Annotated in this window: 39 protein-coding genes and 1 pseudogene (1 of these 40 running past the window's edge); 21 read left to right on the top strand and 19 right to left on the bottom strand. The window is 64.7% G+C overall.

What is annotated here, in order from left to right; all coding sequences use genetic code 11:
* Both rfbD and rfbB read left to right on the top strand, forming a co-directional pair.
* Positions 1-515 carry the 3' portion of a dTDP-4-dehydrorhamnose reductase gene (gene rfbD / locus GC162_11240; GenBank protein ID MBI1369212.1) on the top strand. 361 nt of this gene lie to the left of the window's left edge, so the window shows 515 of its 876 coding nt (coding positions 362-876); its start codon lies beyond the left edge, outside the window; its stop codon occupies positions 513-515.
* A gap of 66 nt (positions 516-581) precedes the next feature.
* Positions 582-1,604 (top strand): dTDP-glucose 4,6-dehydratase, encoded by a 1,023-nt coding sequence (gene rfbB / locus GC162_11235; protein ID MBI1369211.1) that lies wholly within the window; start codon positions 582-584, stop codon positions 1,602-1,604.
* 81 nt (positions 1,605-1,685) lie between these two features.
* Here the strand turns inward: rfbB and GC162_11230 are convergent, their stop codons facing one another.
* From GC162_11230 to GC162_11210, 5 genes are all read right to left on the bottom strand, one after another.
* On the bottom strand, positions 1,686-2,111 hold the full coding sequence (locus tag GC162_11230; GenBank protein ID MBI1369210.1) for a PH domain-containing protein: 426 nt from the start codon (positions 2,109-2,111) through the stop codon (positions 1,686-1,688).
* Positions 2,112-2,443: 332 nt separating this feature from the next.
* Positions 2,444-3,130 (bottom strand): hypothetical protein, encoded by a 687-nt coding sequence (locus GC162_11225; protein ID MBI1369209.1) that lies wholly within the window; start codon positions 3,128-3,130, stop codon positions 2,444-2,446.
* Positions 3,131-3,263: 133 nt separating this feature from the next.
* On the bottom strand, positions 3,264-4,475 hold the full coding sequence (dprA, locus tag GC162_11220) for a DNA-protecting protein DprA (GenBank protein MBI1369208.1): 1,212 nt from the start codon (positions 4,473-4,475) through the stop codon (positions 3,264-3,266).
* Entirely contained in the window at positions 4,444-5,067 is a 624-nt protein-coding gene (locus GC162_11215) for a hypothetical protein (protein ID MBI1369207.1), read from the bottom strand. The genes dprA and GC162_11215 overlap by 32 nt, the downstream gene beginning before the upstream one ends.
* 84 nt (positions 5,068-5,151) lie before the next feature.
* Positions 5,152-5,955, bottom strand: a complete 804-nt coding sequence (locus GC162_11210) for a DUF2437 domain-containing protein (protein ID MBI1369206.1) — start codon at positions 5,953-5,955, stop codon at positions 5,152-5,154.
* Positions 5,956-6,014: 59 nt separating this feature from the next.
* Between GC162_11210 and trpE the strand changes: the two genes are divergently transcribed.
* Complete coding sequence (trpE, locus tag GC162_11205; protein ID MBI1369205.1) at positions 6,015-7,550, top strand: anthranilate synthase component I; 1,536 nt, start codon at positions 6,015-6,017, stop codon at positions 7,548-7,550.
* Between the two features lie 477 nt (positions 7,551-8,027).
* Here trpE and GC162_11200 read toward each other — a convergent pair whose 3' ends face one another.
* Together GC162_11200 and GC162_11195 are read right to left on the bottom strand one after the other, a co-directional pair.
* Positions 8,028-8,654: a uracil phosphoribosyltransferase gene (locus GC162_11200; protein ID MBI1369204.1), complete on the bottom strand. Its 627-nt coding sequence runs from the start codon at positions 8,652-8,654 to the stop codon at positions 8,028-8,030.
* Positions 8,655-9,240: 586 nt separating this feature from the next.
* Positions 9,241-9,495: a hypothetical protein gene (locus tag GC162_11195; GenBank protein MBI1369203.1), complete on the bottom strand. Its 255-nt coding sequence runs from the start codon at positions 9,493-9,495 to the stop codon at positions 9,241-9,243.
* Between the two features lie 79 nt (positions 9,496-9,574).
* Between GC162_11195 and GC162_11190 the strand changes: the two genes are divergently transcribed.
* Positions 9,575-10,153, top strand: a complete 579-nt coding sequence (locus GC162_11190) for a hypothetical protein (GenBank protein MBI1369202.1) — start codon at positions 9,575-9,577, stop codon at positions 10,151-10,153.
* Between the two features lie 91 nt (positions 10,154-10,244).
* Here GC162_11190 and GC162_11185 read toward each other — a convergent pair whose 3' ends face one another.
* The 3 genes from GC162_11185 to GC162_11175 are packed head-to-tail and all read right to left on the bottom strand — an operon-like array spanning position 10,245 to position 11,681.
* Positions 10,245-10,655 (bottom strand): molybdenum cofactor biosynthesis protein MoaE, encoded by a 411-nt coding sequence (locus GC162_11185; protein ID MBI1369201.1) that lies wholly within the window; start codon positions 10,653-10,655, stop codon positions 10,245-10,247.
* Complete coding sequence (locus GC162_11180) at positions 10,628-10,873, bottom strand: molybdopterin converting factor, subunit 1 (GenBank protein ID MBI1369200.1); 246 nt, start codon at positions 10,871-10,873, stop codon at positions 10,628-10,630. Before GC162_11180 ends, GC162_11185 begins: the two co-directional genes overlap by 28 nt.
* A 31-nt stretch (positions 10,874-10,904) precedes the next feature.
* Positions 10,905-11,681, bottom strand: a complete 777-nt coding sequence (locus GC162_11175; GenBank protein ID MBI1369199.1) for a methyltransferase domain-containing protein — start codon at positions 11,679-11,681, stop codon at positions 10,905-10,907.
* A 28-nt stretch (positions 11,682-11,709) separates the two neighbouring features.
* On the opposite strand from GC162_11175, the gene GC162_11170 reads away from it, so the two are divergent.
* The 4 genes and pseudogenes from GC162_11170 (at position 11,710) to GC162_11155 (ending at position 14,381) form a co-directional block, all read left to right on the top strand.
* Positions 11,710-12,924 carry a molybdopterin molybdenumtransferase MoeA gene (locus GC162_11170; GenBank protein ID MBI1369198.1) on the top strand — a complete coding sequence of 405 codons (1,215 nt, stop codon included), beginning with the start codon at positions 11,710-11,712 and terminating at the stop codon, positions 12,922-12,924.
* Entirely contained in the window at positions 12,921-13,412 is a 492-nt protein-coding gene (moaC, locus tag GC162_11165; protein ID MBI1369197.1) for a cyclic pyranopterin monophosphate synthase MoaC, read from the top strand. The genes GC162_11170 and moaC overlap by 4 nt, the downstream gene beginning before the upstream one ends.
* Positions 13,409-13,897: a molybdenum cofactor biosynthesis protein gene (locus tag GC162_11160; protein ID MBI1369196.1), complete on the top strand. Its 489-nt coding sequence runs from the start codon at positions 13,409-13,411 to the stop codon at positions 13,895-13,897. Before moaC ends, GC162_11160 begins: the two co-directional genes overlap by 4 nt.
* Positions 13,842-14,381: pseudogene (locus tag GC162_11155) on the top strand (NTP transferase domain-containing protein). The gene GC162_11160 and the pseudogene GC162_11155 overlap by 56 nt, the downstream one beginning before the upstream one ends.
* 179 nt (positions 14,382-14,560) lie before the next feature.
* Here the strand turns inward: GC162_11155 and GC162_11150 are convergent.
* Positions 14,561-15,691: a PA0069 family radical SAM protein gene (locus GC162_11150; protein MBI1369195.1), complete on the bottom strand. Its 1,131-nt coding sequence runs from the start codon at positions 15,689-15,691 to the stop codon at positions 14,561-14,563.
* Positions 15,692-15,745: 54 nt separating this feature from the next.
* Positions 15,746-16,954, bottom strand: coding sequence for a glycosyltransferase (locus GC162_11145; protein MBI1369194.1), 1,209 nt, complete (start codon positions 16,952-16,954; stop codon positions 15,746-15,748).
* A 28-nt stretch (positions 16,955-16,982) separates the two neighbouring features.
* Here GC162_11145 and GC162_11140 point away from each other — a divergent pair, with 28 nt between their 5' ends.
* The 4 genes from GC162_11140 to murC are packed head-to-tail and all read left to right on the top strand — an operon-like array spanning position 16,983 to position 21,482.
* Positions 16,983-18,314 (top strand): hypothetical protein, encoded by a 1,332-nt coding sequence (locus GC162_11140; GenBank protein ID MBI1369193.1) that lies wholly within the window; start codon positions 16,983-16,985, stop codon positions 18,312-18,314.
* Positions 18,315-18,317: 3 nt separating this feature from the next.
* Positions 18,318-18,824, top strand: coding sequence for a hypothetical protein (locus tag GC162_11135; GenBank protein MBI1369192.1), 507 nt, complete (start codon positions 18,318-18,320; stop codon positions 18,822-18,824).
* A gap of 9 nt (positions 18,825-18,833) precedes the next feature.
* On the top strand, positions 18,834-20,036 hold the full coding sequence (locus GC162_11130; protein MBI1369191.1) for a glycosyltransferase: 1,203 nt from the start codon (positions 18,834-18,836) through the stop codon (positions 20,034-20,036).
* Between the two features lie 12 nt (positions 20,037-20,048).
* Positions 20,049-21,482, top strand: a complete 1,434-nt coding sequence (gene murC / locus GC162_11125; GenBank protein MBI1369190.1) for a UDP-N-acetylmuramate--L-alanine ligase — start codon at positions 20,049-20,051, stop codon at positions 21,480-21,482.
* 237 nt (positions 21,483-21,719) lie between these two features.
* Here the strand turns inward: murC and GC162_11120 are convergent, their stop codons facing one another.
* From GC162_11120 to GC162_11110, 3 genes are read right to left on the bottom strand one after another with little or no spacing between them, the layout of a single operon-like run.
* Positions 21,720-22,316, bottom strand: coding sequence for a LemA family protein (locus GC162_11120; GenBank protein MBI1369189.1), 597 nt, complete (start codon positions 22,314-22,316; stop codon positions 21,720-21,722).
* Positions 22,317-22,334: 18 nt separating this feature from the next.
* On the bottom strand, positions 22,335-22,997 hold the full coding sequence (locus tag GC162_11115; GenBank protein ID MBI1369188.1) for a hypothetical protein: 663 nt from the start codon (positions 22,995-22,997) through the stop codon (positions 22,335-22,337).
* A complete protein-coding gene (locus GC162_11110) occupies positions 22,994-23,764 on the bottom strand; it encodes a hypothetical protein (protein ID MBI1369187.1) in 771 nt (256 codons plus the stop codon). Before GC162_11110 ends, GC162_11115 begins: the two co-directional genes overlap by 4 nt.
* Positions 23,765-23,940: 176 nt before the next feature.
* Between GC162_11110 and GC162_11105 the strand changes: the two genes are divergently transcribed.
* Positions 23,941-25,830: a hypothetical protein gene (locus GC162_11105; protein ID MBI1369186.1), complete on the top strand. Its 1,890-nt coding sequence runs from the start codon at positions 23,941-23,943 to the stop codon at positions 25,828-25,830.
* A 163-nt stretch (positions 25,831-25,993) separates the two neighbouring features.
* On the opposite strand, the gene ilvB is transcribed toward GC162_11105, so the two are convergent.
* Positions 25,994-27,823: a biosynthetic-type acetolactate synthase large subunit gene (gene ilvB, locus GC162_11100; GenBank protein MBI1369185.1), complete on the bottom strand. Its 1,830-nt coding sequence runs from the start codon at positions 27,821-27,823 to the stop codon at positions 25,994-25,996.
* A 316-nt stretch (positions 27,824-28,139) separates the two neighbouring features.
* Here ilvB and GC162_11095 point away from each other — a divergent pair, with 316 nt between their 5' ends.
* The 3 genes from GC162_11095 to GC162_11085 are packed head-to-tail and all read left to right on the top strand — an operon-like array spanning position 28,140 to position 30,515.
* Positions 28,140-28,700, top strand: coding sequence for a sigma-70 family RNA polymerase sigma factor (locus GC162_11095; GenBank protein MBI1369184.1), 561 nt, complete (start codon positions 28,140-28,142; stop codon positions 28,698-28,700).
* Between the two features lie 24 nt (positions 28,701-28,724).
* Entirely contained in the window at positions 28,725-29,285 is a 561-nt protein-coding gene (locus tag GC162_11090) for a hypothetical protein (protein MBI1369183.1), read from the top strand.
* Positions 29,286-29,345: 60 nt separating this feature from the next.
* Complete coding sequence (locus tag GC162_11085; GenBank protein ID MBI1369182.1) at positions 29,346-30,515, top strand: hypothetical protein; 1,170 nt, start codon at positions 29,346-29,348, stop codon at positions 30,513-30,515.
* Positions 30,516-30,518: 3 nt separating this feature from the next.
* Here the strand turns inward: GC162_11085 and GC162_11080 are convergent, their stop codons facing one another.
* Positions 30,519-30,719 (bottom strand): YheU family protein, encoded by a 201-nt coding sequence (locus GC162_11080; protein MBI1369181.1) that lies wholly within the window; start codon positions 30,717-30,719, stop codon positions 30,519-30,521.
* 120 nt (positions 30,720-30,839) lie between these two features.
* On the opposite strand from GC162_11080, the gene GC162_11075 reads away from it, so the two are divergent.
* Positions 30,840-31,166: a hypothetical protein gene (locus GC162_11075; GenBank protein MBI1369180.1), complete on the top strand. Its 327-nt coding sequence runs from the start codon at positions 30,840-30,842 to the stop codon at positions 31,164-31,166.
* Between the two features lie 138 nt (positions 31,167-31,304).
* Here GC162_11075 and prmC read toward each other — a convergent pair whose 3' ends face one another.
* Positions 31,305-32,204, bottom strand: a complete 900-nt coding sequence (gene prmC / locus GC162_11070; GenBank protein ID MBI1369179.1) for a peptide chain release factor N(5)-glutamine methyltransferase — start codon at positions 32,202-32,204, stop codon at positions 31,305-31,307.
* A gap of 87 nt (positions 32,205-32,291) precedes the next feature.
* Between prmC and GC162_11065 the strand changes: the two genes are divergently transcribed.
* Complete coding sequence (locus GC162_11065; GenBank protein MBI1369178.1) at positions 32,292-33,728, top strand: glycosyltransferase; 1,437 nt, start codon at positions 32,292-32,294, stop codon at positions 33,726-33,728.
* 15 nt (positions 33,729-33,743) lie between these two features.
* The gene (locus GC162_11060) at positions 33,744-35,972 is read left to right on the top strand and encodes a DUF255 domain-containing protein (protein MBI1369177.1); all 2,229 of its coding nucleotides are present in this window, start codon (positions 33,744-33,746) and stop codon (positions 35,970-35,972) included.
* A gap of 121 nt (positions 35,973-36,093) precedes the next feature.
* Here the strand turns inward: GC162_11060 and GC162_11055 are convergent, their stop codons facing one another.
* Positions 36,094-55,044 carry a matrixin family metalloprotease gene (locus GC162_11055; GenBank protein ID MBI1369176.1) on the bottom strand — a complete coding sequence of 6,317 codons (18,951 nt, stop codon included), beginning with the start codon at positions 55,042-55,044 and terminating at the stop codon, positions 36,094-36,096.
* Positions 55,045-55,422: 378 nt separating this feature from the next.
* Here GC162_11055 and GC162_11050 point away from each other — a divergent pair, with 378 nt between their 5' ends.
* Together GC162_11050 and sufB are read left to right on the top strand one after the other, a co-directional pair.
* Complete coding sequence (locus tag GC162_11050) at positions 55,423-55,890, top strand: Rrf2 family transcriptional regulator (GenBank protein MBI1369175.1); 468 nt, start codon at positions 55,423-55,425, stop codon at positions 55,888-55,890.
* Positions 55,887-57,671, top strand: a 1,785-nt coding sequence (sufB, locus tag GC162_11045; protein ID MBI1369174.1) for a Fe-S cluster assembly protein SufB, incomplete at its 3' end; no start/stop codon positions are given. The genes GC162_11050 and sufB, both read left to right, overlap by 4 nt.

The raw sequence follows: 57,671 nt of genomic DNA, 5'->3' as shown, positions 1-57,671 counted from the left end.
GCACGCGGCCGTACCGCATCGACGATCCGATCGAGCCGCTCAATGCGTACGGGCGGACCAAGGCGGCGGGCGAGCGGCTGCTCCTGGACAGCGGCGCGGACCATCTGCTCATCCGCATCAGTTGGCTTTACGCCCCGTGGGGCAAGAATTTCGTGCGGACCATCGCCCGGTTCGCCGCCGAGCGCGACGTGCTGCGCGTCGTCAACGACCAGCGCGGCCGGCCCACGAGCTGCGAACCCCTCGCCGCCGCCACGATGAAGCTCATCGACGCCGGGGCGCGCGGCGTATATCACGTGACCGACGGCGGGGAATGCACATGGCACGACTTCGCCGCGGAAATCGCCCGCCTGCGCGGGGCGGCCTGCCGCGTCGATCCGTGCACCACCGCCGAGTTCCCCCGCCCCGCCAAGCGCCCGGCCTATAGTGTGCTGAACCTGTCCGCGTCCGAAAAAATCCTCGGGCCGATGTCCGACTGGCGAACCAATCTGGCGGATGTGATTGGCCGATTAGAATGAAACAGGCCGCAAGCGGCCTCGCTAAACAAGCTGACGCCTGACCGCTGACACCTTTTGAGCTTCCCTATGACCAGAACACTTCTCATCACCGGCGGGGCGGGTTTTATCGGCTCCAACTTCATCCGTTTCGTCCTCGCCAACCGCGAAGGCATCCGCCTCATCAATCTCGACGCCCTGACCTACTCGGGCAATCTCGAAAATCTGGCGGACGTCGATGGCAATGACCGCTACGAATTCGTCCGCGGCGATATCTGTGACGCCGCGATTCTTGATCAGGTCATGCCGCGCTGCGACGCCGTCGTTCACTTCGCCGCCGAGTCGCATGTCGATCGTTCCATCATGGACTCGACGCCGTTCGTGAACACCAACATCCTCGGCACGCAGAAACTCCTCGACGCGGCGCGCCGCCACAACGTCGCCCGCTTCGTCCATGTCAGCACCGATGAAGTCTACGGTTCGCTTCCGCTCGAAAATCCTCAAATCAAATTCACCGAAGATACCCCCATCGCGCCCAACAGTCCCTACTCCGCCTCCAAGGCGTCGAGCGATCTGCTGGTCCGCGCGTATCACGAAACCTTCGGCATGGACACGCTCATCACGCGCTGCTCCAACAACTTCGGCCCCTACCAGTTCCCCGAAAAGGTCATTCCGCTGTTCGTGACGAACCTGATGGAAAACGTGCAGGTTCCGCTCTACGGCGACGGGCTGAACGTCCGCGACTGGATTCATGTCGAAGACCACTGCGAGGCCGTGCTGACCGTGCTGGAAAAAGGCACCGCCGGCCAGGTCTACAACATCGGCGGGAACAACGAGCGCACCAACCTCGAACTGACCCATTCGATCATCGAACTGATGGGCAAAGACAAGTCGATGATCCGCCACGTCACCGACCGCCTCGGTCACGATCGCCGTTACGCCATCGATGCGACGAAGATGAAGACCGAGCTGGGTTGGTCGCCGTCGCGCTCCGCCTGGCCCGCCGCGCTGGAGCAGACGGTCAAGTGGTACGTGGACCATCCGCAGTGGTGGAAGCGCGTCAAAAGCGGCGCGTATCGCGAGTATTACCAGAAGATGTACGGCAACCGGTGAAATACCGCCCCTTCCTCCTCCCGCGGCACTCAAGTACATACGTCGCCACAACACCCGCAGATCATCTTTCCAGACGCCGCGTCATATTCGACGACCCGCCTCGTTGACCTCGCGGATTTGCTGCAACACCCGCCGTTGAACTTCCGGCGCATCCTCGACACCGATCCACTTCGCGCCAAAGCTGCCCGCCGCTTCCTGAGATTGCCCCGTCATGTCACGGATTTCGATTGAACTGATCCCGGCCATCATTTCGGGCAGCGTTCTGCTGATGACCACATCGGTGATCCGTTCCAGCGGCACGCTTCGGACGCGATATCCGATGAAGCCATGACACCAGATGACGCGCTTGTTGGTGAGCCAGTAGTGGTAACGGCGCTCCGCCAGAACGGCCCAACCGAGAACAAATGGAAGCAGCACAATACCAATCACCGTGATGACGGCGGAAACCGCCGCGTACTGCACGAAGCGGTACGGACGGAGCGACAGAAGCACCTGCTCGTCGTCCATCAAGCGGATACCGAAATCCGATGGCGGTTCAGCGATGGTAGTCGTTGGGTTCGTTGCGATTGTAAATACCCCCTGATGTAAATCGCCTCAGTTGTCGATTGCCTGCGCAGACTTCCAATTGATCACATCATTATTCATCACTGACGTCGGTGGTCAACTGCAGCCGGTGGTTCGTCCAAACTACATCACCGACCGCGCCCGTTGCGAAGAGCGCCATACTTCGTCGCCACCCTCACCCCGGCCCTCTCCCGGCGGGAGAGGGAGTCAAACCATTGTGCAAATAAAAACGGCCCGCGATCGGGCCGTTTTTTTGATTCATATAAAACCACGCATCACAGCGACGACTGATTGGCCGGGGCCGCAGTGGTCGTTGCGGGTTTGGATTCGGGCTGGGGTTTGGGTTCGTCTTCGATGGCGGTGACGCGGGCGCTGGGGGTCTGGACGAAGAAGCCGACGGCTTCATCGGGGACGTCGGCGCTGAGCGTACCGCGGTCGAGGCGGATGGAGTTTTCGCTGGTGGTTTCAAAGGCGCAGTTGCCTTCGAGCGTGACGTGCACGCCGGAGGGCATGACGAATTCGATGCGGCCTTCTTCGAGGACGAGCGGGCCCTTGGGCAGCGGGCCATCGGTGGACGGCGCGCTGGACCCGGCGGCCCACTTGGCGTTTTCGGCCATCAGAAGCCGCGGCGTGTCGGCGAAGGCGACGGTCCGGTCCGGCCGCTCCGGCGTCGTGCCGGGCGTGACGGCGGCCTGGGCGGAGCGATAATCCGGTTTGGGCTTGACGAGCGGGTCGTTGGCGACCGTGGCGTCCAGGCGGGGGTCATAGGGTTTGGCGACAGAGGTCGAGGTGTCGTGTCGCACCCAGACGACGACGCCGATGGTGATGATGGCGAGCACCGGGCCGACCCAGCCCCAGGCGGCCGAGGGCAGCGGGCGGACGGCGGTGGCGTTTGCGGACGGCGTCGAGGGCGATGACTCGACAGGGGTCCCCGGCTTGGCACTTCGATATCGCTCGGTCACGGAACGGTCTCCTCAGGTGGGGCGAATCATAGTTTATCACAAGGGCCAAAAACAAACGAGTAAAATTTTCGACGCCCCATATCTATATTCGTTCTCAGGCCCCAAATTTGTACATGAACCTGCACAAATTGCGCTAATTTCTTCGCCGAACCCGATTAGCGGGCAATCTTTCGACCAATCCCGTCAATTGAAGCTGCATCAGATGCGACTGAAGCGTCGCGATCGGCAGATTCGTCAGCCCGCAAAGGTCATCAAGCGACATGGGCGAGACGGTCAATTTTTCGTAAATATGGGCGATGTCGCCGCTCAGGTTGTGCATTTTTGGACTGGAATCGGCGGTCGTCTCCTCCGCCGGACTCTCATCGAGGGCTGCTTTGAGCGTTTGCCCCGCTTCGCCGAGACATTCGAGGATGTCGGCGGGACTGGTCACGAGCGTGGCCCATCCCTCGCGGATCATCCGGTGGCACCCGGCGGAGGCGGGCGAGTCGACCCGACCGGGCAGGGCCATGACCTCCCGGTGGTGCTCCTCGGCGGCGAGCCGGGCGGTGATTGTCGCCCCGCTGCGGGCCGAGGCCTCAATAACCAGCACGCCCAGCGACAATCCCGAAATGATCCGATTGCGTGCGGGGAAGTTGTCGGCCAGCGGGGGCGTCCGCATGGGCAGTTCACTGATGACCGCCCCGCCGCCCCGGGCGATCTGCCCGAACAGTTCCTTGTTCTCCGGCGGATAGCACTGGCCCAGTCCGCACCCGAGCACCGCCACCGTCCGCCCGCCGCTGCGCATCGCCGCCGCGTGGGCCGCCGAGTCGATCCCGCGGGCGCCGCCGCTGATGATGGTCAGTCCCGCCTGGCTGAGCAGACCGGCGAGCCGGTCCGCCTGCTCGCGCCCGTACTGCGTGCACTTGCGGGCGCCGACCATCGCCAGCGCGAGCCCATCCGCTCGCTCAAGCGTGCCCCGCACATACAGCAGCGGCGGCGGGTCATCGATATGCCGCAGCAGCGGCGGATAAGCCGCCTCGTCGATCCCGATGAGCGTGACGCCCTGCGACTCGATAAGCCGGCGCTCGCCTTCGACATCCGCCTCGTGCATCGAGCGCCTGATGTCCTCGGCTTTGCGGTTGGAAATGCCCTTAACGGAACTGAGCGTCGCCACGCTCGCCTCAGATGCCTCGACAATGCCCCCGCAGGCCTCGACAAGCCGCCGCGTCAGCACCGGCCCCAGCCCCGCCGTCAACGCCAGCCGCAATCGCGCTTCAACCACCGGATCGGACATGGCCCAAGTGTAACACGCGGGATGTGAATTCGGGAGAAAATCAGAAAAGCGTTTCGGCCGGCGCTTCGACATCCGCTTCGTCGGCGGATGCGTCGGTCGGGTCGATCGCTTCTTGCGAAGCGGGTTCGTCGTCGAGCATCGCGTCGTCCTCGATGGCGGACTCGAGCGTCGGGTTGAGCAGCAGGCCCATCAGGATGAGCCAGCCGCCGAAGGCGAGCACCCACGGGCGGGACGGGCCGGTGATGAGACGGATGAGGCGGCTGTCCACGTGTGTCGGGTCGTCATCGCGCAGGACGAGCGGGTCAAGCTGCGGCTGGACCCATTGGGCAATCGACGGGAGCCGCGCGGGGATTTCCGAGCCGACGGGGACGACTTCGCTGCCCGACGGGCGGAGGCGCAGATGATGCCACGCCAGCCGTTCCAAGAGCAGCGGATCATCCCGCTGCACCGCCCGGACGAAGGCGTTGTAGTTCTGCTCCTCCAGTTCGAGCAGCGTGACCTGCCGGTCCAATAATTGGCGCTGCCGATCCAGCGCCCGCACATCGCGCCAGGCCGGCGTGAGCACGGTGGCCGACACGATCACGAATCCGCTCAAGAGCATCAGCCAGCCGCCGATGTCGATGCGGTCGAGAAAGTCGCCGAACTGGGTGAATAGACGCTTCATGGGACTCATCATTTATCGGGTCGGCATCGGTTCACACCACACAAAACCGCCCATCCCCGTTCAGTGACGCCGCTTGCGGCGGGCTTAACCCGCGACGATCGCATTCGTCAGCGAGCCGATCTTCTCGATGGTCAATTCCAGCTTGTCGCCCGGCTTCAGGTACACCGGCGGCTTCCGCGCCATGCCGACCCCGCTGGGCGTGCCCGTCAGGATGACCGTGCCCGGCACGAGCGTCACGCCGCTGGATAAAAACGCGATGAGCTTCGCCACCGGGAAGATCATGTCGGAGGTGTTCGAGTCCTGCATGACCTGCCCGTTGAGGCGGGTGCTGAGCCCGAGCGTCTGCGGGTCGGGGATTTCGTCGGGCGTGACGAGGACGGGACCGAGAGGGCAGAACGTGTCGAAGCCCTTGCCGCGGCACCACTGACTTCCCCCGCGGTCCTTTTGCCACAGGCGGGCGCTGACGTCGTTGCCGACGGTGTAGCCGAGCACGTGTTTGAGCGCGTCCGCTTCGCTGACGTTCTTGGCCGCCCTGCCGATGACGACCGCCAGCTCGACTTCGTAATCGACCTCCGGCGGGTCCATGCACAGGGGCGGGATCACGATCTTGTCATCGGGTCCGCACGCGGCGGAGATGTTCTTCATGAACAAGACCGGCCACTGCGGTATCTTCGCCCCGGTTTCCTCCGCGTGCTTGCGGTAGTTGAGGCCGATGCAGAGGATCACCTTCGGATCGATCGGCGAAAGACGCTTGGCGACCATCGCCCGCTTGCCGGTATCGCTGAACCCGGCGTAGGGATCGCCGGCGAGCAACGCCGCCGTGCCGTCGGCCAGATCGCGCCCGAATTGGATCGCGCCCTGTTCGTCCTTGAAACGGATGATGCGCATGGGTTTTGACCGCTTGTCGGGCTCGCCTTGAGCCCGCGGGTTCACTAAACTTGCGGGCTATGGTCCATCACCAACCCGCACCGGCTCAGTTTAGCCAGTTGGCCGCGCGCGGCAACCTGTTGCCGATCTACCGACGCATCTTCGGCGACACGCTCACCCCCGTCGCCGCCTACCGCAAACTCGTCCGCGACGACGCCCGCACCGCGCCCAGCTTCCTCCTCGAATCCGTCGTCGGCGGCGACCGGCAGGCCCGCTATTCCTTCATGGGCGCTCAACCCCTCGCCCAAATCGTCGCATGGGGCACCCGCGTCCGCCGGCGCGACGGCGACAAAGTCACCGAAGATGACTGTGCCGACCCCCTCGCCGAACCCGCCCGCGCGACGCGCGATGACCGACTCGTCACGCTGCCCGAACTGCCGGATTTCACCGGCGGATGGGTCGGCTACGCCGGTTACGACACGATCCGATACAGCGAAGGCGAGAAGCTGACCAAACCGCCGACCGACGACCGCGGGCTGCCCGATATGCAGTTCGGCCTGTACCGCCAGGTCGTGGCGTTCGATCATGTCAACAAGTCAATTCTCGCCATCACGCACGTTCGGCTCGATGAGCACGACTCCATCGACGCCGCCTACGCCGCCGGCTGCGCGGAGGTCGACGCGCTCGTCGCCCGCCTCGAAGCCCCGCCCGTGCCGATGACGAGCGGCGACGTTTCGACGATTAGCGGAACGCCGACGCCCGGCGACTCGAACATGACCCAACCGCAGTTCGAGTCGATGATCGAATCCGCCAAGGAATACATCAAGGCCGGCGACATCTTTCAGGTGGTGCTCTCGCAGCGCTTTGAGCGGACGACGCAGGCGGATCCGTTCGATATCTATCGCGCGCTGCGCGTGGTGAATCCCTCGCCGTACATGTTCTACGTGCAGGCGGAGGGGTGCATGCTCGTCGGCTCCTCGCCGGAGATTCTCTGCCGCGTGCAGGACGGTGTCGTGACCAACCGACCGCTCGCCGGGACGCGCCGGCGTGGGGCCACCGATGCCGAGGATCGCGCCCTTGAAGCCGAACTGCTCGCCGATCCGAAAGAGCGTTGCGAGCACATCATGCTCGTGGACCTGGGCCGCAATGACGTGGGTCGCGTCGCCCAGCCCGGTTCGATCGCGATTCCCGTCAAGATGGAAGTCGAGCGGTACAGCCACGTCATGCACATCAGCTCGACCGTCACCGGCAAACTGCGCGGCGACTGCGACTGCTGGGACGCCCTGCGTGCCGCCCTGCCCGTCGGCACGGTCAGCGGCGCGCCGAAGGTGCGAGCGATGCAGATCATCGACGAACTGGAGCCGACCCGCCGCGGACCCTACGCCGGGGCCGTCGGCTACGCCGATTTCGCGGGGAATATGGACATGGCGATCGCCCTCCGCACGATGGTCGTCATGCCCGCCGCCAAGACCGGCCAGTGGAAGGTCTACCTGCAAGCCGGCGCCGGCATCGTCGCCGACTCCGTGCCCAGCAGCGAGTATCAGGAGACGGTCAACAAATCCGCCGCCATGGCCCGAGCCGTCGACATCGCCGAGTCCGCCTTCGCCAATTCCTGACCGCGCACCGGCGCAACCCCCCGCCGCCGATTTCGGTGCAACGACGCCCCGCCTCATTTTCCCTGATCTTCCCGCAATAATGACGCAATCTCGCCATCCGCCGCGCGCACCGGCGCGCCCGTGCGCACCGCAATGGAAGACAACGCCGCCCCTATGCGCGCCGCCACTGGACTTACATCACCCCTTGCCTCCCCCGTGCGCGCTTTTGCCATCCCCGTGCGCGTTTTGCGAACCAACCGTGCGCCAAACGACGCAAATGAAAACTCCCCGCCAAAAATCGCGTCGCGCGAAATAGCGCATCACTCCGTCGTGAAATGCAATCGGTTCGCCGAGGAACACGGCTTCGCGGCGCTCGATGGCTCGATATGACCAATAACAATTGCCTAATGCCTAATGACCAATGCATCAGCCATCAGCCATTCGTCAATGATCATTGAAAGACCTCAAAACACATCCCGCCACCTGATCAACCTTCCCTCACACCGTCCCGAAAATCCGGTCCCCCGCGTCGCCCAGGCCCGGCACGATGTAGCCCTTGTCATTCAATCGCTCGTCCACCGCACACACATAAATCTGCACATCCGGGTGCGTCCTGTTCACATGCGCGATCCCCTCCGGCGCCGCCAGCAAGGACACCTGCTTGATCCGCGGCACGCCCCACCGTTTCAACGCCTCGATCGCCGCCGTCGCCGACCCGCCCGTCGCCAGCATCGGATCGACAATCATCCCCACATCCGGCGGATCGTCGCTCGGCAACTTGTGATAATACTCCACCGGCTCCAGCGTCCGCTCATCCCGATAGATCCCCAAGTGCCGCACCTCCGCCCACGGCGCCATCGCCAGCACCGCCTCCACCATCCCCAGCCCCGCCCGAAGAATCGGCACCACCGCCAACCGATGCTTGAGTCGAAACCCCCGCGTCGGCGTCAGCGGCGTCTTGACGTCGATCGCCTCCAACTCCAGATCGCGCATCGCCTCGATGCACTGCACGAACGTGAGCTGCCCGACGAGCTGCCGAAACGTCGTCGGCGGCGTCCGCTCATCACGCAACTGCGAAAGATAATGAGCCACCAGCGGATGCTTCGTCACGTGCGCCTGCGTCATGCGAATCTCCAACCGAGTCAATCGAATGCCGAATCATCAGAGTTCAACCGCCGAGGCGCCGAGGACGCAGAGATTGGAAAAAGAGCTTCGGGTTCTGTCTTGCTCTGCGCCCTTGGCGTCTGGGCGGTTCAATTCTCCGGCAAATCCAAGGTGCGACCCGGGGCCGGAAGTCGTGCCTCGCAGACTCCCGGACCCCGTTGGGTCGCGTGTGCATCGGGTCAACTGGGTGCAAACCTGCGGCCCAGTCCCCACCCGCATTGGGGAATCTAACACACCCCGCCCCGCTTCGCACGTCAAAATCCGCCCCCTCTGGGTCATAACGCCCTTTTTCCCCCCGCCCCGCACTCTGGCACGCCGTATGTATTACTTCTACCGTCACTCACTGGCCGACCCAGAGAATTACTCCTGATGACCCGAATCGTCGGGCGGAGGCGGCAGTGGGAAACGCCGGTCTGGTCCATGCCCCTGGCGCCAGACCGGCAATTTGAACACGAGGGGACAAAGATGAGCCACGGATTCCACCCACAACCGTGGTCCTTCCCCCGGCGAAGTCGGACGCCGGGGGAATTTTTTTGCGCGCGGTGCGTCAACTTCCGTGCAGCACGCCGAGCCACAATAGAAAGCTGTTCATGCACGCGGCGCACAAGACGATGAGCAGAAGCCAGAAGATGAATCGACCCAATCGATGCTGACGCGACTCGACCTCCGCCGGGTCGAAACCGAGAAATGTCAATGATGTTTTCGTGTCGTTGTCGTCGTCGTAGAACAATTGCCTCATCCAATGATCGCGCGGCCGAGTGTAGGCCCAGACCATCACGAGAAGGACCGGTGCGATCAGCATCCATGCATCAGGTTCGTTCGACCATTTCAGCAATGTTCGACCCTCGGCCTGTCTCCCGCCCAATGGTCTATCATATGTCATGCTCACTCACGACCCTCAACACTACGGTCCCGCATTCGCGGATGTGCTTTCGCCGGCGCGGGTCATGCCGCTGGGGCCCGGGGCGCCGAACGGGGCGGCGCGGAAGGCGCTGGAGGCGCTGAGCGTGGACCGCGCGTTTGCGGGGAACACGGTGGTCGATGCGGATATGGCGCGGGCGGCGCTGGCGGGCGTCTGGCTTTATCACGACTTTTTCGATCCGTCGCATGCGTTGAGTCAGGCCATCGACACGCCGACCGGTTCGTACTGGCACGGGATCCTCCACCGGCGCGAGCCCGATTATTCCAACGCCAAGTATTGGTTCCGGCACGTCGGGCATCATCCGGTGTTCGAGCCGCTCGCGGCGGCGGCGGCGCACGTCACGGCCAATACGCAGGAGATGCGGGCGGTGCATCTGTCGAGCGAGCCGGCGTGGGACCCGATGGACTTCGTGGACATGTGCGAGAAGGCCGCGCGGGATCATGAGGACAACGAACTGGCGGTGATCTGCCGCAAGATTCAGATGCGCGAATGGTGGCTGCTGTTCGATTACTGCTACCGGGCGGCGCTGGCGCGATGAACGTTTAGCGGCGGGGCAACGCCCCGCGTTTAGCGACGCCGCTCGCGGCGGGTTTTTTCGTCAATCATTGAACCCGCCGCGAGCGACGTCGCTAAACGGGAACCGCCTTTTTCCACAGCGGCACGTCGCGCTTCATGCGATCGATGAACACATCCATCGCCGCCAGCGCTTCCTTCCGGTGCGCCGACGCGATGCGCAGGCGGAACGAGCATTCGCCCACGCCGACGCGGCCGGTCGAGTGTTCGACGCACAAACCTTTCAGACCGTGCATCGCGATCAGTTCGTCGCCGATCCGCTGGAGCATCTTCGACGCCATCGGCTCGTACGCCTCATACTCCAGCGCGGCGATCGGCTCGCCGTGTTCGGTCGGCCGCGCGACGCCCTCGAAGCACACCAGCGCGCCATAACCCGGCTCGCAGGCCCACGGGGCGGGCTGCGCCGGCAACGGACCCGAGATCAGATGCACCGCCGTCCTCATCCGCCCGACACCTGTCCGATCCATGCGACCTCGTCGTCTTCGCCGATCGTCTTGTCATCATCGGCGAATTCGTGATTCACGGCGAAGCGCGCATGAGCAAGATGCGATGCGAGCTGCGGAAACCGTTCGGCGATCGCCGCGCGAAGGCGCCCCGGCGTCACCGGGTCCGCCACATCGACGCGCACTTCCGCCGCGCCCACCGCCTGCGCCTCGGGGCCGAAAACTTTGATCGTCACCAGCATCGGCTCATTCTATAACCCGGCGGCGGTAACGTCAGACCGTCGCGCCGGCCTTGACCGCCAGCACGGCGAAATGCGTCTGCGTCTGCATGAAATTCCCGAACGGACCTGACACGACCGGCCGGGTCGGCATCAGGTACATCCGCTGCGACAACTGGGAAATCGTGCGGTGATTTTCCAGAAGCGAGTACGGATACCACCAGCCGTCGTCTTGGGAATAGCCCTGACGGCGGAAGCCCTGCTTGATGAACGTCACCGCGCCGAGGAGTCCGCTGGCGTAGAGCCAGAGGCGCAGGCGTCTCATCTTCGCCGAGCCGAAGGCGAAGTTGTTGTGATCGCTGATGAGCACGGCCTTGCGCGCGACGCGGAACATTTCGCGGATCACCACGTTGGGGTCATCGACGTGATGCATGATGCCCGTGGCGAAAACCAGGTCGGCGGCGTCGTCGCCCATCGAAAGCCGCTCGCCGGAGCCCTCGTTCAGGTCGGCATCGGGCAATTGCTGCCGGGCGATCTTGAGCAGTTCGACGGACGGCTCGACGCCGTGCAGCTTGATGCCCGGCAGCAGCTCGGCCAGGCGCGCCAGTGATCGCCCGGTTCCGCAGCCGACTTCCAGCGCGGAGGCGATGTTCATGCTTTGGAGCAGCGGCAGCGCATCGTTCAAAGCGCGCATGTGCTCGGCGTTCTGCTCCCCGCCGTGCAGAACGTCGTATTGGTCCGCCGTCTTGTTGTAGTAATCCAGAACCCGCTGGGACATCGCTTGACCTTGCGCACGTGAAGGATGATCGAAAGCGTCGGCCGCCGGCTGCATTGTAACACGCGGCCGCTATGATGAGCGCATGAGCGATCTGAAGATTCACCAGCCCGTCAGCGCCGCGGACGCCGTCGCGGCGATGCGCGAAGCGCTGGGCGCGACGGGCGTCGAAGAGGTCGCCTGGCCCGAGGCGACGGGGCGGATTCTTGCGGAGCCGATCGTGACGGATCGGCCCAGTCCGGCGGCGGACGTGAGCGCGATGGACGGTTATGCGGTTCGGCTCGCGGATGTGAAGGCGGGGCGGATCGATGTGGCGGAGGTGATGTTGCCGGGTCGGCGGCCGGGGCCGATGCCGATCGGGTTGTGCGTGCGGATCATGACGGGCGCGGTGGTGCCGCCGGGCGCCGACGCGGTCATCAAGCGCGAGGATGTCGAGGAACATGACGATCACGTGCTGCTCCCGCCGGGCATCGCGGCGACGGCGCATCAGAACATTCGCCGCTGCGGGGAGAACATGGGCGCGGGCCGGCCGGTGCTCGAAGCGGGCAGCGAACTGACGCCGGCGGCGGTGGCGGCGATGGTGTCGTTCGGGTATGGGCGTGTGCGGGTGCATGAGCGGCTGCGGGTTTCGATCATCGTGACGGGCGACGAACTGCTCGGTGCGGACGATGCGGTGTCGCCGTGGCAATTGCGCGACTCGAACGGGCCGGCGCTGGCGGCGATGATCAAGGCGCAGGCGTGGATCGAACTGGTGAAGGTCACGCACTGCCCGGATGATCGCGATCAGCTTCATGCGACCATTGCGCATGCGATGAGCCGCAGCGACGCGGTGCTTTTGACGGGCGGCGTGTCGGCGGGGACGCACGACTTCGTGCCGCAGACGCTGCGCGACAATGGTTGCCGCCTCGTGTTTCACAAGTTGTCGATGCGGCCGGGTCGCCCGGTGCTCGGCGCGGTCGGGCCGGGGGGACAGGCCGTGTTCGGCCTGCCGGGCAATCCGCTGTCGGTCATGGTGACGGCGCGGCGGATCGCGCTGCCGGTCATGGCGCATCGGGCGGGGCGAAGCGCGGGGCGGGCGGCGAGCATGGTTTCGCTCGATGAACACGACGGACGGGCGATTGCGCTTTGGTGGTATCGGCCGGTGCGGATCATCGCCGATGGCGTCGCTTCGCTCGCCGACACGCGCGGGTCGGGCGACGTGCCCGCCGCGGCTTCGACGGACGGGTTTGTCGAAATTCCGCCGGAGGGTGCGACGACCGGCCCGTTTCCCTTTTATGCATGGACCGGCTCAATCGCATGACACGCAAACTCACACATACCGATGATCACGGGCAGGCGCGCATGGTCGATGTCGGCGACAAGCAGGTCACGACCCGCCGCGCCGTCGCCGAGGCGCGTGTGCGCGTCAGCGCCGAACTGGCCGACGCGATCGCGCACAACGCGCTGGTCAAGGGCAACCTGCTGGAAGTGTCGCGGCTCGCGGGGATCACGGCGGCGAAGCGCACCGATGAACTGATCCCGCTCTGTCACGCCCTGCCGCTCGAACACGTCGATGTGCGGGCGAAGCTCGACGGGCAATGCGTGTATCTGCGGGCGGAGGCGCGGACGAGCGGGAAGACGGGCGTGGAGATGGAGGCGTATACGGCGGCGGCGATCGCGGCGCTGTCGGTGATCGACATGGGCAAGGCGATCGATCCGGGGATGGTGATCGAATCGATCCGTCTCATCGAAAAAACCGGCGGGCGTCGCGGGGACGTTCGGCCGCACGCTTCGGAGTTCCCGGCATGAATGCGAGTGTATTGACGATATCGGATCGGTGTGCGCGCGGCGAGGCGGAGGATACGTCCGGGCCGGCGCTTTGTCAGATGTTGCGCGAGACGTTCGGCGCGACGGTGCTGGCGGCGCGGTGCGTGGCGGACGATCCGGATGCGATTGGTCATGTGCTTGTGGAGTGGTCGGATGCGACGCCGAGGCCGGACCTGGTGTTGACGACGGGGGGGACGGGGCTGGGTCCGCGCGATGTGACGCCGGAGGCGACGCGGCGCGTGCTGGAGCGCGAGCATCCGGGATTGATTCAGCTCATGCAGATGCGCTGCTACGCGAAGACGCCCAAGTGTTTTTTATCGCGCGGGATCGCGGGGACGATCGACCGCACGCTGGTGATCAATCTGCCCGGCTCGCGCAAGGGGGCGATCGAATCGCTCGAAGCGCTGGCGGATGTTTTGCCGCATGCGATTGAAACCTTGCGCGGAGGGGATCACGCGCGGAAGTGAAGAGTTGGGGATCGAGGGTTGGGGATCGGGGATTATGAATTCGACGAATGACAGTGCGGCGGGCGGGCGGGTGCCGGTGTTTGTGCTGGCGGGTGGAAAGAGTGCGCGGTTCGGGTCGGATAAGGCGCGGGCGGTTTGGCGGGGCAAGGCGCTGTTGGTGCATGTGGCGGAGCGGCTCGGACCGGTGGCGAGCGAGCTGACGGTGATTGCGGAGTGTGCGGGGAACTATGAGGATTTGGGGCTGCGGACGATTGGGGATAGGGAACCGGGGTTGGGACCGGTTGGGGGATTGGTCACGGCGCTTTTGCAGGGGCATGAGCGGTTCGTGCTGGCGGCGTGCGATTTTGCGGAGGTGGAGGCGGCGTGGGTTGCGACGCTGCTGGCGGCGGATCGTGCGGGAGCGACGGCGACGGCGTTTCGTGATGATCGATGGCAACCGATGCCGGGGGTGTATCACGCGCGGATCGGTGCGTTTGTCGAAGGCGCGGCGTCGATGCAGGCGGTGCTCACGCGGGCGGGGGCGACGGCGGTGGCATGCCCGGCGGGCTGGCCGGTGCGGGCGGGGTTCAATACGCCGGGGGAGTTGCGGGAGCGGGAGTGAGCGAGGCGTGAAGGCAGAGGGAACGCCCCTTCGAGGCGGGCGCTAACGATGCGGAGCGGGGGTCAATTGTCTTCGAAGAGGGCGAGTTGGGCGACGTCCTGGGGGCGGCGGAAGGCGGCGGTGTTGAGTCGGTGGGTGCTGTGGCGAAGGTTGCAACGGGCGGAAAAGACGTCGAAGGTCTGGCGAATCTGATCGGCGTAGGCGCCTTCGCCGCGAAGGCGCTGGCCCCATGTGGCGTCGTAGAGCTTCCCGCCGCGCATGTCGCGGATCAGCGACTGCACATGCGTGCGGCGGTGCGGGGCGTGACGGGCGAGCCAGTCGTCGAACAGGTCCTTGATCTGATACGGAAGACGCAGCATCACGTACCCCGCCCCCGACGCCCCCGCCTCGGCGACGGCTTTCAAAATGGCGGGCATCTCCCGATCGTTGAGCCCCGGAATGATCGGCGCGACCATGACATGGACCGGAATGCCGGCGGAGGCGAGCCGCCGAATCGTCCACAGCCGATCGCGCGGACTGGCCGCCCGCGGCTCCAGCGCGCCGGCGAGCCGGGCGTCCAGCGTCGTCACGCTGATCGCCACATGCACCGCGTCATGCCGATTCAGCTCCGTCAGCAGATCCAGGTCCCGCAGGATCAGCCGGCTCTTGGTGATGATGCTCACCGCCTGCCGCGCCTCGGCCATGACTTCCAGACACCCGCGCGTGATTTTGAGCTGCGCCTCGACCGGCTGGTAGCAGTCGGTGACGCCCGACATCATGATCGGTTCGCCCTTCCATCCCGCCCGCCCCAGTTCCTGCCGCAGCAGACTCGGCGCATCGACCTTCGCCAGCAGCTTCGACTCAAAATCCAGCCCGCTCGAAAGCCCCAGCGTCTCGTGCGTCGGCCTCGCGTAACAATAAATGCATCCGTGCTCGCAACCCCGGTACGGATTGATCGACCACTTGAACGGCAGGTCCGGGCTGTCGACGGGATTGATGATCGACCGGGTCCGATCGCGGTACACCTGCGTCCGCACCTGTCGCCCGAGGGCATCGACACCCCGCTCGATCGCCACCTGATCCAGATGCTCGCCCAGCACGTGCAGCGAAAGCTTCTCGAAGCGATTGGTCGGATTGAGCTGGGCCCCCCGCCCCCGCACCGGCCCGTCCGCCAGCACGCCCCCCGCATATGTTTCTGATCGATCCTTGACCATGACCCTAATATATGCCGTACAAGCCGGCGTGTCAAGGATTCTGTTTGGTTAATTTTAGGTTTTTCTTGCCGCCATCATCCGTTCATACTCCGCCGTCAGGCCGGCGGCGATGACGGGCCAGGTGTAGTGGTCGGCGACGAGCTTGGCGCCGATTTGGCCCATGGCTCGGGCGGCGGCGGGGTCGGCGGCGAGGCGGGTCATCGCCCTTGCGAATGCGGCCGGCTCCAGCGGCTCAACGTAGCCCGCCCCGACGTCCCCGACGCGGCCGAAGTGGCACGCCTGCGAGATCACCACGGGCAGGCCGCTCGCCAGCGCCTCGGTGATGGCGATCGAAAAGCCCTCGGCCCGGCTGGGCAGAATGAACGCCGCGGCGTCGCGCAGAAGATGACGCTTTTCGTCCCCGTAAATCGGGCCGGTCATGTGCACCCGCCCGGTCAGTCCCCGTTCGTCGATGCGTTTGCGGAAGTCCGCCTCCGCCCCGCCGTCGGGCCCCGCCACGACGAGGTCGAATGTCTGATCATGCTCCGCGAACTGCGCGAAGGCGTCGGCGAGGATGTCCAGCCCCTTCTTGTAATGCAGTCGCGAGAGGAACACGAAAAACGGGCGCTCGCCGATCTTCGGGTGCGATTTGCGAAAGAGTCCCGCTTGCGGAGCCGGCTGGTATTGTTCGATGAAGACGCCGTTGGCGATGACGCGCACCGGGGCGGTGAGTTTGAGCGGGGCCCAGAGCGTCTGCTCATCCTCATTGAGCGCGTGCAGGAACAGGGCGCTGTCGAGCATGCGCCGACCGCTGACCGCCAGGGCGAGCCGCTTCTTGAGCGCCTTCTGCGACAGCGACCACGGATCGAGCATCCCGTGCGGCGCGACGACATACGGGCAATCCCACCGCCGCATCATCTTCGCCGACCGCAGCAGCATCGGCTCCCATACCCCGTGCAAATGCCCCACGCACGGCCCATCCATCTTCATCACCCGCACCACTTCGCGGCAGACTTCGCCGGCGAGAATCCGCCCGGCCAGCGAGCGATCGGTGACGGCGTGTCGCTGCACGCGGTCGGCGCCGGGCGTCTGATCAACGAATTTGCGGATGTTTTCGGCGGCGTGGGGCGATTGCTCGTAGATGAGATGGACCTCATGACCGGCGGCGGCCTGCGCGGATGCCAGCGGCAGCGCCACGGCCGGGGGGCCGCCGGCGGCTGGGTCCAACGTCGCGATAATATGGCAGATTCTCATCGGTTTCGCATGATTCGTCCGCAGACTCATCGGCGTTTTATCCGATAGACTATTGAGTATGCAAACCGTCCTCTACGGGATCGTGATCATCAGTCTGTTCGGCGCGACGCTGCGATGGCCGGCCGCGGCGCTGGGCGGGATGCTCTGTGCCAACGGCGTGTTCCAGTGGGCCCAGACTTCCGTGCCCCTCATCGCGGCCCATCCGATGATCTCCAACTACCTCATCGGCGCCACCATGGTGCAGGGCGTCATCATCCTGATGTTGCGGGGCAAGGCCATGTCGCGGCAGTATCCGCCGGCGGGATGGTGGACGCTGATCCTTTTCGGCTTCGCGTTTTTGTCAATTCTCTGGGCGCTGGACCCGGACGACGCGATCACGAATCTGCGCAATCGCGGGCTCTACATCGCCGTGACGGTGATTTTGTCGCCGATGCTGATTCAGGATTCGCGCGACCTTCGGGCGGCGCTGATCACGACGATCATCCTCGGCGGGACGCTGTGCGTCGTGCTCATCGGGGCGGGCAACTGGGCCGGCCGCGGTCTGGAGGCGACGTCCGATGCGAGCGTGGGGCTCAACCCGCTGGGCATCGCGTCGCTGGGCGCATACGTGACAGTGATCGCGGCGCTGATGAATTTCTCGGGGATCGGTCGGGTGCTTCAGATCCTGCGATGGGGCGTGGTGGCGGCGGCGCTGCTGTTGATCATCCTCACGCAGACGCGCGGACAGTTCCTGGTGGCGCTGCTGATGCTGCTTTTGTTTCTGCCGATCGGCCGCGGGATGCAGAACAAATGGGGCTTCATCGGCGCGCTGTTCGGGCTGATGATCGTCGGCGGACTGAGCGGCGTGCTGCTGTCGACGATGGCGTACGAAGGGCGATGGAACGTCGGGGAGATGATCAACAACTTCAAGGAGACGCGGCTCGAGACGTCGATGCTCGTGCTACAGGACTGGTGGGAGGCCGGGCCGATCTACTGGCTCATCGGGCTGGGCAACTCCGCGAGCTTTTCACCGAGTCTGCTGGGCAAGTATCCGCACATGGTCCCCTTGGAGATTCTCACGGAGGAGGGCCTCGTCGGGTTCACGCTGTTCTGGTACATCGTGTACATCGGCACGCGGTCGATCGCCCGCATCTACCGGCTCATCAAGGACGACGCGATGCAGCGTGGCGCGCTGGCGGCGGTCGGCGCGCTTTTCTGGGCGAACGTGATCCTCTCGTTCAAGCAGGGCTCAATGATGCAGAGTCTGGACCTGTTCCTGTTCGCCATTCTGCTGGGGCGCTTCGAGCTGGCGGTGCGCGATGAATATGTCGAGCCGGCGGTTGAGCTGGCGCCCCCGCCGGCGCAGCGCGTCGTGTATGCCGCGGAAATCCGTCCCCGGACGCAGTCGTAACCCATGCGGATCGTCGTGCTCATTCTCGTTTACCTGGCCGCCATGACGCTCGTGCTGATCATGCCGCGCGTCTATCACCAGAAGCTCGTCACCAGCGTGTACCTGACGGACGACGGGGACGGCGTGTGCAAGGTGCTCGCCGGTCACAACGCCGCGTCGGGCAGCGGGTCCGACGAATTGGTCGACCGCATCGCCGCGTACGCCAACTTCCCCGGCAATGAAGATCAGGCGGTCGTGCGCAAGCCCGACGGCAAGTATGTTTTCATCGAGCACACGCACAACCTGTTCGCCGAGTCTCAGACGTTCGACACGATGGATCTGCTCAAGCTCGGGCATGCGGACAAGGCATGGGACGCGCTGGCGTGGAAGACGCCGAGTTTCTGGAAAGCGCCGGAGGGGTACAAGCGGATGGCGATCGCGGGGGGTGTGACGGTGGTGATGGTTTTCATATTGGCGAGCATGCTTGGGAGCAAGGGCGCCGCCGACGCAGCCGGGCCGCCGGGCCGGTAGACTACCTTGATGAGCGCAGCGTCCGAATCAACTTCGCATCCGCCGGCGATTCGACTGGCGATCTGTCAGCCGGCGCTGCCTTCGTATCGTGTGCCGGTGTTCAATCTGCTGGCGCGTCAGCCGGGCGTTTCGCTGAGCGTGTTCGCGGGCGATCTGGAGGGGCTCAGCAGCGGGTCGGACGAGGCGAAGGATTTTCAATACCGGGCCGCGCCGATTGACGAGCATCGGCTCGGGCCGCTCGGTTTCAAGTTTCAACAGGCGATGCTCGATGCGGCGGACGCGAAGCGGTTCGATCTATTGATTCTGCCATGGGACGCGCACTACCGCTCGGCGGCGATCGCGATCCGCCGGGCACGCCGATGCGGGCTGCGGACGGTGCTTTGGGGTCACGGCTACTCGAAGCGGCCGCGCCGGTGGCGCACGTGGATGCGCAATCGCATGGGCAAATCCGCCGACGGCGTCATGCTGTACACGAAAACGATCGCGGACGGGCTGATCCGCAACGACGGCTTCGACGCCGACCGCGTCTTCGTCGCACAGAACGCGCTGGACCAGGCGCCGATTCAGGCGGCCCGACAAGCGTGGCTCGACAAGCCCGACGATCTGGCGGCCTTCCAGCGCGAGCATCAGCTCGATGCGGGCAAGACGATCGTGTTCGTCTCGCGCCTGTATGCCGACAACCGCGTGGACCTGCTCATCGAAGCGACGGCGAATCTGGCGGGCGAACATCCGTCGTTCAAAACCGTCATCATCGGCGACGGCCCGGACCGCGAGCGACTGACGAAGCTGGCGGCACAGCGCGGCATCGCCGAGCGCGTCGTTTTCACCGGGAAGATTTACGATCAGATGAAGCTGGCGCCGTGGATGATGTCGTCGAGCGTGTTCTGTTATCCGGTGAACGTGGGGCTGAGCATTCTGCATGCGTTCGGATATGCGCTGCCGATCGTGACCAGCGATTCGACTGCCGCTCAGAACCCCGAGATCGAGGCGCTTTCGCCGGGCGTCAACGGGCTGACGTATCGCGACGGCCAGGTCGATGATCTGGCGAGCGTGATCGGCCGGGTGCTGGGCGATGCGGCGATGCGGGCGAAACTCAGCGACGGGGCGCTGCGGACGGTGACGGACAAGTACACGCTGGCGAACATGGTGCAGGGGTTTTTGGATGCGATGCGCCTTGTCGACGGGCGGCGACGCGCGGTTGCAGCGTCGTGAGCCGTTCGGCCGATGTACAATGGCATGTCAACCTCCCACCTGATCAACACCATGACGGACACCGCATTCACGCATGACCCCAACGCCCCGCTGGACCTGGCGGGAAAACGCCTGCATTTCGTGGGCATCGGCGGGTGCGGGATGAGCGGCCTTGCCCGCATCTGCCGCAGCTACGGCGCGATCCCCACCGGCACCGACGCCTACGCCAGTCCGTTCACCGACGCGCTGAAGCTTGACGGCATCGACGTCACGCTCCGTCAGGCCACCGACACCGTCCCCGCCGCCTGCGACCTGGTCATCGCCAGCGCGGCCGTCAGCAATGACCACCCCGAAATCGTCGAGACCCGGCGGCGGAAACTGCCCGTGCTCAAATACGCGCAGCTTCTGGGCCGGCTCATGATCGGCCGCACCGGCGTCGCCATCGCCGGGACGCATGGCAAATCGACCACCACCGCCATGCTCGCCCATACGCTCATTCAAACCAATCAGGACCCGACCTTCATCGTCGGCGCGACCTGCGACCAGATCGGCGGCGGCGCCCGCGCCGGACGACCCGACATGCTCATCGGCGAGGCCTGCGAATTCGACCGCTCCTTCCATAATTTCCACCCGACCCACAGCATCATCCTCAACGTCGAAGAAGATCACCTGGACATCTACGGCTCGCTGGACGCCATCATCGAGGCCTTCGGCCAGTTCGCCCGGAAGACGGATGCCAACGGGTCGCTGCTCATCGGGCACGAAGGCGCTCAGCGCACGCGCGTCGCGGCGGGGCTGGACTGCAAGGTCGAAACGATCGGCTTCGCCCCGCAGGCCGACTGGGTCATCCGTCTCAACGGCGGCATTACGCTGCACCACGAAGGCAAGCCGGTGTGTCACTACACCTGCCAATTGCCCGGCGAGCACATGGCGTACAACGCCTCGGTCGCCGCGGTGACGGCGCATCGCCTCGGCGCGGATTGGGAAGGGATCGGCAAGGCGATTTCGAGTTTCCGAGGGCTGGATCGGCGGATGCAGAATCTGGGCGTGCATCGCGGCGTGACGGTGATCGACGACTATGGGCATCACCCGACGGAGATCGACACGACGCTGCGGGCCCTGCGGGCGCATCACAAGCCCCGCCGGCTCATCTGCGTCTTTCAGCCGCATCAGCATTCGCGCACGCGCTTTTTGATGAATCAGTTCGCGGCGAGTTTTTCGCAGGCGGATGTGGTCATCGTGCCGCACATTTACTTCGTCCGCGACAGCGAGGCGGACCGTCGGGCGGTCAGCGCCGCCGACCTGGTCGAGCGGCTCCGCGAGCAGGACGTCGATGCGATGCACATCGACGCATTTGACGATATCGTCGAATACCTCAAGGCCGACGCCCAGCCGGGCGATTTATTGGTCGTCATGGGCGCGGGGCCGGTGTGGAAGGTGGCCCGGCAGTTCATTGCACGGGGTTGACCTGGGCCGCGTAGCGGCCCGGCTATTGGGGGAAATTGAAGAAACTTCGGGGCCCCGGCCGAAGATGAACATTGGGTGACGCCCGGTCGTAAAACCGATGGCGAACCCGGAAGTTCAACCCGGTTCTCCTTTCTCCTTTCTCATTCTTTTCTCCGCCCCGTGTTGCGTATCAACACGGGGCTTTTGTCGGTGATCTTTTGTGGCGGAGGACGGGGGGACTGAAGTCCACCCGCCTTGTCAGAAGCTCATTTTGGGCACGGCCCGCATGCTCGCGTCTTCAATCTCGAAGAACTCGGCCTGCTTGAAGTTGAACATGCCCGCCACGATGTTCGACGGAAGCACCTGGCAGCGCGTGTTCAGATCGCGGACGTTCGCATTGTAAAACCGCCGCGCGGCCTGAATGCGGTCCTCCGTGTTCGACAACTCCTGCTGAAGCTGCAAAAAATTCTGATTCGCTTTAAGGTCGGGATAGTTTTCCGCGACGGCGAAAAGCTGTTTCATCGAGCCGATGAACGCGTTTTCATCCGTGGCCTGCTCCTTGGGCGACCCGTGCGAGTTGGCCGCCTGATTGCGCGCGGCGATGACGCGCTCGAACACCTCGCGTTCATGCTTGGCGTAGCCCTTGACGGTTTCGACGAGATTGGGGATCAGGTCGTAACGGCGCTTCAGCTCCGTGTCGATGCCGGACCACGACTCGGCAACCTGCTGGCGCAGGCGGACGAGAATGTTGTACGTCGCGACGAACCAGATGACGCCGACCAGGACGACGCCGATCACGATGTAGAGCGCGATGGGCTGCGACCCGGAGGATTGAACGGCATATTGCGCAAGCATCAGTGTCATATGAATTTCTCACATTGCTTTTTCAAGGACGTAGTTGGGTAACATATTGAGCAGATTGTTGAGGTAACTGACGGCCTCGTCGAATTGTTCGAGCCGCCATTCACAATTCTGATGCACGGCGGCGGATCGGCCCTGAAATTCAACGTGATAAGGCGCATGTTTCAATATGAATTCGATCGCCCTGGGATGAAGCACATCGTAGGCCCACTTCCGATCGTCCGCCCTCACGTGGTACTTTCGGGAAAACTCCGCGGATTCGAAGTGGATATCCTCCCAACCCGCCAACTCAGCCACAATGTCGAGAGATTCATTAGGCCGAACGAGCAGCGGTTTGAAATCGAATGGCGTACGAATGATAAGTGCTGAAAACCGTTGGTTGTTGCTAAAGACATCCATCGCGATCAGCGGGCGCGGACCGAATGTACCGGAGCACACGTTCCACGCATATGACTGCCTGCTGCGGCGCAATATGCGAAACTGACAGTCATCCAGCAGGTCTTGATTTTGGGCCGCGTCAAATGCAAGACCGCGGCGACGGGCCCAGTAAGCGACCATCCGACTCCGGGATCGCTGCCGCCGAAAAATCACGACCGACACGATCGCGCCGCCCAAAGTACCGACGACCAGCACCGGTATGGTGGGGTCAATTCCGTACAGATCGAAGATGTTCATGACATGCCTTCGCGCTGCTGTTTGACGAGGTATTCGGGGAATCGGCTGAGGATGCCGTCGACGAGTTCGGCGGCGGCTTCGAATTCGGCGGCGTTGAACGTCGACCCGCGGCAGATATAGACGCGGCTGCCGTCGAACTGGAGGGTGAACTTGGGCATGGCGAGCATGAACTCCATCGTGCGCTGATGGAGCACATCGTAGGCCCACTTCTTGTCGGGGCTGGTCACGTAGAACTTGCGGGAGAACTCGGCGGATTCGAAGTCGATGTCGTCATAGCCGAAGAACTCGGTGATCTTGTCGAAGAAGCCCTCGGGGCGGATGAACAGCGGGCGCAGGGGGACATCGCTTTGGAGCACGGCGGCGGAGAAGTAGTGATGATGCGTCTGCCGGTTGCCCTTGTTATCGGTCGAATAGGTTTCGAAGTGGTAGTCGAAGCAGGTGCAGGGCCGGTTGAAAAGCGAGCCGGTCATGATGTTGTAGGCGTATCGGCGCGAGCCCTGGCGGAGGGCTTGAAAGCTGGCGAAACGTTCGTCGAAGGAGTAGTCGTTGCCGGCGGTGAAGGACAGGCCCTTGCGGGCGGCCCATTCCTGAAGCTCCTTCCGGCGCTTGGCGGCGGCGTAGAAGCCATAGATGGCCAGACCGACGGCGGCGACGATGATAAGGATGAAGAGGAACGGAAACCCGGTCCCGCCGCTGCCGGAGAACGAAGGCATGGGCGGGGCGTCGTTGAACTGGAAGTTGAAGCTGGACGCCGCGAGTGGGTGCATTGCGTGCGATTATAACGGATCGGGGGGTCGCAAAAATGAAAACACAGCGGTGCGGCGCGGCGAAAGTGCGATTGGTGAAAACGCGTAGTCCGAAAACGCGTCGGTTCACTTGGGTCCGCATGAATTATATCGGTTGGTAATCCTGTGTGCTCAGACAACCCAGGGTGAGATCAACAATGGTAACGATTCGAACGACAATGCGGGCGGTCGCGGCGGGGCTGGTGGCGGGCCTGCTGAGTTTCGGGCCTGTGCCGCACGCGGCGGCGCAGTATTCGATTCAGCGGGCGGCGGACCTGTGGCGGGTGTATCACCGCTCGGGGGACGCGGCGCTGAACGAGTCCGTTTCCCACCTGAACGCGAGCGAGTTGAAGTCGCTGAGCGTCGAGCTGGCGATCTTCAAGCAGGCCACGGACGAGCGTTACGCCGGCCGGGTCAACCCGTTCGCGAATTTCATCTGGAAGACCGAGCAGATGATCGCGCCGCTGATCAAGGCCAGCGAGCCGACCACGCCGCCGGTCGTCAGCGATGAGCCGACCACCTACGGCAATCAGTCCTCGGTCACCACCACGCCGTCCTCCGGCGGCGGCGGCGGCTCCGGCGGTTCGAGCATCCCCACCGGCGGGTCCGGCGGCGGCTCGGGCGGCGGCTCGTCAAGCTCCGGCGGATCGTCCTCCGGCGGGTCTTCGTCCGGCAGTTCCTCTTCCGGGGGCTCCTCTTCCGGGGGCAATACGGCCAAGGTGATCAATCCCACGACCGAGTCGACGGACTCGAACGTGGGCGAGCCCTCCTCGCAGCCGGGCACGCAGGACCCCACCTCGCCCAACACCGGTGCGGGCAACAACTCCACCGCATCCAACGACACCAACACCGACGCGAGCAGCAATTCGACCAACACCCACACGAACACCGGCTCGACCTCGAGCGGCTCCGGCAGTTCCACCCCTTCCGGCGGGTCCGGCGGCAACACCGCGACCGTCATCAACAAACCCAACTCCAACACCACCACCGGCGGCAACACCAGCACCGGCACGAACACCAGCACCGGCGGCGGGACCACCACTTCGACCGGCGCCAACAGCACCGGCTCGACCTCGACTGGCAACACCACCGCCAACTCCGGCGGCGGGACGACCGCGTCGACCTCCAACAACAACACGACCAACACGTCGACCAACCCCTCGACGCCCAATACCAACACGGGGTCCAACTCGACGACCAACACCGGGTCCAATCCGCTGGGCGACAACAACGGCGCGAATCCCGACCCGCCCCTGCCGCCGGTCACTTCCGGCTCGAACAACACCAGCGGCGGGACGAGCAATCTCTCGACGCTCAAGGTCTACGACGCCATCATGTACACCGGCAAGCCGGCGCTTTCGGAGTCGGGGCTGATGCCGATCAAGGCGGTGTATGAAAGCGCGCTGTGGCCGGACGGCGTCAAGCACGATCAGCCGCACGAAGCGACGGTGCGTGCGGTGGCGCGGACGCTGCCGACGAATGTGCCGGTCGTGATCGACATCGAAAGCTGGAGCCAGCAGCCGGCGGAGCTGGATGCGACGATCGACAAGTTCATCAAGGTGGCGCAGTGGATTCGCGCGGAGAATCCCAATGTGAAGTTCGGGTTCTACTCGATCCTGCCGCAGCGCAACTACTGGGCGGCGGTGCTCGGGCCTGGGCCCAACACCGGGTACGCCGGCTGGATCAAGGCCAACGAGAAGCTCCAGCGCGTGGCGGACCACGTCGACTACATCTTCCCCTCGCTCTACACGTTCTACAACGATGTCGTCGGCTGGCGCAAGTACGCCCTCAACAACATCGTGCAGGCCCGCCAGTACGGCAAGCCGGTCATTGCCTTCCTCTGGCCCCAGTATCATGACTCGTCCAAGTTCACCGGCCAGTTCCTGGACGCCAACTACTGGCGCACCGAGATGATGACCTGTGCGTCGATCACCGACGGCATGGTCATCTGGGGCGGCTACCAGCAGCCGTTCGATGCGAGCTGGGACTGGTGGCAGGTCACGCAGGAACTGGTGCACACGCCCCTCGCCGCGGTCATCGGCGACTAAACGGAATCTCACCCCCCGGAATCTCACCCCCCTCAAGACGACAACCGCCCGCAGTGTGACTGCGGGCGGTTGTTGTCGTTTGTGGATCGACGGGAGTCGGGGCGCGCCATCCTTCGGGGCTGCCCTCACCCCGGCCCTCTCCCGAAGGGAGAGGGGGAGGAAGTCAATCGCCGGCGAGTTCGCCGATGACGCCCAGTTGCATTTCGTCGAGGGTGGCGCCGGCGGGGACCATGGGCCAGACGTGCTCGTGTTTTTCCACGAGGAAGTCGCCCACGACCGGGCCGTCGGCTTCGAGGAATTCCTTCATCTTCGCCGGCAAGTCGGCGGCGCTTTCGCAGCGAACGCCCTTGCAGTGCATCGCCTCGGCGAGCAACTTGAAGTCGGGATTGTGCATCTCGGTATGGCTGTAGCGCTCCTGATAGAACAGGTCCTGCCACTGCTTGACCATGCCCTGGAAATCATTGTTGAGGATGAGGATCTTCGCACCGATGCCGTACTGAGCGGCGGTGGCCATTTCCATCGCCGTCATGCAGAACGAGCCGTCGCCGTCGATGTCGACGACGATCGGGTTCTTCCCGCCGCGCTTCTCGGCTTCGACCATCACGGCGAGTTTGGCGCCGATCGACGCCGGGACGCCGTAGCCCATCGTGCCCAGCCCGCCGGAGGTGATCCAGTGGCGCGGGTACTTGTACTTGTAGAACTGGGCGGCCCACATCTGATGCTGGCCCACGCCGGTGGCGATGATCGCTTCGCCGTTCGTCTGGCGGTAGAGCTCTTCGATGACCTGCTGGGGCTTCATATGCCCGGGTCGATTGTCGGGCTTGTAGCGGAAGGGATACTTGCGCTTCCACTCGTTGATCTGCGCGAGCCATTCGGAGCGGTCGCGCTTCTGGATGAGCGGCAGCAGGAGCTCCAGATTCTTGCGGGCGTCGCCTTCGACGCCGATCGACACGGGGACGTTCTTGCCGATCTGCTCGGGGGCGATGTCGAAGTGAATGATCCCGCCGCGGCCCTCGGCGTGGGCTTTTTTGGCTTCGGGTGCGAAGCCGGAGAGCCGGCCGGTGATGCGGTCGTCGAAACGGGCGCCGACGGCGATGAGGCAGTCGGCCTTCTGCATGGCCCAGTTGGCGTAGGCCGAGCCGTGCATGCCCAGCATGTGCAGCGAGAGCGGGTGCGACTCGTCGAAAGCGCCGAGCCCCTGCAAGGTCGTCGTCGTGGGAATGTCGCCGGCGAGGGCACAGGCGCGGAGCACTTCCGACCCGCCCGCCTGGATCACGCCCTGTCCGACGTAGAACACGGGGCGCTTGGACCCATTGATCATGTCGGCGACGCGCTGGATTTCATCGCTCGTGCCCAGCTCGCGCACGTGGTACCCGGGCATGTGCGGCTCGGCGACGACGGGCTCGCGCAGCGTGGCGGCGGTCACGTCCTTGGGCAAATCCACGAGCACAGGTCCCGGCCGGCCGGTCGTGGCGATGTGGAACGCCTGATTGATGTAACGCGGCAGGTCGCGCACGTCCTTGACGAGCACGTTCCACTTGGTGCACGAGCGGGTGATGCCGGTCACGTCGGCTTCCTGAAAGGCGTCGGAGCCGATCGCGGCGGTGGCGACCTGGCCGGTGAAGACGATCAGGGGCGTGCCGTCCATGAGGGCGTCCTGCATGGCGGTGACGACGTTCGTCGCGCCGGGGCCGCTCGTCACCAGCACGATGCCCGGCTTGCCGGTCACGCGGGCGTAGCCCTCGGCCATGTGTCCGGCGCCCTGTTCATGGCGCGTGAGAATGAACTTGAAGTGCGGGGAGTTATGAATGGCGTCGAAGACGGGGAGGATGGCCCCGCCGGGGTAGCCGAACATGACTTCGACTTGGTGCTCAGCCATGAGCTGATGGAAGATTTCCGCGCCCTTGAGGCCGACGTATTTATCGGTCTTGGGTGCGGCGGCGAGGGAGTCGATCCGTGTGTCGAGGGAGGATTGAGAGCGTGCGGTAGTCATCGTGGTTCTCGCACAAGGCATCGCCCGGTGAATGGGCGTGCATTGGTGGTGTGTTTAAGCTGTGGTATTGTAAGTCAGCGATGCGAGGGGCGCGGGCCCATCCCTGTCAGGCCGGCAGGGAGTCCCGCCGAATAACGCCTACAAGGACCCCGGAGCGGACCGCACCCGTGGTAAGTCGAAGTTCAAGAAAAATGGCGGCGTTCGACATAACCCCCAAGTATATCGACCGGATGGCCGATTTCCAGCCCACGTTTGCCGCCGATCGGCTCAGGCGATGCAATAAAGCCCCCCACCCCTCGTTACACAGGTACGACGGATGAGCGACCCGACGCAACAGACGCTCGCAGCAGCCGCCGCCGGTGATCCGGACGCTTGGCGGCAGTTGGTGGAGGCGTACAGCGGTCGGGTGTACGGCCTGCTCTATCGGCAGTGCGGCAACGCCGACCTGGCCGAGGAAATGACGCAGGCGACGTTTGCCAAGATCGTCAGCAAACTCGCCGCGTACGACGAGCAGGGCCGGTTCGAAGCGTGGTTGTTTCGAATTGCCGTCAATCGTTTGCGGGACGAGCTTCGCCGCCGCAAGCGACAGGCCGTGTCGATCGACTTCGATGCGACGCCGCCGGAAGCGATGGGGCAATTCGCCAACGGGCCCACGCCCACGGACGCTCTGGAAAAGTCCGAACGCATCGCCCAGCTCCGCGCCGCCGTCGAGCGCCTGTCCGAGCCGGACCGCGAGCTTCTGGACCTCCGCTTCACCGCGGGCCTGAGCTTCGCGCAGATCGCCGAAGTTTTGGAACAACCCCTGGGCACCGTGCTGGCAAGAGGCCACCGGGCCCTGAAAAAATTGAGAGACATGCTCGAAGAAACCGAGCCCTGAATCAAGACGACCGAAGATACGAACATGGACCCGATCAACGAACAGTTTGAAGCCGACCTGAAGCTCGCCCTCGCCGTCGCGCCCCCCGCCGGGCTCGCGCGGCGCGTCTATGACACGACGGTCAACGACCTGACCGCCTGTGGTGTTTCGCAACATGAACTCCGCCGGGCGCATCACGTGCCGACTCCCGCCGGTCTCCCGCAGCGCGTGTACGACGCCACCGTCGAACCCGCTCATCGCGATCAGCCCGTCGTCGTCATCGCGCGCATCGGCTATTTCGCCCAGGCGATCGCCGCCGCCGTGCTCATCGCCGCCGGTCTGGGCGTCTACATGCTGGCCCAACACGCCGTCGTCAAGCAGCCGGACAAATCCTCCCTCGCGTGGATTCAGCGCGAGCTGGCCCAGCTTGACCATTCGCTGGGGCACACCGGCAATCCGATCGATGCGCAGATTCTTGCGATCTCAACCGACGTCGACCAGGCCGCCCTGAGTCTCGCCGACGAATCGGAGGGATCGTCGACCGACAGTGCCGAGATGCTCAGTGATGATCTGTCCGTTCTCGAAGCTCAGATTCAGTCGTTCTGAGGGCCGCGAAGCCGGTCCGGGTCGATACAATGGCCACGCCCTAGCGCTGCGCGAGTCTTCATGAAAGCCAACCGCTTGTCATTTCGGGTGCTCCTTCTGACGCTGTCGTGCACAGCCGTGCTTTTCGCTGACGCGCCCGCCAAATCCGACAAGCCCGACAAACCCGCCGCACAGAAGCCCGCCGACAACAAGAACGCCAGGAACAACAAGGACGACGATGACAAGGACCGCGATCTGTCCGATGAGCGCATCGAACTGGTGCTCGCGGTCGTCAATGATGTGCATCCGATGATGGCCCAGCGCCTCAACGTCCTGCGCGACTCGGACCCCAAGCAGTTCCGCCGAAACATTCTTCAGATCAACAGCAAAATGGCCGGCCTGATCCGCCTCAGGCAGGAGGACCCGGACGCCTACAAGTCCGCCGCCGCGGACAAACGCTATCAGCGCGAGACATGGGAGCTGTCCCGCCGCATCAAGTCCGCCGACGGCGACGAAGCCAGGCGCCTCACCGATGACCTGCGCAAGATGCTGCACGAGCAGTTCCAGGTCAAGCTCGACTCCCGCCAGTCCGAGATCACCAATCTTCAGACCCGCCTCGACGGTCTTCGCAAACAAATTCAGCAGCAGCAGAATCAGAAGGACGCGCTCATCGGCAAACGCTTCGACGAACTGCTCGCCAAGCCCGGCGCCGACATCTTCGCGTCTCCCAATCCGCCCGAGAAAATCATCATCCCCGATCCGCCCGGCAAGATCGATCCCCCCGCCGATCCGCCCCATCTCACCGACGAGCAGATCGATCAGATCATGGACATCATTCGTCTGCACCGCCCCACGCTTGCCGACGAACTGGCCGCCCTGCGCCAGCGCGACCCCAAGGCCTTCCGCGCCACGATCGCCACCTATGCCCCCCGCCTCCGTTACCTCGTCCTCAAGCGCCGCGTCGATCCGCAGGGCTTCGACCTCCAGACCCGCGAGCAGCAGCTTCAGACCCAGGCCGGCGACCTCGCCAAGCAGGTCAACAAGGACGGCGGAAAAACCAAGGACCTCAAAAAGTCATTGCGTTCCGTCATCGAGCAGCAGTTCGACGCCCGCCAGCAGATGCTCGGCCACGAACTCAATCGCCTCGAATCCCGCATCACCCAGTTGAGCAAGGACCTGGCGGACCAGCGCACGCGCGAGGACAAGTTTGTCGACGAACGGATGCAGAATCTGCTCGGCGATTCTAAATGATGTTTATGTTCGGACGACGTGGCATGTGCCACTTTCGTCGTCGAACACGATGACCGCTTCGCCCTTTTCGAGTTGAGCCATGACCTGCCGGATTTTATGGGCGGCGTCCCGATCGTCCGTACCGTCCCGCGTCACATACTCCTCGAGCACCGCTTCAAGCGTCGCCGGGGCGAGTTTCTGATAAGGAATTTCGATCGACGCCATGTGCAGGATGATAGCAGAATGCAACCTTTTCCCGAACATATTGACATTCCCATCGGCGATCGCTAGCGTGATGTCAACTGTGTGGTGCGTTCAATCCAATTTCTCTGAAAGGATTTTCTGATGAAAGCGATGATGATCAAGACGGCTCTGTTGTTCGCGGTCGTGGGTCTGCTCACCTTCTCGCAAGCACAAGCCGGTGAGAAAGTCACGCTGACCGGCAAGATGGTCTGCGCCAAGTGCGCGCTCAAGGAGGCGTCCAAGTGCCAGAACGCGCTGATCGTCAAGGACGGCGACAAGGAAGTGACCTACTACCTCGTCCCCAATGCGACCTCCAAGGACTTCCATGAAAACGTCTGCCACGGCCCCAAGGAAGGCGTCACCGTCACCGGCGAAGTCACCGAGCACGACGGCAAGAAGATGATCGCCGCCACCGAAATCAAGGGCTAAGCGCGATCCGTCCTACGAACATCCAAAGCCATCCGTTAACGCGGATGGCTTTTTATTTGGTGACGTGGTGAAGTAACAATTCTACAAAGCCGAGGGCTGAGCGCAGCGAATCCCCGGATCGCCTTTCACATCACCACATCACGATTGATCACCATCCGCCAGCAGCATCCGATCAAACCCCTCATGATCCGCCATCACGCGCGGCTCCCTGAGTCCCTTCTCGCCCTTCACCAACGCGATTACCGCCGCCTTCTGCGATGCGGCGATCTCGACCACCAGTTGCCCCGGCTCCGCCAGGTATCCCCCCGCCGCCGCGATCAGACGGCGCAGCACTTCCAATCCGTCCGCCCCCGCCCGCAGCGCTCCCGTCGGCTCGTAATCCTTCACATTCGCCTCCACCTCCGCCCATTCCGCGTCGCTGATGTACGGCGGATTGGACACAATGTATGAAAACCGCCGCCCGCCCAGCGCCTCGAACAGATCGCCCTCCACGAAATCGATCCGATCGCTCACGCCATGCTTCGCCGCGTTGCGCTTGGCCACCTCCAGCGCCGCCGCGCTCGTGTCGACCGCGACGATGCGCGCGGCGGGCAAGTGCTTGGCCAGCGCCACCGCGATGCAACCGCTGCCGGTCCCGAGGTCGGCGATCTGCGGCGAGGCGAACCCCGGCACGTGCCGCGCATGTTGAATCACATGCTCCACGAGCATCTCCGTGCACGGCCGCGGAATCAGCACGTGTTCGTTCACCTCGAAGATCATCGAGAAAAAATAGGCGTAGCCCATCAGGTACTGCACCGGATGCTGCGCCGCCGCCTTCTCGACCAGCTCGCGGAACGCCGCGCGCTCCAAGGGGCTCGCCGGGCGGTCCAGGTCCATGTACAGATGGATGCGCGGAATCTCCAGCACGTGGGCCATGAGCATCTCCGCGCAGAGGCGCGGCGAATCCACCTGCTTTTTCTGGAGATACGCCGTCGTCCAGTCCAGCAGGCGGCGCGTCGTCCAGTTCATCTCTTCGCCGGCATGCTTGCGTTGCGACATATCCGCGATTGTATCACTTGTCCATTCCGCAGCCCGCGGATAAAGTGAGTTTTGACCCGGACGCCCTCCCCCGATCAGGTGTATTTCATGCGTGTGTTGATGCTCGGCTGGGAATTTCCGCCGTTTATCAGCGGTGGGCTCGGAACCGCCTGCTACGGCCTGACGCGCGCCATGAGCCGGCAGAACATCGAGGTCGTCTTCGTCCTGCCCAAGCCCGTCCCCGCCTCCGCCTCCGCCTCCGGTCATGTCAAGCTTGTCAGCCCCGCCTCGCCGCTCAAGAACATCGGACACGACGGCGACGACGATGACGAATCGATCAGCGAAGCCGAGCGCCTGCGCCGCGCGGTCGAACGCGCCGGCGTCGAGTTCCGCGCGATCCCTTCGCCGATCGCAAGCCCCTATCCCGCCGCCCCGCCCTCGCCCGGCGCGCGTCGCAAGCGCGTGCGCTTCGGGCGCATCGAATACATCGAAGAACTCGATCATGGCGCCTACTCCCCCCGCGCCAAAGCCGCCATCGCACGGATCGCCGCCGCGCTCCCCGAACCGACGCACCATCATCGCCCCCCCGCCGGCAACGACTACGCCGGCAACGTCGTCGATGAAGCCCAGCGCTACGCGCATCTGGCGCTGCGCCTCGCCCGCGCGGAGCATTTTGACGTCATTCACGCGCATGACTGGATGACCTACCCCGCCGCGCTCGCCGTCGCCGGCGCGTCCGGCCGGCCGCTCGTCGTGCATGTCCACTCCACCGAATTCGACCGCTCCGGCGAGCACGTCAACCAGCAGATCTACGACATCGAACGCCGCGGCATGCACGGCGCGATCTCCGTCGTCTGCGTCTCCTACCTGACCCGCAACATCTGCATCCACCGCTACGGCGTCCCGGCCTCCAAAGTCCATGTCGTCTACAACGGCATCGAGTCCGACGCCGCCCTGCCCCCGCGCACCGGCATCCGCAAAGCCGATCGCATCGTCCTGTTCCTCGGCCGTATCACCATGCAGAAAGGCCCCGAATATTTCGTCGCGGCCGCCAAGAAAGTCCTCGACAAGATCGACAACGTCAAGTTCGTCATGGCCGGTTCGGGCGACATGGCCCAGCAGGTCATCGCCATGGCCGCCGAGATGGACATCGGACACAAGGTGCTCTTCACCGGCTTCCTCCGCGGCGCGGACGTCGAGAAAGTCTTCCGCATGGCCGACGTCTATGTCATGCCCAGCGTGTCCGAACCGTTCGGCATCGCGCCGCTGGAGGCGATCCGTCACGACGTGCCCGTGATCATCAGCCGCAACTCCGGCGTGGCGGAGGTCATTCAGCACGCGCTGAAGGTCGACTTCTGGGACGTGGACGACATGGCCGACAAGATCATCGCCGTGCTGCGTCATCCGCCGCTCAGCCAGACGATGCGCGAGCACGCGGACATCGAGGCGCGGCAGCTCACATGGGACGGGGCCGCGCACAAGTGCATGCAGATCTACCAGCAGTCGCTCCGCGCCATGATGCACCCGGCGCAGGCCCTGCGTTGAATTTCCGATTGAACCATGACCCACGGCGACGCGCCCCGACATACCAACCACCTCGTTCACGAAACCAGCCCGTACCTGTTGCAGCATGCGCATAATCCGGTGGACTGGCGCCCGTGGGGCCGCGACGCGTTCGACCTCGCCCGGCGGGAGGACAAGCCGATCTTCCTGAGCGTGGGGTACTCGACGTGCCATTGGTGTCACGTCATGGCGCATCAGTCGTTCGAGGACGAGGAAGTCGCGGCGATCATGAACGCGCACTTCGTGAACATCAAGGTCGACCGCGAGGAACTGCCCGATGTCGATGAGCAGTACATGCTCGCCACGCAACTGTTCACGCAGCGCGGCGGGTGGCCCAATTCGGTGATCCTCACGCCCGATGGTCGCCCGTGGTACGCCGGGACGTATTACCCCAAGGCGCAGTTCATGCAGTTGCTGGCGAGTCTCGCCGCCGCGTGGCGCGATCAGCGCCCGCAGGTTCGGGAGCAGGCCGACAACTTCGCGACCGCCATCCGTCAGGCCGGTTCGCGCCGCGGTTCGGATGATCAGACGGCGCTGGAGCCGACGATCCTCGCCGACGCCCTCGCCTACTTCCGCCGCGCGTACGATGAGAAGCGCGGCGGGTTCGGCGGCGCGCCCAAGTTTCCGCCGCATGGGGCGCTGGCGCTCTTCAACTTCACGCAGACCCAATCGCCGAATCTCGACGATCAGGCGATCCTCACGCAGACGCTCGACGCCATGATGAGGGGCGGACTCTACGACCACGTCGGCGGCGGGTTTCATCGTTATTCGACCGATTCCCGCTGGTTTTTGCCGCATTTTGAGAAGATGCTCTACGACAACGCGCAGCTCATCCGCGCTTACACCGATGCGTACGCGCTGACGCGGCACGAACCCTACCGGCGCGTCGTCGCCGAGACGTTCGGCTGGATCGAACGGCGGATGACCGACCCGGCGGGCGGGTTCTACTCGGCCCTCGACGCCGACAGCGAAGGCGAGGAAGGCAAGTATTACCTGTGGCGATATGACGAGCTAGTCGATCTGCTCGGCGAAACCGATGGGAAGCGATTCGCCGAAACGTATGGCGCGACGCCGGCGGGCAACTACTACGAGGAAGCGACGCGGCATCACACGGGGACGAACCATCTGTTCCTCCCGCAGCCGGCGGCGGACGCGTCGCAGTTCGATGCGATGCGCCTGAAGCTGCGCACGGTGCGCGATCAGCGCGTGCCGCCGCATCTTGATGACAAGGTGCTTGCAAGCTGGAACGCCCTGCTGATCGGTTCGCTGGCGCATGCGGGGAAGGTGCTCGGCGAGCGGCGCTACACCGACGCGGCGAACCGCGCGGCCGACTTCATTTTCAAGCACATGATGCGCGACGGCGATCTTCGGCGGACATGGCGCAAGGGCGAAGCGAAACTGCCGGCGTATCTCGACGACTATGCCTACCTCGTCAGCGCCCTGCTCGACTTGCACGAAGCGACCGGCGACGCGCCTCGTCTCGATCAGGCGCGCATGCTGGCGGAGCGGATGATCGAGCGATTCTACGATCCGCGCGACGGCGGGTTCTATTTCACGCAGGCCGAGCATGACAAGCTGCTCTTGCGGTCGAAGGAGATCGGGGCCGGCGGGAACATGCCGTCGGGCAACGGCATAGCGGCGGCGGCGATGACGCGGCTGGCGATCCTCGACGATGACCTGCGCCTGTCGGGGCTGGCGCGGCAGACGCTTGAGGTCAGCGCCGGCTTGATGGCGACGCAGCCGCATGGGACCGAGGGGCTGATTCTCGCGTACGCCCGCTATCACGCCGCGGCGGCGAAATTGCCGACGGCCGGCGCCAACGCGCTCGTCATCAGCGAGCCAATCGTCGCGGCCTTGTTCGGCGTGCCCGACACGATTCAACCCGGCGAGCGGTTCGACATCACCGTCAAAATCGCCGTCGCGCCGGGGTGGCATGTTTACGCACACGACGATGAAGCGACGGATCACATCGGGCTCGCGCTTGCCGCGGGCGAGGATGCGGGGTTCGTCGTCAGCGATGTGCAGTACCCGGCGGGAGAGGCGATGTTGGATCCATTCACGAAGCAGTCGATCATGACGTGCCGTGGGCGATGCGCGATCCGGGCGACCGCCGCCGCGCCGGGGACGATCGGCGAGGTTCTGCCGCTGCGGCTGACGGTGCAGGCGTGCGGCGAAGAGCGGTGTCTGGAGCCGCGGACGTTGAAGTTCGATGCGCCGCTTCGATGAAGATCGCACAGCCCGGGACGGCTGTGCCACATTCCGCGACCGGGCACTTCTGGAAACTTGAGCGAAAGAAAAAGGACGCTCCGCGGGGAGCGTCCTTTTGGGTGGGTCATGACGGGCGGGCTCAGATACCCGAGCCGAGCCACTTGAGGATGAGGTCCATCGTGTCGGACTGACCGATGGGGAACTCGTTGGTGGTGAGGTTCTGCGTGCCGAGCTGCAGGAGCTGGACGAGTTCGGAGGCGGTGGAGTTGTAGGCCATGAGCGAGAGGCCGGTGTTGGCGTCGTTGGCCGTGAACGGATCGTTGTCCGGGTCGTCGGCGAAGAGGGGGTTGTCCATGAACGTGGTCGGGTGGTGGTTGAGACCGAGGGTGTGACCGAGTTCGTGGGCGATGACGTTGGCGAGCGTCGTGGAGTATTCGTTGAGCTTGCCGACGAGGTTGGTGTTGGAGCTGAGTCCGGCGAAGGAGTCGGCGTAGATGATCGCCTCGTCGTTCTTGGAGTTGTTGCCGAAGTCGACGGTGGAGGCGATGCCGAGGAGACCGGCGTTGGCGCCATGGGTGTCGCCGATGAAGACGGTGGTGAACTCGCCGTCGAAGCCGAGACTGGCGGGGTCGATGGTGGTGAAGTACAGGCCGCTGGAGGCGTTGGTGAACGCGGCGATGTTGGCGCCGATGTTCTGCACGGTCAGGGTGCCGAGCGGGTGATCGGCGGGGTTCATGCGGTAGATGGACAGGACGTTGTCGATGATGCCGTTGACGTTCTGGCCATTGACGGTGCCGCCGTTGATGAGCACGTTGGTGAACCCGGCAAGGGTCGGGTCCAGGATATCGGTGGTCAGGGCATCGAGATTGACGACGCCTTCGGAGGTCTTGTCGGAGCGGCCGCCGACGAAGTTGAGGTAGACAAGCTGCTTGGGCACGTTGGCGCCGAGACTGTTGTTGTGCTCGCCGATGAACTGCGAGAGATAGAGGATCTGCTCATTGTCGGGCAGGCCGGCGCTGGAATTGCCGGCGTTACCGTCGAGCAGTTCGTCGGAGTTCGCCAGGTTCATCGTCAGCGTGTAGTTGCTGGAGGCGGAGGAGCTGAGGAATCCGCCGGCGGGCGTGACGACGACGAAGAAGTCGAGGTTCTGGGTCTGCAGTCCGTCGGCGACGCCGTCGAGGAGGTCCTCAGCGGAGTTGACGGCGGCTTCCATGGGGGGCAGTTCGAAGGCCTGGAAGAGCGTCGGGCCGTCGCCGAAGAAGGCGGCGTTGGACTCCCATCGGGCGATGGCTTCGAAGGTGTCGTCGGAGGTGTCGTCGGTGCCCTGCGTGTCCCGCACGAAGACGCCCATCTGCGCGGGACTGTTGCCTTCGTAATTGACGGAGAAGAACTGGAAGGCGTTGGCGACGAAGTGGAAGATGTCGATGTCGGTTGCGCTCTCGAAGATGTTCGAGACCTGCTGCTGATCGTGGCCGGTGGAGGCCAGATCGAAGGTGACTTCGGTGTCCAGTGCGGTAAGGAAGTCATCGGGGGCGTCGTCGAAGAAGACGTTGACCACGCGGCGGCCGCCTTCGACGCCGTCGATATTGCCGTCAAGGATGGTGCCGAAGGGATCGTTGTCGAAGGAGGTCGGATCGGTTCCGCCGAAGGCCGCTTCGAGGCCGGTCGAGATCGTTCCCTGGTTGAAGCTTCGGAAGATGGAGCGTCCGCCGGAGCGGTCGTAGATCGCCGGTCCGGTCGCGCCGTTGTCGGAGAGCGTCACGGTCAGGCCGCCGAATCCGCTGAACCCGGCGTCACGGATGACGTGCAGGACGCCGTGGGTCTGGCCGTTGTTGTCGACGGAGACGGAGTAGGTGAGCTGGACGCCGTCGTCGAGGATATGCGTGATCGACGGATCAAGCTCATCGCGGTACTGGATGAGGATGGTGCCGATCGTGTCGACGGGGTCATTGATGTCGTTGTCATCGTTGGCGTCGACGGAGAGGATGAACGAGGAGGTGTTGATCTCTTCGCTGAAGACGATGTCGAATCGGCTGTCGTTGATCTGCAGGACCTGATCGACGGTCGGGGCGCCGAACGGATCGCCATAAACGCGGCGGGCGATGCGGTTGGAGTTGGCGCCGGAGACGAGGCCGATGCCGTCGGCGGCGGCGATGACGGACTCGCGGAACGGGGCGGTTTCGCCGAACACGCCGGTCTGGGCCTTGGTGTGCGAGACCTGGCCGGCGACGATGAAGCGGGAGATGATGCTCGAGAGGACGCCGCCGGCTTCCGCGGCGTCGACGAATGTGACGGCGCCGTCGATCGGGCGGTTGGTGTAGCCGGTGTACGCACGGGTGTTGAGCGGGAGGTTGGCGGTGCCGTCGACGGCGGCTTCATTGAGGTTGGGCAGGACGCCGGCGGCGACGACGGAGTCGACGTAGCTGCCGCGGATGGACACGACGTTCGTCCCGCCGCCGAAGATGCGGTCATCGACGGTGTTGTACACGCCGTCGTCACCGACCCAGACGCCGTAGCTGATGACCGAGCTGGTCATGTTGCCGGAGACGGCGGTGCTGATGTTCTGCATGCCGACGGCAACGAGAGCGGAGTCGAGATTGGCCAGGGAGATCGAGCGGACGTCGCCCTTGGAGGCGAACATGCCGCGGTGGGTTCCGCCGATCATCAGGAGGTTCGTCGCCCCGCCGATGAGCAGTTTCGATCCGGTTTCGGTGCCGCCGCGGACGATGACGGCGCCGGCGTCGTTGTCGGACTTGATCCAGGCGCCGCTGCCCAGTTCGCCGGTCACGTTGATCGCGCCGCGGACGGAGCCGAACTCCGCCCCGCCTTCAAAGGCGCCCAGGACGGTGAAGGCGTTGAGGTCGTGGGCGATGAGGATGTCGGCGGCGCTCTTGACGTCGCCCTGAATCGAGATGACGGAGGCGGCGGCGGCATCGATCGCGCCGGCGAAGGTCAGGTCACGGCCGCTCATGGTCATCGCGGTGAGCATGCCGCTGGTGTGCACGACGCCGCCGGCGAGGACGGAGCCGTTGACGATGGCGACGCGCGTGATGTTGTCACGGGCGCTGACGGTGCCGGCGAAGTTGCCGTTGAGGACGGTGAAGGCGCCGATCGAGCCCTGCGTGACGACGGAGCCGGAGTAGTTGCCCATGACCAGGACGTTCATGGGGCTGTTGCCTTCGGAGATCAGGCGGCCGCTGTAGCCGTTGCCGACGGGGTCGGTGATGCGGACGGAGCGGAAGCCGTTGGCGATGATCCCGCCCAGGGCCGTGTCGGAAGTGTCCAGGAAGCTGGCGATGGAATCGGCGGCGCCGACGGTGGGCGTGTCGATGACGGCCATGATGCCGTTGCCGCCGGTCGGATCGACATCGAGGTCCAGCAGATGCGCGGCGGAGACGGCGCCGGCTTCGGTGAGCTTGAAGGCGCGGACGGTCGTGGAGGAGGCGACATCGGCGACGCCGTCGCCGTCCGTGTCGGCCGTCGTGAGGGCGATGTCGATGCCGGCGTCGCGGACGCCGTCGCCGTCGAAGTCGACGGTGTCGAGGATCATGTCGCCGTTGGTGTCGCTGAGTCGGATGCGGACAAGCTGGTTGAACCGGGCGTCGACGGCGATCAGGTTGACGGTGCCGTCGTCGGCGGCGTCATCGGATTCGATCGCGGTCAGGGTCAGCGTCGCGCCGGTGGAGTTGACGACCTTGCCGAAGGAGCCGACGAGGGCGCCGCCCTGCGTCGAGTCATACTGGAAGAGTCGGCCGTCGGCGGTAAGCACGAAGATGTCGCCGATGATGGTGGTCGAGTCGGCGGTGTCGACGGTCATGGAGGCGATGCGGCTCGTCAGCGCGGTGCCGTTGAAGTCCTGCGCGAGGGAGCGCATCTGCGAATACTGGCCGGTCAACGGATCGATGATGCCGAAGACGGAGGCGACGGACGGATCGGGCGTGGTCCAGAGCTGATCGTTGACGCGGCCGTCGGAGAAGAAGCTGAACGAGGTGCCGTTGTCGTCGATCGCCAGCCCGCGGAGGTTGCGGTCGAGGGAGCCGAAGGCGGTCAGGGCGACGCTGGCGGCGGGGTTGGTGGTGTTGATCTTCACGACGCGCGACGGAGCGCCGTCGCCGGCGGTCGGGTCGGCTTCGTAACCGATGAGCTGATTGGAGGCGTTGAAGGCGAAGTCGACGATGTTCGCGGGGTTGCCGTCGACGATGATGTTGCCGACGACGGTCGTGGTGCCGTTGAGCGGGTTGATCTTGACAAGCTGCTGGCCGGTCGACTTGGCGAGGGTGGCGAAGAGGTTGCCGCCGGAGTCGAAGGCGAGGTTGACGACGGAGTCGGTGACGGCGACGCCGCCGATCTTGAGCTGACCGAGCGAGGAGGCGGCGCCGGTGGTCTTATTGAGCAGGTAGAGTTCCTGCGTCGCAGCGTTGCCGCGCGTGCCGACGACGTAGATCAGGTTGCCGTTGGCGGCGAAAGCGTTGATGTCGCGGACGGCGTTGGGGCCGGGCAGACGGCTGTCGGTGATGACCTTGGCGGTCGCGGGGGCGACGTTGACGAGGTCGAGACGGAAGCCGTCGGCGTCGATCTGCGCGGTCAGGGAGCTGCCGGCGGTCATCGCGGCGGTGTTGATCTTGGTGATGGCGTCGCCGAGGGTGGTCGCGCCGGTGAGACTGACGGAGAAGGTCACGCCGTTGATGTCGGTGATCTTCAGGTCGTTGATCGTCGTGGTCACGCCGAGCGTCGAGAGGAGCGTGGCGTTGGACACGGCTCCGATGGCGGTGCCGTGGAAGACCAGGTCGGCGGAGTTGTCGGTCGTGGTGGCGCCGTCGGTGCCGAGGAGGCCGAGCTTGGCGGCCGCATTGGCGCCGCCGCCGGTGCCATTGGTGACAATGGTTGGGCCGAAGGTCGGGCTGACGGACGAGATCGCGCCGGTGACCGGATCGCGGACGATGCGGAGTAAGCTATAGGTGTCATCGGTCTTCGTCGCGGTGCCCTTGTCGTCGAGGGCGACGGCGTAGTACTGGTCGGTGGTGCCGAAGGCGCTGGCGATGGCGATGCCTTTGAGGTTGAGCGTTCCACCCAGATCGCCGCCGAGGATGTTCTGCGGAACCAGCGGCGTGCTCAGCGGCGTCGTCGCGCTGGCGTTGACGAAGAGCTGGCCATGCCCATCCGTGCCGTCGGTCACCGTGATCGCCAGCGTCGGCGTCGTGGAGGCGACGTCGGTCAGCGTCAGGCGCATGCCATCGGGGTCGATGGCGACGGTGATGTTCGAGCCGGCGGCGGAGGCGGCGTTGTTGATCGCATCGATGGCGTCCTGCACCGTCACCGCGCCGATGAGACTGACGGAGAACGAGCGACCGGCGGTGTCCTTGATCACCAGGTCGGTGCCGAGCGTCTTGACGCCCAGGGACGCGAGTGTGTCGGTGCCCAACAGCGCGCCGCTGATCGCCGCACCATGCAGGTCCAGATCCTTGGTCATGTCGTCGGCCGTCTTGCCGTCGACGCCCGCCAGACCCAAGGCCGTCGCGGCGTTGGACCCGAAGTCGGTGTCGACCGCGTAGGAGCGGTAGATCGCGCCGCTGCGGCCCATGGCGAAGGCCTCGAACTTGGAGGGCAGCGCGCTGGCGGCGGTCAGCAGCGTGGCGTTGCCCACGCCGATCGTGGCGATCGAGGCGCCGTGGAACATCTGGTCGGCGGTCGTGTCGGCGGCCGTCGCGCCGTCCACGCCGACGATGCCCAGAAGCGTCGCCGCATTGGCTCCGCCGCCGCCGCCGTCGGTGACGGTGATCGGGTTGACGACCTGATCGGTCAGGTCCAGACGACGTCCGTCCGCGTCGATCGACGCGACGAGGTTGCTGCCGGCAAGCCCCGCAGCGGTATTGATCGCATCCAGCGCGTCCTGAACAGTCGTCGCCGCGGTCAGGTCGACCGTGATGACGATGCCCTGCGTGTCGGTGAGCTTCAGGTCGTTACCCGTCTTCGCCACGCCGAACGTCGACAGAAGCGTCGCGCCGGTAACGGTGCCGCCGGCGAGGGCCGAGCCATGGAGCACCAGGTCGTTGGTGTGATCGGCGGCGGTCAGGCCGTCAATACCGACGAGACCGAGGCGCGTCGCGGCATTGGCGCCGACGCCGGCGCCGTTGGCGCCGGTGACGGGATGCACGGGGCTGTCGGTCAGGAGCAAACGGGAATTGTCGGTCGGATCGAACTGCGCCCGCAGGTTGGATCCGGCGGCCGCGGCGGCGGAGTTGATGGCGTTGAGCGCATCGTTGATCGTCACCGCACCGGTGAGGTCGACGGTGATGTTCGTGCCGGCGATGTCGGTCAGGGCGATGTCATTGCCGGTGATGTTGATGCCCAGCGAGGCGAGCGTCGCGCTGCCGCCGACGGAGCCCAGCAGCAGCATCTCGGCGCCGGTGCCGTCGTTGTTGTAGCCGATGAGGTTGTCGTTCTCGTCGAAGCCGATGCCGACGAGACTGATGGGCGTCGCACCGGCGGCGACGGTGCCGAGCGTCGTGACGGTCACGGCGTTGTTGGCGTCGGCGGTCGTGCCCAAAAGGACGATCGTGTCGCCGCCGAGGGTGCGGCGGGCGGCGTAGACCTGGCCGGTCGAGTCGATGGCCATGCCCACAAAATCATCCGTCACCGCCTGCACGCCGACCGTCACCGCATCGTCATCGAGGAATGCCGGCGGCTTGAAGGGCGTTGTCGGATCGGGGCTCGAAAGCTGCACGTTGCCGTTGGAGTCGGCGATCTTGCCCAGGCGGGCCAGCGCCACGCCGTTCGCCGTCGTGAACGTCGTGCCCGTACCGTCGCGGTCATCGATCAGCGCGTAAAGCTGACCCGAGTCGTCGGAGGCGATCTGCAGGACGTGCCCGCCGAACTGATTGCCGGCCAGGTCGCGGATGGTGCCGATCACCGTCATGCCGCCGGTCGTCGGATTGAACTCGACAAGCTGGGCGATGCTCTGACCGGCCGCGTTGGTCGTCGTGTTGATGCCGAAGATACGGTCGATCGTCGTGCCGTTGGCCTGAAGCGACGGGGCGACGGCCAGGGCGCTGATCGAGACGCGGTTGGGCGAGAGCGTGCCCAGCGCGACGGTCGGCGTGCGGCTGACGGTCTGCGTGATGCCGATGAGCTGATCCATCGCATCAAAGTCCATGCTGTCGATGGACAGACGCTGGCCGTTGAAGATGTCGCTGACGATCTGGGCGGCGCCGGGCACGGTGATCGCACCGGGGCCGACGGGAATCGTGACCTGCACGAGCCCCGCGGCGGCGTCGAAGACGAAGTGGCTGCCGGTGCTGTCGGTGGCCTGATTGGTCACGGTGGCGGACAGGCCGGCCGGGAGCGTGCCAAGCTGCTGCAGGAGCGAGAAGCCCGTCGAGCCGGCGCCGGAGTCGGCGATCGTCAGCGAGCTGACGGTGCCGCCGATGCGCCAGGTGCCCGGTCCCTGCGAGCCGATCGTCATCGAGGCGACGTCGGAGCCGATGCGCCCGTTCCACGACGCATCGTTGATCGGCATGTTGCCCACGGACAGGATCCGCACGCCGCCGTCGATCCAGAAGTCGAACGGATCGGCGTGACCGGCCAGGGCCAGGTCCATCGTGAGCCGCGCCAGCGCCGCATCGTCATCGCCGATGATGCGGCCGACGCTGTTGGCGTTCGGGGCCAGCGCGCCGGTGCCGTCGCGCGTGCTGATGATCAGCGAGCTGCCCGCCGTCGTGCCGCGCAGGACCAGCGAATCGATCACGTCGTCGGCGCCGTTGCCATCGCGGACTTCGACGGAGCCGGGGCCGGTCAGAATGATCGTTGTGGTGTTGCCGCTGGCGCCGGTGAAGGTCACGGGCGAGCCGTTGGTCGCGGTGCCGATGAGGGCTTCGAGTCCGCCGGGGGCGATCTGTGCGTCGCCGTACGTCACGGGTGCGTTGACCGTCACGCCGAACGCCGACGCGCCGTCGGAGAGCACGCCCGCATCGGTGAACACATTGCCCGCGCCGGTCGCGCGGAGCGAACGGATCATGCTCGCGCCGCCGGTGACGGAGCTGAACACGCTGGGCGTGGTGAAGTCGCCGCCGGTCATGAGCATCGTGTCGAACGCGCCGGGGTCCACGCCCGCCGCCACGACCGACCCGCCGGCCATCGTGCCGAAGATGCCGTTATTGATGTTGCCGTTCATGAGACGACGCGTGGCGTTGCCGCGAATGGCGTTGATCTCGGTCGCCGAACCCAGCGGGGTCGCGTCGGCCAGCGCCATCGCCACGCCGCCCGTGCCCACGCTGAAGCCGCTCAGCACCGTCGAGCCGTTCATGCCCGCCGTCATCATGAACACATTGATCAGCCCGCCCGCCGCGGCGATCGAATTGTTGAAGTTCGTGCCGACGAGACTGTTGATCATGCCCATCCGGTTGCCTTCGCCCGGGTCGCCGGTGCCGAAGGTCAGGTCTTCGCCGGGCGAGACGCCGGCCTGAATGAGCGAGTTGGCGATTGTGCCCGTCGAGCGGAGCGAGAAGATGTCAAAGCCCGCGGTGATGACCGAGTTGGTGATGCCGGTCATGAAGGCCGAACGCAGCGTGCCGGCGGCGATCAGGTCGCCTTCAAAGAGTGCCGAGCGGAACGCAAGCAGATCGCCGCTGACGATCAGCGACGCGCCCGGCACGACCGTCGCCGTGCCGTCAAGCCCGAAGTTGCCCAGCACGGTGAACACGGCGTCATTATCGATGACGGCGGTGCCGGTGAAGTTGCCGCGGACGAGCACATTGGCCGGCCGGGTGTCATAGCCGAACACGAGCGTGCCCATGAAGTCGCCGCCGCTCACGAAACTCGTGACGGAGCCGGCGGTGATGCTCGTACCCGTCTCCCAGTCGCCGCCGACGTTCATGACGCGCACGTCCCGTGCAATGTCGAACGAGGAGTTGGCGCGGATCGAACCGGTCACGTTGAACACGCCCAGCGACTTGGCCGCGAGGTTGCCCATGAAGTCGCCGCCGCTGATGACGACGCTGGTGATCTGGCCGTTGCGGGCGAAGAGGTCGCCCTGCAGATCGCCGCCGACGACGGCGACGCGCGTGATGTTGCCGAGCGTCGAGGAGATCACCGAATCGGGGCCGAGACTGCCGCGGCTGACGGTGACGTTGTTGATGTTGCGGCCGGCGGAGATGCGTGCGTTCAGATCGCCGTTGACCGCGACCACGTTGAACAGGTCGCCGCCGACGATGATCGAACCGTCCACCACACTGTGGTTGGAGCGCCAGAGCTGATCCTGCCCGCGGGCGGGGTCGGCGTTGATCGAGACGGCGTGACCGTTGAAGCCGGTGAACCCATGCAGGTTCTCATCGACGGCGCCGGGGTCGGTGATGGCGGTGGCGACGCCGTTGCGGGTGTCGATGACCAGAAGCTGCGCATCGTCGGTGATGGTCGTGTCGTCATGGAGCGCGACCAGGCGTTTCACGCCGTTCTGCGTGATGAAGTCCATGCCGATGATGTCGGTGTCGATGCCGCCCTGCAGGACGGTGCCCACGGACGTGGCGTTGCCCAGTCCGGCGCCGTTCATCACGATCGTAATGAGCGTGTCGGTCGGCGCGGGCGAGCCGGCCGAGTCGTGCAGAATGCCGTAGAGAATGTCGCCGTTGGCGACGGTCGGCGTGTTGCGATCGTCGATGGCCAGCGCGTTGACGTTCAGGTTCCCGCCGGCGGCGATCGGGGCGGCGTTGAGCATCAACGTGCCGACGCTGGCGATCGCCATCGCCGGGTTGGACAGGTCGATGGAGAACAGCTCCAGATTCACGCCGGTCGTGCCCACCAAGAGCAGTCGGTTGTTGGCGGCGTCGAATTCGAGCGCGGCGATCTGGAGGATGTCCACGCCGGCGCCGTTGAGCCCGCCGCTGTTGATCGTGCCCAGATCGGTGAAGGCGTTGGCCGGATCGATCTGCCCGTTGGGCAGCAGATTGATGCGACGGAGCTCGAAGTTGCCGTTGATCGCGTCGAAGTTGACGGCGAAGAGCGTCTGCGCATCGACCTGCGCCAAAGCCCGGGCGTCAAAGACGTTGTTGACGCCATCGGTCAGGTCGCCGAGCGTCAGAGTCGGGGCCGGGTCGGCGGCGTTGCCCGTTTCGGTGTCGGCGATGAACTGGGCGGAGCGCAGGTTGCCGCGCACCGTGACCGAGCCGGTCGAACTGACCTTGCCGAAGACGACCAGCGAATTGAGGTCGCCCTGGATCATGACATCCATCGCCAGGGCCGCGCCGTCGAGGGTCCGCAGACCGCTGCCGCCGACGACCAGCGAGCCGAGGTTGCCGTTGATGGTCAGCGTGTCTTCGATGAGCGCGTTGGTCGGATCGCCGAGACTGCCGGCGATGAACATCGAACTGACATTGCCGTTGACGAGGAACGAGTTGTTGAACATCGACCCGTCGAGCCGGAATGCGCCCATCGAGAAGCCGAAGGCGTTGTGACCGGTAATCGTGAACGAGCCGGTCAGGTCGCCGGCGATGTAGACGGAGCTGATGTACCCGCCGCTGGTGAACGTGCCGGCGAAGTCGCCGAGGACGGCCAGGGAGATGAGCCGGGCGTTGGGCCCGCTGATGTTGATCGAGGAATTGGCGTCAAAGTCGCCGCGAATGGCCAGACTTCCGCCCAGACCCGTCAGCGTCAGCGACGTGCCGATCAGGTCGCCGCGGGGCACGAACTGGCCGAGTCGGCCGGTCGTGAACTCGGAGCCGGAGATGTCGTCGAGCGTGATGATGGCGGCGATGGAGTTGGCGAAATCGAAGCTGCTGTCGGTGATGTTGAAACCGCGCACGGTGCCCAGATCGCGCGAGCCGGCGGCGGTCACCGTGTTGATCTGCCCGGCGGTGGTGACGCCGTCGATGGCGGGATTGGTGCTGGTGGTGCCCAATGCGGCGTGCAGATCGTACAGGCCGTTGAGCGTCTGACCGCTGAAGGGATCGAAGGTCAGTGTTTCGCTCTGGCGCACCGATTCGTTGAAGTTCTGAACATTCAGCGTCGCCCCGGTGCCGGTCGCGGTGATGTTGCCCTGGTTGGTGCCGCCGAGGAAGGTCACGTTGATGAGGCCGAGGCCGTCCACGGTGGTGTTGCGGATAACGCCGTCATCCTGCGATACGAAGAGCGAATTGAGGATGCCGAAACCGCTGCGGACATTGATGTCGCCGATGTCCGAACCGGCGATGAAGGCGCCGATCATACCGCCGTTACCGGTGATGTTGATCGACCCGATTTCGAAGATGGGGTCTTCGACGGTATCGTCGCCGAACAGGAGCGTGAGCGTGTTGACGAACTCGCGCGAGTGGGAGAAGTCGCTGTCGACGAGGATGTCGGCATTGACGATGGACGCGTTGGTCAGATCGATGCGGCCGATGCGATCGCCGGCCATGATGTCGCCGCGGATGTCGGAGCCGGCGCGGTTGTTGAAGTTGCTGATGCGTTCGATGGTGCCGCCGACGAAAACACCGGCGCGGGCGAGGTCACCGGTGCCGGAAGGCAGGACGCCTTCGCCGATCGACAGACCCTTCAGGTCGCCGCCGATGACGATCGGGGCGTTGATGCCTTCGAAGACGCCGACAGTGTCGGCGGTCACGGGGTCGGAGCCGGTCACGTCGCCGTTGGGATTGATCGATGCGACGGAGCCGCCGATCATCAGGTTGCCGATGCCCATCGCCGAGCCGATGTTGACGACGGAGCCGGTGACGACGATGCCGGTGGTCTGCTGATTGAAGGGGAAGGTGTTGTTGATGACGGCGTTGGCGATCAGGTCGCCGCCGAAGTGCGTGCGGGCAAGGCCGATTTCACCGAAGCTGCGCAGGTCGCCGATGCTCGACGCATTGACGTTGATCAGTTCGCCGGTGGTGTGATTGAAGATGCGTGCGAAGTTGCCGCCGACGATCTGAAGGACGTCGATCGCCCCGCCGGTCGCGCCGGCGTTGAGGTCGACGATCAGGTCATTCTGCGTCGCGCCGGCAGCGGGGGTCGGATAGACCGGCGTGCCGTCGGCGCCGAGAGAGACCGCCGTACCAGCGCCGTTGACATTGATGACGCCGACTTCGGCGGAGCCGCGCGTGGCCTGGGCGTTGACAGTCAGGTCCAAACCGCCGGAACTGGTGATCGAGGTAATAACGATACCGCCGGAGCCGCTGACGCCGAAGCCGACAATGTCGAGATTGGCGGTGACGGCGGAGCCATCGGTGTTGGTGGTCAGACCGTTGACCGTCGGGCGGATGCTCAACAAGGCGCCGCCGTCATCGGTGATGAACACCGGAGCGCCGGCGGAATGCATGGTGATGGCCTGCCCGCCGCCGAAGAGCGGGTTCTCGGCGATCGAGCCGCCGACACGGGCATAGCGGACATTGCCGCCGGGACCGGTCGAGAGGTTCGGGGCGAAGATGTTCCCGGCGAAGTCCATCAGATCGAGGATGCCGTCGTTGCCGGTGCGGTCGGCATTGAGGGCGATGAAGGGCAGCGCGGGGGGCGTCATGCTGCTGCCGCGCAGCACGCCCAGGCCGCCGCTGGCGACAAGGAAGACGTCGATGTTGGCGTTGGGACCGTCGATGACCTGAATGTTGCCGCCGGTAGTGATGCCGGCGAATCCGCCGACGGCGCGCTGGCCGAGGCCGCCCAGGTCCAGGTGCGATCCGAGCGAGCGGACCATGCCGACGCTGCCGTTGGGCACATCGATGATCGGGCCCAGGCCGAACGTGTTGGTGCCGGAGCCGATTTCACCGGCTTCGACCGACCGCAGATTGCCCAGACCGACCGTGATCGAGTTGGACACGTCGCCGGTCAGGCCGTTGACCAGTTCGTTGAAGTAGTTGCCGCCGACGGACAGGCCGCCGAAGTCGCCGCGCAGGACGGTGACGTTGTCGACGGAGGGATGGTTGTAGAAGTTGCCGTCGACGACGAGGCCGCCGAGCCCCATCTCGCCGGCGCCGAGGATCGTCAACAGGTAGGGATCGTCGATGCTGATGCGCGTCTGGACTTCATCGCCGTCCTCGATGCCGTTGAAGTTCACATCGCCGGGGAACGCGATGGCGAAGCGCCATTCGCCGGGGCGGTCGGCGGTGAACTGGAAGGCCTGATTCTGCACCAGGTCGGGATTGAGATTGTCATAGTCGGTGTAGACGAGGCGGCCATCGGGATCGAACACGCCGATGTTCAAAGGCAGCAGGCCCAGCGTCGTGAGCTGCACGGTGACGGTCTGCCCGGCCATGAGCGCGACGGAGTAGTAGTCGATCACATCGTCGAACGGATCGATCGTCGTGAAGTCCGGATCGCCGTTGCGCAGCGTGCCCTGCACGGCGACGACATCCTGCTGTCCGAGGACGCCGTTGCGGATCGTGCCCAGTCGCTGAGCGGTGTCGAACGTATCGTTGAGGAACGAGTTATTGAAATTGTCGATGAAACCGTCGTTGAAGATATCGCCTTCGGAAATGGTTCCGTCGAGGCGCTGATTGCGGGCTTCGAGCTCGGTCTGGAGGAGCGTCTGAGCCGTCAGACTGTTGGAACCGGGGTCGTTGACGATGTTGAACTGACCGATGAGGTCGGCGAGGGAGCGGATCTGACCCACGCGGCCGTTGACCTGCAAATCGAACCCGGTCATGTAGGTCGGCGCGGCGGAGTTGTTGGTCAGCGTGCCGATGGACCCGGTCGTCAGGAGATTGCGCAGATCGCCGGCGACGGTGAAGTTGGCGGGCAGCGACGGGCCGGTCGAGGAGACGGTGAATTCCAGATCGCCGGCGGTGTTGCCGGTCAGGAGCCAGCCGGCGTAGAACGTATCGACGGACCCGCTGATGTTGACCACGCCCGTAACCGCACCGGCGTAGAGCAGACTGCCGATGTCCTGCGGCTTGGCGGAGTTGCTGTGCGTGCCGATGATTTCCATCAGGGCCGCGGACTCGGTGACGTTCGCTTCGTTGGCGAGCTGGACCTTGGAGAAGGCGTTGTCGGAGGCGAGGAAGCGATCGTTGGCGAAGTCGAAGGCGATCGCGCCGACGGTCGGGCGCAGCGAGCCCTGCGTCGTGGCGGTCTGCGTGCCGACGAAGCCGCTCGTGATGTCGATATCGACGAGTCGGCCCAGCGCCGCGTCGTGTCCGAACAGATTGCCCGCACGGTCGAAGTCCATCGAGTCGATCGTCACGGTGCGGAACGTCGCCGGGTCGATCGTCTGTCCGATCGTCGTCAGACTGTCGACGGTGATCGAGCTCGGCGTGACGAGGGTGTAATTGACTTCAAAGAGCTGTCCGTCGGCGGCGATGTAAAGGCCCTGCTGTCCGGGGGTCGCGCCTTCGCCGGGGCTGAACGCCATGGCGTCGACATGATCGACGCCGGGGATCACGCCGATGATGAAGAACGAGCCGCTCGTGGGATCAATCGTGCCGAGCGTGGGCAGGTCCTGAAGACTGCGGAGCAGATCGCCGGAGGCGTTGTCGATGCTGAACATGAACCCGTGCGTGTCCGCGGAGTAGCCGCCGAGCGTGGCGTCGACGGTGCCGGGGTCGGTGTACTGGCGCGAGACGGTCGGGTCGGCGACGATGATCTTGATGATGCGTCCGCCGCCGGACGATCCGCCGCGGTCGATCGCCAGCAGCGAGCCGGTCTCGGAGTTGAAGTCCAGACCCGCCACAACGACGGTCTGATCGCCCACCAGATCCCCATCACTGTCGACGTCGATTTCACCCAGATCGGTCACATTTCCGTTGGCGGTGTCGATCGTGATGAGATGACTGACGCCGCCGACGGTCTGAGCGCCGAAGAGTGTCGTGCCGGTCAGCGTAAACGAGAGCCCGGTGACGGAATCGGTCACGCCGCCGCCGTTGAGCTTGGCGACCGGCGTAGCGAGCACTTCGTCATCACCGTCGCCGATCGTCGGCGGGGTTTCGGACTGGTCGAGTTCGACAGCCTGGGGCAACACGGTGAAGAGCGCCTGATCGCCGTCGGCGTCGGTGCCGACGATGAACAGCAAGCCGGTGTTCGGATTCGTTTCGATGGAATTGACATCGGTGATCGGAACGCCGTTAAAGTCGGTGATCGAACCGATGAGAGTCGCGCCGGTGACGGTGCCGTCGCGGAGACTGCGTGTGATCTTGTAGAGTTCGAACTCGCCGCCGTTGGAGTTGATGGCGTACGTCGTGCCGCCGGGCTGAACGGTGACGGCGACAATGTTCAAACCGCCGGCGACGTTGCCCAAATCGTCCTGCGGGATCGGGTCATCGACGTCGAGAATGGCGAACATGTCTTCGCCGCTGGTGCCGATGGTCCTGCCGAAGTTGGGCTGGCCGTCGAAATCGACATCGGCCATGTCCAGACCCTGGATGTCGAACAGCGGATCGCCGGTGCGGGCGTCGGTGATGCTGACGGTGGCGATGGCGGAGCCGGTCGCGCCGAGGGTGGCGAGGGTCGCGCCGTTGCCGGACGCGGCCGCGCCGCTGGCCAGCGGGGTCACGGATCCGACGCCGGCGCCGTAGAGCGCCTGAATGCCGTCCACGTCATCCTGGAACAGGAACGCCGAGCCCGGACCGTTGTACAGGTCCTGCAGGAACGGGTTCATGATCGGCGGGCCGGCGGGGCCCGGATCGCCCACGCGGTTGGACACGGTCGTGGAGTGGCCCAGACCCAGAGCGTGACCCAGTTCATGCACGAAGACTTCAAGAAGCTGCGTGTAGTCCCACGTATTGCCATCGTCGAAGTGCAGGTCGCCCGCCAGACCCGACTGCGTCGGATTGAGCGGATCCGGGAAGAAGGCATGCGCCAGCACGTTCGCGCCCGAGGCGCCGTCGATGAAGTGATGTCCGATGCGCAAGAGCGGCAGCGCGCCAGCGGTGTAGGGCGTATCGGCGTCGTCGGGCAGCGGACCGACGTCCGGCACTTCCACGAAGTTGATGGGCACGAACTGCGCCCAAAGCGCCAGACCTTCCTCGATCGCCGCACGAATCTGCGTCGCGGTCAGACCGCCCGCCAATCCGCCGTCCAGCAGATTGCTGTAGCTGTAGGTCAGCGTGAACGGATCGCCCGGCGCCATCTGGAAGGGCCAGGCCACCTGAGCGCTGAAGGCGTTGGGGTCCAGGTCCATGGCGTCGATGAGCATGCCCACGTTCGCCGACACGTCCGGCGTCGGCAGCGTGCCGATGTTGCCGACGATCGGATTGTTGACCGCGGCGGCGGCGGCGGCCTGCTGGCGCTGAAGCGCGGTCGGCTCGTTGACCACGAAAATGCCGCTGCCGTCGCGCGTCACCGTCATCTCACGGATGTTGTCGAGGTTCGCCCCCATGACCTTGGCGGAAAGACCCGACGCGGCGGAAACGAACTTGAGCAGACTTTCCGTGACCAGCACGCCCGGGTTGAACTCGTTGTCCGGATCATTGGGCAGCATGTCAAAGAGCGACGGGATCACACCGACCGTCACCTGCTGCTGCACGCCGACGGTCTGCAGATCGCCCAGCAGAATCGGAATGCGATCGTCCGCCCCAGCGCCGGCGCCGACCACGTTCAAGTCCTCCGTGCGAGCGCCCAGCAGCGCACCGCCGGTTTCGGCGTTGCCGGTCACCAGCACCAACTGCCCGGACTGCGCATTGGCGACGCGGAATGAGGTCGGCGTCGAGGGCCCGCCGCCGAACGGCAGCGCTTCGCGCTGGCCATCGGGGTCGGCGAATACCTGATTGTCCGCATCTTCGATCACCGAGACGGTGATGACGGTGTTGGCGTCGCCCTGCGAGACGTAGATCAGGAACGAGTCGGCCGTGGGGAAGCGCGCCCGGCTGTCGATGTAGAGCAGACTGTCGTCGGATGCGTCAGTCGCCAGCAGCACGCCCTGCTCGCCGGTGAACGGATTGGCCAGCACGGGATTCCAGGTCAGGTCCTGCAGATTCGCCCCGCGGCGCGCCCCGGCGTTGTCCGTCGGATCGGGAAGCGGGCCGAGGATGTACACGTTCGTGTCATCCTTATCGACGCCGCCGCGATCGACCTGATCCTCCAGACGGATGCGGATCAGGTTGCTGTTGGCGCCGTTGTTGTCGATGGCGATGACGAACTCTTCGGGCGCCGCTTCGCCGTTCGCATCGGGCGTTTCGAGCACCGCGAGCCCCGTGATGCGCGTGCCGAAGGACTGATTGCGATAGATCGGCCGGATCGCCGTGTCCGCGTCGGAGTCATCGTTGAAGTCGGCGGTGGCGGTGGCGTTGAGGTTGTCGATGAGACTCAGGACCTGGTTGGCCGCATCGTAGACGATCAGCCGCGCGGTCGTGTCGGAGGTCTGGTCGAAGACCATCGCCGTAATGTTGCGCGCATTATTCGCATTCTCGCCGAAGTTGCCGACCATGCGCAGACTGTTCTGAATCGCCGAGCGATTGCCCAGCGTCACGTCGACGGACCAGAGCCGGTCGATGCTCGAGTCGCCGTCCTGACCGATGAAGAACAGCAGTCCGTCGTTGGCCGACCCGACGATCGGATGGAAGTCGGCGGCGGTGATGGCGCGCATGGCGGTCGTGCCCATCTCGCCGTCCATCGGGAGCACCACGGCCGACCCGCGGATCAGATTCGCGCCGTTGTCGGAGATGGCGTAAAGCAGCGGGCGGGTCTGGCCCGGCTCGGTGAAGCTCGAAAGGCCGCTGACCGTCTCGATCGCGCCCGCTTCGCTCAAGAGCGACGAGTTGCCCGGCGCGCCGGTAGCGATGAGCACCATGCGGGCCTGCGTCACGCCGTTGGTGTCCGCCTGGCTGTGATCGATGCCCACGAGGATCGGCGTCTCGGCGCCGGTGTTGATGTTGTACGTCGTGGTGAACGCCACGGCCTGAATGATCACGTCGCCGCCGGCGTCAATGGTTCCGACGTTCGTCGCCGCCACCGTCGCGCCCGCGCCGACCGTCATACGAAGCAGGTTCGTCCCCGTCGGCGCATCCTGATCGTCGAGAATCAGCGAGGTGGCGAAAAGCTGGCCGTTCGTCGGATGGAACGCCATGCCGGTCACGCGCGTCGTGATCTCGAATCCGCCGGTCGTGATCGACTGCGCTTCGGCGTTGGTGAAGTTCGCATCGAAGCCCGGCGCCGTCGCGAGGCCCAGGTTCACCAGCGCCACGTCCTGATTGGACGTCGGCGCGGTCAGCGGGCCCGCGCCATCGGGGTCCGGCCCGGAGGCCAGCCCGCTCGCGTCGGCGTTGCCGTTGCCGTCGTAGTCGCGCGTGATGAAAAACAGCGTGCCGTCGGCGCGGAAGGCCATCGCTTCGACGCTCGCGCCCGTCAGTGCCCGGCCGGTCGTCGTGTTCGTCAGCGGGCCGAAGCTCTGAATGATCGCGCCGGAGGAGCGGTTGAGCTGATACAGCACCGCCTGCCCGCCCTCGTTGTTGATCACGTACATCAGGCCGGTCGTCGGATCAATCGCGCTGGCCTGCACGTTATTGAGCGTCACGCCGGGCGTGTTGGTGTTGTCGATCGCGCCGACGATGTCCTCGCCGAGCGTGCCCTGATGGAACACGGCATCGACGGTCGCGCCGCCGTTTGTCGTGCTCAGGTCCGCAAGCTGCACGACGGTGCGATCGTTGCCGTTGACCGTCACGTCGCCGATGTTGAACCCATAGGTGATGCCGTTCTCGACTTCCGGCGCGCTGGCCAGCGCCTGGAAATTGATGTCCGCGCCGTTGTTGAGTCCGATGTCGCCGGGCGCGGTGGTCGGTTCGTTGATGGGCGTCTGGCCGATGAGCTGCACGCCCTGCGCGCCGCCGGCGCCGCCGAGAATCGTCGCGCCGTTGCGGATGTCGCTGGCGGTGATGTTGCCCGGCAGATCGCCCAAGAGCGCCTGGTTGTTGTCATCGATGTCGACCGCGACGACTTCGACGACCGAGTTGTCGCCTTCGACCGTCACGCGCACCGTCGCCTGCCCCGCTGCGGGATTGGTCGGGTTCGCCGAGATGTATTCGAAGACTTCTCCGCCAAACAAGGTCGTCAGAAGAATGCGCGGCTCAAGGGACTCCAGTTGAAGCCTGCGACGAGCCGCCAGCCGGGCACGCATGCGGTTACGAATTGCACGACGTTCACTACGGCTACGACGCTTCTGACGATTTGCCATGAATGCCTCCCTACCAGCCAACCACTCCATCGCGGATCAACTTGCGCCGATCCCTCGCGAAAGGTCGCAGGCAGCATGTTGCCATTGTTCACTCTGCGCCAAGACGCAGCCCCAGCGTGCCTCTTGCTCTTGGCCATCCCACCTTCGTTGCAAGCGGGGCTCCCGTCAGCGACCGGGAGTATGCAGCTAGGGACTGTCAAAATAATGAGTAACGAATAACCTGTCAAGATGCGCAATCCACGTTCATCACCCGCCCCGCCGCCCCGCTTCCCTTGCCATCAGGGTAAGTTATGAACATTCTCCCCCTCCTCGCCCGATTCCTTGAGCCGGGTCCCTTGAAACCGTACTGATATAGTGCTATTAATTACTTGGACCACAACTTCCTCCGACCCATTATCAACCCCAACCATGAGCTTCAGTCTCACACGAAAAACCGACTACGCCCTCGTCGCCCTCTCCGCCCTGGCTCAACAGGAAGGCGGGCACGACAATCCCTTGTCAGCACGTGAGATAGCGGAGCGGCACCAGCTTCCGGCGGCCCTCTTGATGAACGTGCTCAAGGACCTGCACCGCGGAGGCGTGCTCTGCTCGCGCCGCGGGGCCGGCGGGGGGTACATCCTCTGCCACGATCCCTCGAAGATCTCGCTTCTGCAGATCATCGAGGCGACCGAAGGGCAGATCAAGGTCGCCGCCTGCTGCGACGAGAACGAAGAGAACGCCTGCGCCGCCTGTGCCGTGATGCCCGGCTGCCCCGTCACCACGCCGATGCAGCGCTTCAACGACCTGACCCGCGGGTTCCTCGCCTCCGTCAAGCTCAGCGACCTGATCGAGAGCCCCGCTTCCGTGAGTCTGACGCGCACCGGAGTTCGAGCATGACCACCACGCAGGAAATCCAGTCGCTCACCGAAGCCAAACGCGAGTACAAGCACGGGTTCACCACGAACATCGAGCAGGACTTCGCCCCGCCCGGCTTGAGCGAAGACACCGTCCGCTTCATCAGCGCCAAAAAGGGCGAACCCCAGTGGATGCTCGACTGGCGCCTCAAGGCCTATCGCCACTGGCTCACCATGACCGAGCCGACCTGGGCGTTCGTGCACTATCCGAAAATCGACTATCAGGCGACGAGCTACTTCGCCGCCCCCAAAAAGAAGCCCGCTTCGCTCGATGAGGTCGATCCCGAGATTCTCAAGACATTCGAGAAACTCGGCATTCCGCTTAACGAACGCGCCAAGCTCGCCGGCGTCGCCGTCGACGCGGTCTTCGACTCCGTCTCCGTGGCGACGACCTTCAAAGAGAAGCTCAGCGAGCTAGGCATCATCTTCTGCTCCTTCGGTGAAGCCGTCCGCGAGCACCCGGACCTCGTGCAGAAATACATGGGCTCCGTCGTCCCCTACTCCGACAACTTTTTCGCCACGCTCAACTCCGCCGTCTTCACCGATGGGTCCTTCGTCTACATCCCCGAGGGCGTCAAGTGCCCGATGGAATTGAGCACCTACTTCCGCATCAACGCCCAGAACACCGGCCAGTTCGAGCGCACGCTCATTATCGCCGACAAAGGCGCCAGCGTGTCCTACCTCGAGGGCTGCACCGCCCCGCAGCGCGATGAAAATCAGCTTCACGCCGCGGTCGTCGAGCTCATCGCCCTCGACGATGCGAAGATCAAATACTCGACGATTCAGAACTGGTACCCCGGCGACGAAACCGGCAAGGGCGGCATCTACAACTTCGTCACCAAGCGCGGCGCCTGCCGCGGCGTCCGAAGCCATATCTCATGGACCCAGGTCGAAACCGGCTCGTCCATCACCAATCCGGCGTCGGCCAACTCGCTGGTGGGCATTCGGCCCACGTTCGGATTGATTCCCTCGACCGGCGTCATGCCGGGGCAAGGGTACTTTCGCGACGTGATGGGGCCTTTGGCCAAGACAGTGAAAGATGCGGCGGCCATGATGGACGTGATCGCCGGTTACACGCCCGATGACCCCAAGACGATTGAAGCCATCGGCAAACTGCCGGTCGACGGCTACGTAAGCGCACTGGACGCCACATCGCTGCAAGGCGCGAGGATCGGAGTGTACGGACCGGGTTGGAATAGCGTGGTCCTGACGCCGGAAACTCAGGCGCTATTTCAGCGGGAACTTGACGTCCTGGCGGCCGAAGGCGCGACGCTTGTGGCAGACCCGTTCCTTGGGTCGGGGTATCGCGAGTTGAATCAGAGCGTGCCTAGTTCCAACACGTTTTCCTACGACATCAACCAGTATTTCGGGCGTCTCGGCGAGTCGACGATCAATTCGGTGGCCGAGTTCAATTCGTTGTCGGCCGTACCTTGGTACGACCTGCCTCTGCAGCGAACTGCGTCTTCGGAAGAGGATCCTGCGACGCGCGCCGACTTGGTTCCCTACTTCGAGCGTCGTGATGCGATGCGCGCGCTGTTTCACGAAATCATGGATACCTTCGATCTGGACGCGCTCGTCATGCCGCAGCTTGCTGCGCCTGTGCCCGACCTGAGCGCCACGACGGCCATCAGTCGCACGCCTGGCAGCGGCGTCAACATCATGGGAATTCCAGGAGTGGTAGTGCCTGGCGGTTATTACGCCGACGACACCCCGTTCGCCACCTACTTCGTGGGACGGATGTGGGATGAGGCGAAATTGATCGGT

The organism is Planctomycetota bacterium (genome assembly GCA_016125255.1).
In the GTDB taxonomy this organism is placed as follows: Bacteria; Planctomycetota; Phycisphaerae; order Phycisphaerales; family Zrk34; genus RI-421.
Note: the sequence above shows the minus strand (reverse complement) of the source record. Positions and strands in the feature narration are given on the sequence as shown.

What these genes read in the sequence shown, in the direction of transcription:
- GC162_11160 (MBI1369196.1), top strand. Translation starts at nt 13,409, where the DNA reads ATGAATGCGAGTGTATTGACGATATCGGATCGGTGTGCGCGCGGCGAG.
- GC162_11200 (MBI1369204.1), bottom strand. Translation starts at nt 8,654, where the DNA reads ATGACGCAGGCGCACGTGACGAAGCATCCGCTGGTGGCTCATTATCTT.
- GC162_11060 (MBI1369177.1), top strand. Translation starts at nt 33,744, where the DNA reads ATGACCCACGGCGACGCGCCCCGACATACCAACCACCTCGTTCACGAA.
- GC162_11050 (MBI1369175.1), top strand. Translation starts at nt 55,423, where the DNA reads ATGAGCTTCAGTCTCACACGAAAAACCGACTACGCCCTCGTCGCCCTC.
- GC162_11195 (MBI1369203.1), bottom strand. Translation starts at nt 9,495, where the DNA reads ATGCTGATCGCACCGGTCCTTCTCGTGATGGTCTGGGCCTACACTCGG.
- dprA (MBI1369208.1), bottom strand. Translation starts at nt 4,475, where the DNA reads ATGTCGAAGCGCCGGCCGAAACGCTTTTCTGATTTTCTCCCGAATTCA.
- GC162_11215 (MBI1369207.1), bottom strand. Translation starts at nt 5,067, where the DNA reads ATGAAGCGTCTATTCACCCAGTTCGGCGACTTTCTCGACCGCATCGAC.
- GC162_11110 (MBI1369187.1), bottom strand. Translation starts at nt 23,764, where the DNA reads ATGCACCCACTCGCGGCGTCCAGCTTCAACTTCCAGTTCAACGACGCC.
- GC162_11115 (MBI1369188.1), bottom strand. Translation starts at nt 22,997, where the DNA reads ATGAACATCTTCGATCTGTACGGAATTGACCCCACCATACCGGTGCTG.
- GC162_11120 (MBI1369189.1), bottom strand. Translation starts at nt 22,316, where the DNA reads ATGCTTGCGCAATATGCCGTTCAATCCTCCGGGTCGCAGCCCATCGCG.
- GC162_11095 (MBI1369184.1), top strand. Translation starts at nt 28,140, where the DNA reads ATGAGCGACCCGACGCAACAGACGCTCGCAGCAGCCGCCGCCGGTGAT.
- GC162_11150 (MBI1369195.1), bottom strand. Translation starts at nt 15,691, where the DNA reads ATGGTCAAGGATCGATCAGAAACATATGCGGGGGGCGTGCTGGCGGAC.
- GC162_11230 (MBI1369210.1), bottom strand. Translation starts at nt 2,111, where the DNA reads ATGGACGACGAGCAGGTGCTTCTGTCGCTCCGTCCGTACCGCTTCGTG.
- GC162_11145 (MBI1369194.1), bottom strand. Translation starts at nt 16,954, where the DNA reads ATGAGTCTGCGGACGAATCATGCGAAACCGATGAGAATCTGCCATATT.
- GC162_11085 (MBI1369182.1), top strand. Translation starts at nt 29,346, where the DNA reads ATGAAAGCCAACCGCTTGTCATTTCGGGTGCTCCTTCTGACGCTGTCG.
- ilvB (MBI1369185.1), bottom strand. Translation starts at nt 27,823, where the DNA reads ATGACTACCGCACGCTCTCAATCCTCCCTCGACACACGGATCGACTCC.
- rfbB (MBI1369211.1), top strand. Translation starts at nt 582, where the DNA reads ATGACCAGAACACTTCTCATCACCGGCGGGGCGGGTTTTATCGGCTCC.
- GC162_11190 (MBI1369202.1), top strand. Translation starts at nt 9,575, where the DNA reads ATGCTCACTCACGACCCTCAACACTACGGTCCCGCATTCGCGGATGTG.
- GC162_11185 (MBI1369201.1), bottom strand. Translation starts at nt 10,655, where the DNA reads ATGGATCGGACAGGTGTCGGGCGGATGAGGACGGCGGTGCATCTGATC.
- GC162_11180 (MBI1369200.1), bottom strand. Translation starts at nt 10,873, where the DNA reads ATGCTGGTGACGATCAAAGTTTTCGGCCCCGAGGCGCAGGCGGTGGGC.
- trpE (MBI1369205.1), top strand. Translation starts at nt 6,015, where the DNA reads ATGGTCCATCACCAACCCGCACCGGCTCAGTTTAGCCAGTTGGCCGCG.
- GC162_11175 (MBI1369199.1), bottom strand. Translation starts at nt 11,681, where the DNA reads ATGCAGCCGGCGGCCGACGCTTTCGATCATCCTTCACGTGCGCAAGGT.
- GC162_11130 (MBI1369191.1), top strand. Translation starts at nt 18,834, where the DNA reads ATGAGCGCAGCGTCCGAATCAACTTCGCATCCGCCGGCGATTCGACTG.
- prmC (MBI1369179.1), bottom strand. Translation starts at nt 32,204, where the DNA reads ATGTCGCAACGCAAGCATGCCGGCGAAGAGATGAACTGGACGACGCGC.
- GC162_11075 (MBI1369180.1), top strand. Translation starts at nt 30,840, where the DNA reads ATGAAAGCGATGATGATCAAGACGGCTCTGTTGTTCGCGGTCGTGGGT.
- GC162_11210 (MBI1369206.1), bottom strand. Translation starts at nt 5,955, where the DNA reads ATGCGCATCATCCGTTTCAAGGACGAACAGGGCGCGATCCAATTCGGG.
- GC162_11170 (MBI1369198.1), top strand. Translation starts at nt 11,710, where the DNA reads ATGAGCGATCTGAAGATTCACCAGCCCGTCAGCGCCGCGGACGCCGTC.
- GC162_11065 (MBI1369178.1), top strand. Translation starts at nt 32,292, where the DNA reads ATGCGTGTGTTGATGCTCGGCTGGGAATTTCCGCCGTTTATCAGCGGT.
- GC162_11105 (MBI1369186.1), top strand. Translation starts at nt 23,941, where the DNA reads ATGGTAACGATTCGAACGACAATGCGGGCGGTCGCGGCGGGGCTGGTG.
- murC (MBI1369190.1), top strand. Translation starts at nt 20,049, where the DNA reads ATGTACAATGGCATGTCAACCTCCCACCTGATCAACACCATGACGGAC.
- GC162_11135 (MBI1369192.1), top strand. Translation starts at nt 18,318, where the DNA reads ATGCGGATCGTCGTGCTCATTCTCGTTTACCTGGCCGCCATGACGCTC.
- GC162_11090 (MBI1369183.1), top strand. Translation starts at nt 28,725, where the DNA reads ATGGACCCGATCAACGAACAGTTTGAAGCCGACCTGAAGCTCGCCCTC.
- GC162_11055 (MBI1369176.1), bottom strand. Translation starts at nt 55,044, where the DNA reads ATGGAGTGGTTGGCTGGTAGGGAGGCATTCATGGCAAATCGTCAGAAG.
- GC162_11080 (MBI1369181.1), bottom strand. Translation starts at nt 30,719, where the DNA reads ATGGCGTCGATCGAAATTCCTTATCAGAAACTCGCCCCGGCGACGCTT.
- GC162_11140 (MBI1369193.1), top strand. Translation starts at nt 16,983, where the DNA reads ATGCAAACCGTCCTCTACGGGATCGTGATCATCAGTCTGTTCGGCGCG.
- moaC (MBI1369197.1), top strand. Translation starts at nt 12,921, where the DNA reads ATGACACGCAAACTCACACATACCGATGATCACGGGCAGGCGCGCATG.